At 28.7% G+C, this 57,671-nt stretch carries 54 protein-coding genes, 1 pseudogene and 1 riboswitch (1 of these 56 running past the window's edge); of the genes and pseudogenes, 4 read left to right on the forward strand and 51 right to left on the reverse strand.

The genetic code is table 11. The features are described from left to right. The 6 genes and pseudogenes from ACX6CF_RS21220 to ACX6CF_RS21245 form a co-directional block, all read right to left on the reverse strand. Window positions 1–112 (reverse strand): annotated as a pseudogene (locus ACX6CF_RS21220) (IS200/IS605 family transposase); the annotation flags it as partial. A gap of 206 nt (window positions 113–318) precedes the next feature. Beyond that, complete coding sequence (hxlB, locus tag ACX6CF_RS21225) at window positions 319–876, reverse strand: 6-phospho-3-hexuloisomerase (RefSeq protein ID WP_458787371.1); 558 nt, start codon at window positions 874–876, stop codon at window positions 319–321. A gap of 26 nt (window positions 877–902) precedes the next feature. Next, window positions 903–1,949: an ABC transporter permease gene (locus ACX6CF_RS21230; RefSeq protein WP_458787372.1), complete on the reverse strand. Its 1,047-nt coding sequence runs from the start codon at window positions 1,947–1,949 to the stop codon at window positions 903–905. A 19-nt stretch (window positions 1,950–1,968) separates the two neighbouring features. Further along, entirely contained in the window at window positions 1,969–3,003 is a 1,035-nt protein-coding gene (locus ACX6CF_RS21235) for an ABC transporter permease (RefSeq protein ID WP_458787373.1), read from the reverse strand. A gap of 3 nt (window positions 3,004–3,006) precedes the next feature. Then, complete coding sequence (locus ACX6CF_RS21240) at window positions 3,007–4,524, reverse strand: sugar ABC transporter ATP-binding protein (protein WP_458787374.1); 1,518 nt, start codon at window positions 4,522–4,524, stop codon at window positions 3,007–3,009. A gap of 78 nt (window positions 4,525–4,602) precedes the next feature. Then, on the reverse strand, window positions 4,603–5,697 hold the full coding sequence (locus tag ACX6CF_RS21245; RefSeq protein ID WP_458787375.1) for a substrate-binding domain-containing protein: 1,095 nt from the start codon (window positions 5,695–5,697) through the stop codon (window positions 4,603–4,605). Between the two features lie 255 nt (window positions 5,698–5,952). On the opposite strand from ACX6CF_RS21245, the gene ACX6CF_RS21250 reads away from it, so the two are divergent. Further along, complete coding sequence (locus tag ACX6CF_RS21250) at window positions 5,953–6,990, forward strand: LacI family DNA-binding transcriptional regulator (protein ID WP_458787376.1); 1,038 nt, start codon at window positions 5,953–5,955, stop codon at window positions 6,988–6,990. Between the two features lie 70 nt (window positions 6,991–7,060). Here the strand turns inward: ACX6CF_RS21250 and ACX6CF_RS21255 are convergent, their stop codons facing one another. The 15 genes from ACX6CF_RS21255 to ACX6CF_RS21325 form a co-directional block, all read right to left on the reverse strand. Further along, on the reverse strand, window positions 7,061–8,152 hold the full coding sequence (locus ACX6CF_RS21255) for an ABC transporter substrate-binding protein (protein ID WP_458787377.1): 1,092 nt from the start codon (window positions 8,150–8,152) through the stop codon (window positions 7,061–7,063). 24 nt (window positions 8,153–8,176) lie between these two features. Next, a complete protein-coding gene (locus ACX6CF_RS21260) occupies window positions 8,177–8,956 on the reverse strand; it encodes an ABC transporter ATP-binding protein (RefSeq protein WP_458787378.1) in 780 nt (259 codons plus the stop codon). Further along, window positions 8,953–9,972: a FecCD family ABC transporter permease gene (locus ACX6CF_RS21265; RefSeq protein WP_458787379.1), complete on the reverse strand. Its 1,020-nt coding sequence runs from the start codon at window positions 9,970–9,972 to the stop codon at window positions 8,953–8,955. Before ACX6CF_RS21265 ends, ACX6CF_RS21260 begins: the two co-directional genes overlap by 4 nt. Next, entirely contained in the window at window positions 9,965–10,975 is a 1,011-nt protein-coding gene (locus tag ACX6CF_RS21270) for a methyltransferase domain-containing protein (protein WP_458787380.1), read from the reverse strand. The genes ACX6CF_RS21265 and ACX6CF_RS21270 overlap by 8 nt, the downstream gene beginning before the upstream one ends. 189 nt (window positions 10,976–11,164) lie before the next feature. Further along, window positions 11,165–11,339: riboswitch (cobalamin riboswitch) on the reverse strand. Window positions 11,340–11,500: 161 nt separating this feature from the next. Continuing rightward, the gene (locus ACX6CF_RS21275) at window positions 11,501–12,880 is read right to left on the reverse strand and encodes an MATE family efflux transporter (RefSeq protein ID WP_458787381.1); all 1,380 of its coding nucleotides are present in this window, start codon (window positions 12,878–12,880) and stop codon (window positions 11,501–11,503) included. 147 nt (window positions 12,881–13,027) lie between these two features. Beyond that, complete coding sequence (locus ACX6CF_RS21280) at window positions 13,028–13,627, reverse strand: TetR/AcrR family transcriptional regulator (RefSeq protein ID WP_458787382.1); 600 nt, start codon at window positions 13,625–13,627, stop codon at window positions 13,028–13,030. Window positions 13,628–13,852: 225 nt separating this feature from the next. After that, a complete protein-coding gene (locus ACX6CF_RS21285; RefSeq protein ID WP_458787383.1) occupies window positions 13,853–14,800 on the reverse strand; it encodes an alpha/beta fold hydrolase in 948 nt (315 codons plus the stop codon). Window positions 14,801–14,818: 18 nt separating this feature from the next. Then, complete coding sequence (locus tag ACX6CF_RS21290) at window positions 14,819–15,595, reverse strand: ABC transporter ATP-binding protein (RefSeq protein WP_458787384.1); 777 nt, start codon at window positions 15,593–15,595, stop codon at window positions 14,819–14,821. Next, on the reverse strand, window positions 15,595–16,629 hold the full coding sequence (locus tag ACX6CF_RS21295; protein WP_458787385.1) for a FecCD family ABC transporter permease: 1,035 nt from the start codon (window positions 16,627–16,629) through the stop codon (window positions 15,595–15,597). The genes ACX6CF_RS21290 and ACX6CF_RS21295 overlap by 1 nt, the downstream gene beginning before the upstream one ends. A gap of 4 nt (window positions 16,630–16,633) precedes the next feature. Beyond that, on the reverse strand, window positions 16,634–17,677 hold the full coding sequence (locus ACX6CF_RS21300; protein WP_458787386.1) for an ABC transporter substrate-binding protein: 1,044 nt from the start codon (window positions 17,675–17,677) through the stop codon (window positions 16,634–16,636). Between the two features lie 22 nt (window positions 17,678–17,699). Then, window positions 17,700–18,149 (reverse strand): MarR family winged helix-turn-helix transcriptional regulator, encoded by a 450-nt coding sequence (locus ACX6CF_RS21305; RefSeq protein WP_458787387.1) that lies wholly within the window; start codon window positions 18,147–18,149, stop codon window positions 17,700–17,702. 27 nt (window positions 18,150–18,176) lie between these two features. Then, window positions 18,177–19,172, reverse strand: coding sequence for a methyltransferase (locus ACX6CF_RS21310; RefSeq protein ID WP_458787388.1), 996 nt, complete (start codon window positions 19,170–19,172; stop codon window positions 18,177–18,179). Between the two features lie 179 nt (window positions 19,173–19,351). Further along, complete coding sequence (locus tag ACX6CF_RS21315; RefSeq protein WP_458787389.1) at window positions 19,352–19,795, reverse strand: MarR family transcriptional regulator; 444 nt, start codon at window positions 19,793–19,795, stop codon at window positions 19,352–19,354. A 19-nt stretch (window positions 19,796–19,814) separates the two neighbouring features. Further along, window positions 19,815–20,633: an EFR1 family ferrodoxin gene (locus ACX6CF_RS21320; RefSeq protein ID WP_458787390.1), complete on the reverse strand. Its 819-nt coding sequence runs from the start codon at window positions 20,631–20,633 to the stop codon at window positions 19,815–19,817. Between the two features lie 275 nt (window positions 20,634–20,908). After that, window positions 20,909–23,008, reverse strand: coding sequence for a choice-of-anchor J domain-containing protein (locus ACX6CF_RS21325; RefSeq protein ID WP_458787391.1), 2,100 nt, complete (start codon window positions 23,006–23,008; stop codon window positions 20,909–20,911). Window positions 23,009–23,323: 315 nt separating this feature from the next. Here ACX6CF_RS21325 and ACX6CF_RS21330 point away from each other — a divergent pair, with 315 nt between their 5' ends. Then, window positions 23,324–23,455: a hypothetical protein gene (locus ACX6CF_RS21330; protein ID WP_458787392.1), complete on the forward strand. Its 132-nt coding sequence runs from the start codon at window positions 23,324–23,326 to the stop codon at window positions 23,453–23,455. A gap of 111 nt (window positions 23,456–23,566) precedes the next feature. Here the strand turns inward: ACX6CF_RS21330 and ACX6CF_RS21335 are convergent, their stop codons facing one another. The 8 genes from ACX6CF_RS21335 to ACX6CF_RS21370 form a co-directional block, all read right to left on the reverse strand. After that, the gene (locus ACX6CF_RS21335; RefSeq protein ID WP_458787393.1) at window positions 23,567–24,850 is read right to left on the reverse strand and encodes a dihydroorotase; all 1,284 of its coding nucleotides are present in this window, start codon (window positions 24,848–24,850) and stop codon (window positions 23,567–23,569) included. Continuing rightward, window positions 24,843–25,775, reverse strand: coding sequence for an aspartate carbamoyltransferase catalytic subunit (locus ACX6CF_RS21340; RefSeq protein WP_458787394.1), 933 nt, complete (start codon window positions 25,773–25,775; stop codon window positions 24,843–24,845). The genes ACX6CF_RS21335 and ACX6CF_RS21340 overlap by 8 nt, the downstream gene beginning before the upstream one ends. A gap of 100 nt (window positions 25,776–25,875) precedes the next feature. Further along, window positions 25,876–27,492: a glycosyl hydrolase family 18 protein gene (locus ACX6CF_RS21345; RefSeq protein ID WP_458787395.1), complete on the reverse strand. Its 1,617-nt coding sequence runs from the start codon at window positions 27,490–27,492 to the stop codon at window positions 25,876–25,878. A 229-nt stretch (window positions 27,493–27,721) separates the two neighbouring features. Further along, complete coding sequence (locus ACX6CF_RS21350) at window positions 27,722–29,011, reverse strand: uracil-xanthine permease family protein (RefSeq protein ID WP_458787396.1); 1,290 nt, start codon at window positions 29,009–29,011, stop codon at window positions 27,722–27,724. Between the two features lie 98 nt (window positions 29,012–29,109). Then, window positions 29,110–29,628: a bifunctional pyr operon transcriptional regulator/uracil phosphoribosyltransferase PyrR gene (gene pyrR, locus ACX6CF_RS21355; protein WP_458787397.1), complete on the reverse strand. Its 519-nt coding sequence runs from the start codon at window positions 29,626–29,628 to the stop codon at window positions 29,110–29,112. Window positions 29,629–29,899: 271 nt separating this feature from the next. Continuing rightward, window positions 29,900–30,646: an acyl-[acyl-carrier-protein] thioesterase gene (locus tag ACX6CF_RS21360; protein ID WP_458787398.1), complete on the reverse strand. Its 747-nt coding sequence runs from the start codon at window positions 30,644–30,646 to the stop codon at window positions 29,900–29,902. Between the two features lie 159 nt (window positions 30,647–30,805). Beyond that, a complete protein-coding gene (locus tag ACX6CF_RS21365; protein WP_458787399.1) occupies window positions 30,806–31,993 on the reverse strand; it encodes a MalY/PatB family protein in 1,188 nt (395 codons plus the stop codon). Between the two features lie 74 nt (window positions 31,994–32,067). Then, the gene (locus tag ACX6CF_RS21370) at window positions 32,068–33,021 is read right to left on the reverse strand and encodes an alpha/beta fold hydrolase (protein ID WP_458787400.1); all 954 of its coding nucleotides are present in this window, start codon (window positions 33,019–33,021) and stop codon (window positions 32,068–32,070) included. 176 nt (window positions 33,022–33,197) lie between these two features. Between ACX6CF_RS21370 and ACX6CF_RS21375 the strand changes: the two genes are divergently transcribed. Further along, window positions 33,198–34,514, forward strand: a complete 1,317-nt coding sequence (locus ACX6CF_RS21375) for a helix-turn-helix domain-containing protein (RefSeq protein WP_458787401.1) — start codon at window positions 33,198–33,200, stop codon at window positions 34,512–34,514. Between the two features lie 3 nt (window positions 34,515–34,517). On the opposite strand, the gene ACX6CF_RS21380 is transcribed toward ACX6CF_RS21375, so the two are convergent. The 21 genes from ACX6CF_RS21380 to ACX6CF_RS21480 all read right to left on the reverse strand — a co-directional run bounded on the left by ACX6CF_RS21380 (window position 34,518) and on the right by ACX6CF_RS21480 (window position 55,863). After that, entirely contained in the window at window positions 34,518–36,809 is a 2,292-nt protein-coding gene (locus tag ACX6CF_RS21380; RefSeq protein WP_458787402.1) for a DNA gyrase/topoisomerase IV subunit A, read from the reverse strand. Window positions 36,810–36,825: 16 nt separating this feature from the next. Continuing rightward, on the reverse strand, window positions 36,826–38,802 hold the full coding sequence (locus ACX6CF_RS21385; protein WP_458787403.1) for a DNA gyrase/topoisomerase IV subunit B: 1,977 nt from the start codon (window positions 38,800–38,802) through the stop codon (window positions 36,826–36,828). Between the two features lie 213 nt (window positions 38,803–39,015). After that, on the reverse strand, window positions 39,016–39,204 hold the full coding sequence (locus tag ACX6CF_RS21390; RefSeq protein ID WP_458787404.1) for an H-type small acid-soluble spore protein: 189 nt from the start codon (window positions 39,202–39,204) through the stop codon (window positions 39,016–39,018). Window positions 39,205–39,282: 78 nt separating this feature from the next. Then, window positions 39,283–39,663 carry a ribosomal maturation YjgA family protein gene (locus tag ACX6CF_RS21395; RefSeq protein WP_458787405.1) on the reverse strand — a complete coding sequence of 127 codons (381 nt, stop codon included), beginning with the start codon at window positions 39,661–39,663 and terminating at the stop codon, window positions 39,283–39,285. Window positions 39,664–39,915: 252 nt separating this feature from the next. Next, window positions 39,916–42,270: a bifunctional glutamate--cysteine ligase GshA/glutathione synthetase GshB gene (gshAB, locus tag ACX6CF_RS21400; protein ID WP_458787406.1), complete on the reverse strand. Its 2,355-nt coding sequence runs from the start codon at window positions 42,268–42,270 to the stop codon at window positions 39,916–39,918. Window positions 42,271–42,538: 268 nt separating this feature from the next. Further along, on the reverse strand, window positions 42,539–43,243 hold the full coding sequence (locus ACX6CF_RS21405; RefSeq protein ID WP_458787407.1) for a permease: 705 nt from the start codon (window positions 43,241–43,243) through the stop codon (window positions 42,539–42,541). After that, window positions 43,240–43,716, reverse strand: coding sequence for a hypothetical protein (locus tag ACX6CF_RS21410; RefSeq protein WP_458787408.1), 477 nt, complete (start codon window positions 43,714–43,716; stop codon window positions 43,240–43,242). The genes ACX6CF_RS21405 and ACX6CF_RS21410 overlap by 4 nt, the downstream gene beginning before the upstream one ends. Before the next feature lie 151 nt (window positions 43,717–43,867). Continuing rightward, window positions 43,868–44,542 carry a Crp/Fnr family transcriptional regulator gene (locus ACX6CF_RS21415; protein WP_458787409.1) on the reverse strand — a complete coding sequence of 225 codons (675 nt, stop codon included), beginning with the start codon at window positions 44,540–44,542 and terminating at the stop codon, window positions 43,868–43,870. Window positions 44,543–44,636: 94 nt separating this feature from the next. Beyond that, window positions 44,637–45,680 carry a tyrosine-type recombinase/integrase gene (locus ACX6CF_RS21420; protein ID WP_458787410.1) on the reverse strand — a complete coding sequence of 348 codons (1,044 nt, stop codon included), beginning with the start codon at window positions 45,678–45,680 and terminating at the stop codon, window positions 44,637–44,639. A gap of 349 nt (window positions 45,681–46,029) precedes the next feature. Continuing rightward, window positions 46,030–46,635, reverse strand: a complete 606-nt coding sequence (locus ACX6CF_RS21425) for a pentapeptide repeat-containing protein (RefSeq protein WP_458787411.1) — start codon at window positions 46,633–46,635, stop codon at window positions 46,030–46,032. 28 nt (window positions 46,636–46,663) lie between these two features. After that, on the reverse strand, window positions 46,664–47,581 hold the full coding sequence (locus ACX6CF_RS21430; RefSeq protein ID WP_458787412.1) for an RluA family pseudouridine synthase: 918 nt from the start codon (window positions 47,579–47,581) through the stop codon (window positions 46,664–46,666). Beyond that, window positions 47,581–48,066, reverse strand: a complete 486-nt coding sequence (lspA, locus tag ACX6CF_RS21435; RefSeq protein WP_458787413.1) for a signal peptidase II — start codon at window positions 48,064–48,066, stop codon at window positions 47,581–47,583. Before lspA ends, ACX6CF_RS21430 begins: the two co-directional genes overlap by 1 nt. 11 nt (window positions 48,067–48,077) lie before the next feature. Further along, a complete protein-coding gene (gene aroB / locus ACX6CF_RS21440; RefSeq protein ID WP_458787414.1) occupies window positions 48,078–49,157 on the reverse strand; it encodes a 3-dehydroquinate synthase in 1,080 nt (359 codons plus the stop codon). A gap of 165 nt (window positions 49,158–49,322) precedes the next feature. Then, window positions 49,323–49,871 (reverse strand): DivIVA domain-containing protein, encoded by a 549-nt coding sequence (locus tag ACX6CF_RS21445; protein WP_458787415.1) that lies wholly within the window; start codon window positions 49,869–49,871, stop codon window positions 49,323–49,325. A 10-nt stretch (window positions 49,872–49,881) separates the two neighbouring features. Then, entirely contained in the window at window positions 49,882–50,649 is a 768-nt protein-coding gene (locus tag ACX6CF_RS21450) for a YlmH family RNA-binding protein (protein ID WP_458787416.1), read from the reverse strand. A 9-nt stretch (window positions 50,650–50,658) separates the two neighbouring features. Beyond that, entirely contained in the window at window positions 50,659–50,931 is a 273-nt protein-coding gene (locus tag ACX6CF_RS21455; protein ID WP_458787417.1) for a YggT family protein, read from the reverse strand. A gap of 38 nt (window positions 50,932–50,969) precedes the next feature. Next, window positions 50,970–51,455 carry a cell division protein SepF gene (locus tag ACX6CF_RS21460; RefSeq protein ID WP_458787418.1) on the reverse strand — a complete coding sequence of 162 codons (486 nt, stop codon included), beginning with the start codon at window positions 51,453–51,455 and terminating at the stop codon, window positions 50,970–50,972. Window positions 51,456–51,461: 6 nt separating this feature from the next. Continuing rightward, window positions 51,462–52,163: a YggS family pyridoxal phosphate-dependent enzyme gene (locus tag ACX6CF_RS21465; RefSeq protein ID WP_458787419.1), complete on the reverse strand. Its 702-nt coding sequence runs from the start codon at window positions 52,161–52,163 to the stop codon at window positions 51,462–51,464. 81 nt (window positions 52,164–52,244) lie between these two features. Next, the gene (locus ACX6CF_RS21470) at window positions 52,245–53,708 is read right to left on the reverse strand and encodes an HlyD family efflux transporter periplasmic adaptor subunit (RefSeq protein WP_458787420.1); all 1,464 of its coding nucleotides are present in this window, start codon (window positions 53,706–53,708) and stop codon (window positions 52,245–52,247) included. 114 nt (window positions 53,709–53,822) lie between these two features. Continuing rightward, a complete protein-coding gene (locus ACX6CF_RS21475) occupies window positions 53,823–54,788 on the reverse strand; it encodes a TIGR01212 family radical SAM protein (protein ID WP_458787421.1) in 966 nt (321 codons plus the stop codon). 124 nt (window positions 54,789–54,912) lie between these two features. Next, window positions 54,913–55,863 carry a hypothetical protein gene (locus ACX6CF_RS21480; protein ID WP_458787422.1) on the reverse strand — a complete coding sequence of 317 codons (951 nt, stop codon included), beginning with the start codon at window positions 55,861–55,863 and terminating at the stop codon, window positions 54,913–54,915. Window positions 55,864–56,099: 236 nt separating this feature from the next. On the opposite strand from ACX6CF_RS21480, the gene ACX6CF_RS21485 reads away from it, so the two are divergent. Beyond that, entirely contained in the window at window positions 56,100–56,804 is a 705-nt protein-coding gene (locus ACX6CF_RS21485; protein WP_458787423.1) for a type II toxin-antitoxin system prevent-host-death family antitoxin, read from the forward strand. Window positions 56,805–56,883: 79 nt separating this feature from the next. On the opposite strand, the gene ACX6CF_RS21490 is transcribed toward ACX6CF_RS21485, so the two are convergent. Next, on the reverse strand, window positions 56,884–57,671 hold the 3' portion of the coding sequence (locus tag ACX6CF_RS21490) for a carbohydrate ABC transporter permease (RefSeq protein WP_458787424.1). Its footprint extends 121 nt past the window's final position; 788 of the gene's 909 nt are visible here — the last part of the coding sequence; its start codon lies beyond the right edge, outside the window — the gene reads right to left on this strand; its stop codon occupies window positions 56,884–56,886.

Genomic DNA, 57,671 nt, shown 5'->3' on the forward strand with positions numbered 1-57,671 from the left:
TATACTTACACATAAATGTACGTGGTCTTGGCATACTGCTCCTTCAATTATCTCAACTCTTTTATATTCGCATAATCTCTTTAATATCTGCTCTTATTTGTCCATATAGCACTTTACGTCTGTACTTTGGAATAAATACGATATGATATTGGCATTTCCATCTAGTGTGTGATAAACTTGAACTGTCCATTAGGACCGCCTCCTATTTGATATTGGCTTGCGACACCAGTATCATCTTACCATAGGAGGCTTTTTAATAACATACTTAACACTACCGCTTACTCTATTCGCCCCAGCATAGCTGGGGGATTAATATTTTCATTCAAAATTTCTATGTCTAGCAGACATATGATCAAATGTATTATCTGATTCATCGACTAACATAATAATTATCATATCAAGTAATATAAATAAAGATTGTTCAAATAAATTCCCCATTGGTTGTATAGATGGTACAACATTATCTTTACCTTTATAAACACTTGCTGGAACCCAAACTATAATATCTGCTAATGAAGCAGTTTTTCTATCTGGTACCCCAGTTATCAATGCTATTGTTGCATTAGTTTTTCTTACTTCTTCTACCACATAATGAATATGACCTATTTCACCAGAGCCAGATGTGAAAATAAATAAATCATCTTCTGTAACGCTTGGTGTTGTATCATCCCAACACCAATGAACTTCTTTACCAAAATGCATTAACCTCATTGCAAATCCTTTAGTAGCTAATCCTTCACGACCTACTCCCATTAGAAATATTCTTTTATGTTTTTCAATGGCAGAAATTAAATCATTAACTTGATTTAAATTGATTCTATCAAAAACTTGTTCTAATTCATTTAGTATTGTCTTATACATATTATTATATTCCATGACAGTACCTCCATATTAAAATTATACTATTGTTTAGAAACTTCTTTTACAGCTACTTTTCTAGGCTTTTTTTCTTTATTCAAAAAATAATTTATGATCATGACAATAAGTAACATAGAACCCCATATTAGTTTTTTTGAATATGGAGTGAAGTTTAATATAGTAAAAGCACTTTGTAAAAATTGTAGTAATGTAATACCTAAGACTACTCCTAGTACTTTTCCTTTACCTCCATTTGGATCATAGCCCGCTAATACAGCAACTAGGATAGCTTGTAATTGATATGTATCACCAAATCCCATACGAGCAGAATTTACACGTGAAATCATAATTAACGATGCAATTCCTGATAAAAAACCTATAATCATATAAATTCTAATAATTATTTTTTCAGTATTCTGTCCTGAAAATAATGATGCAATTTTATTTTCGCCAATCAAATATATTTCTTTACCTAATTTATGCTTTGATAGGAAAAAATTTATTAGAATCATTGTTATTACCATTATGATAAAAATATATGGTATTAGCCCAATTGTGGATGTTCCAAATTTCCAATAATTATCAACCAATAATCCTACACTTTCACCATTGGTCAATGCCATACCTATGCCACTAAATAATATCATTGTACCTAATGTTGCAATAATAGGTGGAACTGATATTTTAGCTATTAATATACCATTTATAAAACCACATAATATGGAATTTATAATTGCAACTGCTATTGCTAAAATAATAATAAATAATTGATTATTATCAGTTATTGGAATGATTTTGCCTGACATTACTAATGCTGCTAGTACACCTGAAAGACCAGCATTAGAAACTATTGACAAATCAATTCCACCAGTTAACATAGCAATAGACATACCTAAAGCTAAAAACCCAAATTCACTTATTTGAAACATCATAGATTGAAAGTTATTTATTGAAAAAAATGATTTTCCTAGAGTGATACTTAAAATAAAGGTAATCATTATTGTTGCAATTCCTAAAACACTTAGTCCTATATCTTTTTTTGTATATTTTAGAAGTATATCTATTCTATTTTTAAATTGAACATTTTCCATATTTCAATCTCCTTTTTTATTATTGGTCATTGAATCTTAATTCTTTTTGGTTCCTTATTCTTTCTTTATAAGATATAATACATACACTAAAAATTAAGATACAACCAATAAATAAATCGTTCCACGATGTTGATAGACCTAGAAAAACCAAAGTACTTTTGAACAATTGAATCAATAATACTCCAAGTACTGTGCCTAATATTGTTCCATGTCCTCCAGTTAATTTAACACCACCAATAACAACTGCAGCAATAATCATCAATTCTGAACCAACTAGAGTTACTGGATTAACTATCTTTAAATCACTGAAATAAATTATGCCCATTATACCTGATAACAATCCCATATAACAATAAATGAATAGTTTTGTCTGTAATATATTTACCCCAATACGTTTAGCAAATTCTTCGTTATTTCCAATGGCGATTATCTTCCTTCCAAGCATTGTTTTCTGCATCACAAACCATGTTATAAATAATACAATTAAAATAACTATTATAAATACTGATAAACCGTATCGACCATGTTTATTTGATAAGGTTAAAATATTTTTAGATCCAAAATCAACAAGACTACTTGGCATTTGAGCTAATGGAATAGATTTTGTCCCAATAAATGTTGTCATAAATCCATAGAAAACACTTGAAGTACCTAAAGTTACAATTAATGTGGGCAATTTGAAAAAGTAAATGATTAATGCATTAATAGAACCTAAAAATATACCGATACCACCTGATACTAATAATGCGAAATAAATGTTATCAATATTAAATTCTAACATTATATTAATAGCAGAATAAGCTCCGATAATTGCAATAGAAGTAAATGAAACATCAATTCCTCCTGAAATAATGACAATCATTACGCCTAGAGCTAATATCATTGTCCCCGATCCACTTCTCAACATGTCAAATAATGTTTCGAAGCTTAAAAACATAGGATTGACAAAACTTACTAATAAGATATACCCAATCATGATAATAAGTAAATATTTTTCCATATCAGTTAATTTTCTTTTGTTTATTTTCAATTTACCCTGTTTTGTACTATCCATATTTTAGACCTCCATATTAACTGGGTTATTTATTTGATTTATAAGTACAGTTTTTATATTAGGATTTTGCATTTCTTCTTCGTCATATGATTTAATTATTTGACCATCATACATAACTAATAATTTATTTGCATTAGCTAATATCTCTTCTATTTCATCTGAAATTAAAATTACTCCCATACCTTGATTAGCGTAATCATGAATTTTTTTATATATTTCAGCTTTTGAACCAATATCTATACCCACTGTAGGAGAATCTAGTATAAAAATTTTAGGTTCTCTGATAACCCATTTTCCAATAACAATTTTTTGTTGATTTCCTCCAGATAGATTTTTTGATAATAAATCTATATTCTTAGTATTAACATTCATACCGTATACTACATCAGTTGCATATTTAGTGTTTTTATTCTTGTTAATAAACCCAAAATTTGATTTCAAACTATCCAATATTGTTGAACTTACATTTTCTTTAATACTCTGATTTAAAAATAATCCTTGTGTATGTCTATCTTCAGGTAATAATGCGATACCATGTTTAACCGCATTTTCTGGCTTGCAAATTTCCACTTCTTTTTTATCTATAAATATTTTACCTGAATCTGGCTTGTTTAAACCAAACAAAGATAATGCCAATTCTGTTCTACCAGAACCTAATAACCCAGTAATACCTAATATATCACCTTTATTCATAGTAAAATTAATGTTTTCATAATTACCTTTCTTAGTCAATCCTTGTACTTCCAATAATTCTGTATCATCTTTTGTATTTCTTATATATTTAGGGTATTCTACTTCTCTGCCTGTCATATAAAAGCTCAAACTTTTCTCATTCAATTCACTTTTTGAAAAATCTCCTACTTTTATTCCATCTCTCAATATGGTAATTTGATCAGCTACTTTAAATACTTCATTAAGCTTATGGCTAATAAAAACAATACCTAATCCTTTTTTCTTGAGTTCAACAACAATAGATAATAGGCGATCAACTTCAGTTTTTGTTAAAGCAGTTGTCGGTTCATCCATAAATAAAATTTTTGCATTTAGCATTAGCGCTCTAGATATAGCTATTAATTGACGATTTGCAATAGATAAACTACCAACAGTTGCATTTAAATCCAAATTCACACCTATTTGTTCCAATTGTTCTGAAACTAATTTTTGAACTTCCTTCCAATTCATAAAGTGTTTTTTTTCATATATTTGTTTATTAAATGCTATATTCTCAGCTACATTCATATGATTAAATAATGACAAATCTTGATAAATAACTTGTATACCTTCATTAATACTTGTTATCGGACTTAATTCTTCGTAAATGTGACCATTAATTTGAAGTGTGCCAGAATCTGCTTTATAAACACCACTAGCTATCTTAACAATAGTAGATTTTCCACATCCATTTTCTCCAGCAATACAACGTATTTCTCCTTCATTAATATTTAAATCAACGCCTTTAAGAGCTTTTATTCCCCCAAATGATTTATATATATTTTTTGCAATTAGTATTGGTTTTGACATATTAATTGCCTCCTTCATTTACTTGAAATTGTATAGACATTAAATGAGATTGCTCTCAATTAATGTCTATTAGTTAATTTAGAAAGGATATTTTCCATCCTCAAATTGACCTGCCTTAAGAATCATAGGTGCATCACCATAAATAATTTTATTCTCTTTATCAATAACTATACTTTCGTATCCTGGTACATCTAAATTTATACCATTACTTATTGTTTCTCCTTGTAACATTTTTAATGCAACCAAACAACTAGCATAACCTACATCTGCTGGTCTCCAACATTGTGCGTGACTCATGTAACCTTCATTTATGTAAGATGATGAAACTGATGGTATACCTAGACTAACTACAGCTACATCTGTTCTGTTTTTATCTTTTAATACTGCAGCAAAATTACTTCCAGATGAAACTGATGTTCCAACAAAACCTTTAATATCTGGATATGCTTTTAATATTTCTAAAGCTTTATCTCTTGCTATTGTGTCATCATTTTTATCTTCGTATGGTTGTTCAGATACTGCTTCTATTTCAGGATATTTTTCTGCAAGATAAGTCATTCCTGCATTATACCATTCCATATGTGTTTGCATTGTTAATCCGCCAACCATTGCTACAAATTGCCCTTTACCACCCATTGCTGATGCTAGATTTTCAAACATTAATTTACCAAAATCTTCATTTTTAAATGCTTCAATATCATAATCTACAACATCCGTTAAATTAGTTGCTTCATGGCTAATAGTTATAATTCCTTTATCTTTAGCTTTTTGAAGTACCGGTTTCATTGATTGAGGATCATTAGGAACTACTATAATAGCATCTACGCCTTGAGCAATTAGATCTTCTACCATTTGAACTTGTTTAGCTGGATCACCACCTTCAGGTGCAATTTGTTTAGCTTCAACAAAGTCTGAATATTTCTCACCAAAACTATTTACACCTAATCTCATATCATCAAACCATGGAATCCCCTCGTGTTTAGCAACCATTACAATTTTAAACTTTTCATTTTTACTAGTAGTGGTCTCATTCTTTTTATTGCTTTTATTATCTTCTGATTTACTACTAGTATTAGCATCTTTTGATTTTTCATTATTAGAACAAGCTCCCAACACACTTACCATTAACATCATACTAAGAATCAAACATAAAATTTTAACGATATTTTTCATATTTTCCTTCCTCCTATTAGTAAATAATATTATTCGGCGTCTCCGTTCACGTGCACGGATTGTGTATATTATACAACTATACCTAGTCAGTTGTCAATAGTATTTTATTAATACAAAGACACAAAGACTTGTAAATTTATTATTTAGTGATATAATTTAATATGATAGTTAAAACATTCCAAATAAATGTTTTGTAGTATATAGATGCTATTTACGTGTTCTCGTACACGTAATAGAAATAAAGGAGGCAATTGGATGGCAATTACTTCAGAACAAATAGCTAAACTTGCCAATGTATCTAGAGGAACAGTTGATAGAGCACTTCATAACAGAGGAGGTGTTAGTCCAGAAGTTAGTGCAAGAATTAAAAAAATTGCTGCTGAACTTGGTTACACACCTAATACGGCTGCATCAGCATTAGCTAGAACAAAAAAGCGAACTACTGTAGGTATTATTTTACCTGCAAATGAAAATTATTTTTTTGATAATATGAAATCAGGATTGTTATTGGCGCAAGAAGAATTCAGCAATTATGGTATTCAATTAGAAATTTATCAAACATATGGATTTGACGAATATAATCAACTTAAATATATAACAGAATTGGAAAAAAAGGGCATGAATGGATTGTTGATTTCTCCAGTTAATACTGAAAAATTGAAGGATAAAATAATTCAATTAACAGAAAGCAAAATTCCTGTTATTACTCTTAATTCTGATATTGAAAAATCTAAACGCTTATGTTATGTTGGACATGATTATTACCAAAGTGGTAAAACTGCCGAAGGTATGTTGGCACTTGTTACTAATAGAAACTTTAAATTAGCAATTATAACTGGTTCTACTAAATCGCTTAGTCATAGTCAACGTGTTGAAGGATTTATAAATAATGCCAAAAAAAATTACCATGATTTTGAGATTGTTGAGATTTGTGAAAATAATGGAGATGATATAGATTCATATTTACAAACACTTAGAATCCTTAAGGAATATAAAAATATTAATGCTCTTTACATAACAGGTAGTGGTATTTATGGAGTAGTTAAAGCACTAAAAGAATTAAAATTGGAAAAGAAAATATGTGTAATTACTTTTGGAGATTTACCGAGAACTCTTGAATATGTCCTTGAAGATACTATTGATGCTACTATCTGCCAAAATGTTTTTGATCAAGGTTATGTATCTGCAAAACTTATGTTCAATTATATTATTAAAAATGAATATCCTAGTAAAGATAAATATTATACTAAAATTGATATTAGAATAAAAGAAAATATTTTGCCTAATTATTAATAATGCATTCAATAAAATATAAGTAAAATAAAAACTGATAAGATTATAAAATCTATCAGCTTTTTTATTATTATTTTATAGGGTCTAGGATAGACTCAATTAATTCATCTGTTAGTTCAATGTCATATTGACGTTCATAAAAATCTTTCATATATTTATTAAAGAAATCTTGGCTTATAGTATCAGGATAATTTTTCATTGTCATCCAAATAAGAGTAAGTGGAGAATCTACATTAGGGGAACCCCAGTTAAACATACCTTTTGGCATGTCAAATATCTGTTTATTCTTAAACGCTTTTACTTGTGACCAATCCTTACCCTCTATTCCATTTTCCAGATAAACATCCGCATCTATTCCTACAAAATCATAAACTATATCTGGATCCCACTCATATAATTGTTCCATTGAAACTTGGGCATTATCGCCCTTTAAATCTCCAGCGAGATTTTCAAGTCCAGTTTTAACTAACCAATCATCTCCATAATAATTTCCACCTCTTACGCTAAATGACTCTTTATTATTATTTCTAACCATTAATCCTTGTTTTTTATTGTCTTCTGTTACGTTTTTGAGAGCATCTTCAACAATTTTATTTGCTTCATCCCATTCTTTCTGCAAAGTGTCATCTTTATCTATCTCAAAGATTTCACGCATCAATATATCTACTTTTACTGACCATATCTCATTTTCCACATCTTCCAAATAAAAATCTATAATTGGAACATTTATATTTTCTAATCCTTTTCTTTGGAAATCTCCATAAATTAGAATTATATCAGGGTTCATTTTTAATACTTCTTCCCCATTAGATGTATATCCTTTCAAAAAAGAGGTATTGATTGTTTCCCAATTAGGTACTAAAAGATTCAAGATATCTTTATTTGCATTATTGATTGAAGCTGGATGAATTCCCACTAACTTTTCTGTATCTTTTACTACACTTGCAAAAGTTGCAAGTAATGGTGGTGCAACAATAACAACATTATTTATTTCACTTGCTCCAGGTATTTTTACTTCATTACCTGCTAAATCTACAATAGCTCGAGTACTAACTTCTACATTTGTTTTACTTTCCGTGACCTCTTTGTTCCCACAAGAACATAAAATCATTGTATTTATTAATATTATCAATAAAACCAACATTTTTCTTTTGTTATTCATAATTATCACATCAACCTTTCTTTTTTATAATTCAGTTACTAATGCGAATGCTTTCGTATTGATACCTAATGTTGCTAAATTCAATATCCTAGTTTTAACTTCAAAAAATTTACTTATATTTTCTTCCGTTAGAACTGTAGTAGTCTTTCCAAATTCATAGCTTCCTTCTTTACCTAATAGAAGTGAATAATCAGCTACTCTCAAAGCGTGTTCCGGATTATGAGTATTCATAATACAAGAAATATTTCTTTCTTCAACTAATTTTTTCAATTTCCTCAATATTAATTCTTGATTCTTAAAATCCAGATGTGCTTCTGGTTCGTCTAAAATCAGCAGTTTAGGATTTCCCGCAAGTGCCCTTGCAATATAAACCATTTGTAATTGTCCGCCACTCATCTGAGAACATTTTCTTTCTGCTAAATATTCTATTCCCATTTGTTCAAGGCTTTCCATTGCAATATTTCTATCTAATTTTGAAGGCATTGAAAAAAATTTCATATGTTTTGTTCTTCCCATGCAAACCATATCAAGGGCAGTATAGGGAAAAGAAACATTATGAGCTTGTGGAACATACGCAACATCTGTCAATTTAGAAATTCCATCGATTATTTTTCCGTTTAAGGTTATATTTCCAGACTGTAATTTTAAAATTCCTGTAAGGCAATGTAAAAAAGTTGTTTTACCTATTCCATTTTGTCCTAATACACATAGAAACTTTCCTTCATCTAGGTCAATAGAAAGATTTTTTAAAATTGGCTTATTATAATCATAACTAAAGCATCCATTTACAACAGCAAGTTTCAACTAATAGCTCCTCCTCTCTTAAAAAAGATTAATACAAAAACTGGCGCTCCTACAATAGCGGTCAAAATACCGATAGGAATTTCAGCTGCAGTTGCACACCGGGCTATCAAGTCAACTACAACCATGAATAAAGCTCCCAAAACTGCTGATGCCGGTAATAATAATTTATTATTTGCACTTACATACTCACGGCACATATTAGGCATTATCATTCCTATCCAACCAATAATTCCTGTTACAGTCACACAAGCTGCTGTTATAAATGTACAAGCAAGAATAATTACCATTCGGTTCTTAGCAGGGTCTATGCCTAAAGTGTATGCTTCTTCATCACCCATAGAAAGTATATTTAGTTTCCAACGCATTAAAAATAATATGACCAAACCAATACCTACGAAAATACTTGCAAACAAAAACTTATCCATAGTTGCACTTGCAAAGCTTCCCATTAGCCAATAAGTTATTGATGGTAAAACAGAATCAGTATCTGCCACTAATTTTATAAAAGATATTAAAGCACTAAAAAATGATGCAACAATAATACCAGAGAGAACTAAAGCAAGTGTAGAATGTTCTTTTTTGATTTTGGAGATAGAATAAGTCAATGCAACACTTATTAATCCCCCTAAAAAAGCCATAGTAGCAATTCCAAAAGGTGATGCTGAGCCTAAAAACATGGCCAATGCTGCACCGAATCCAGCTCCATTACTTACACCTAAGATATCTGGACTTACCAATCTATTTTGAAATACACCTTGAAAAGCAGTTCCTGAAGCTGCTAAACCCGCTCCAACTAAAATATTCAAAAATATTCTTGGCATACGGATATTCCATACAACATTAACTGAAGCACCTGTTTCTTCTATACCTAAAATCTTATGCTGTAATATCTTTATCACTTCTAATGGCGATAAGGAATAGCGCCCTAAAAAAAGTGAAATAAAACTAATTGCTAGAAGAAGAATTATTCCCATTGCGATAATTTTTATAACACGTTTTTCTCCCCCTTCATTCATATTTTTTCTTCCTTACCATATAATTAAGTCCACTTTCATCATTAAATATAATTTCAAGTCCAGAATCTTTAATTGTCTTTCTTATTATAGGATCTGGTTTCAAAATATCTAAACCATTTAAATGACTTGACAACCATCCCAAAATATACTTTTTGGGAGCTGTAAATTCCTCATTAATTCCATGAGTACTTATGTAAATATAACCATCATCATTAAGTGAATCGCATAATTTACTTATCATTTTTTCCAAATCTCCGACAAAATCTAAAACCCCTGAAGCTATTATAAGATCGTATTTGTCATCAAAAGAATCCGTAACAAAATTACCAGATTGAGTACTTATTTGTTCGGCTACTTTATATTCTTCTATAACTTCTTGCGTCAATTCTGTTACGAAAGGTTGATCAAATACTACACCCTTTGCGTTAGGAAAATTTCTGGCAATTTCAATAGACATGATTCCTGAACCACCACCCATATCTAATACTTTAAATTCCTCCTCTTTATCAAAATATCTATTTATTAAAGAAATAAATTTCTGAACTCTTCCCAAATACATTGTATTTCTTGCTCCTTGATTCATGGAACGAAAATCAAAAAAATCAGAACCGTTCTGGTCTTTGAAATCCACTTTTTTAGAACCATCTTGAACTAATTCTACAACGTTTGCGAGGTTTGTCATATCTCTCCAATAAAGAAGATGTTCTCCCACATACATCTTACTACCTGGGTTTAAATAATAATTAGTTTCTGGTAAATTAGAGAATTTATCACCTTCTTTTCTTAAAAAATTGATAGCGGTTAATGCATTCAAAAGAAGTTCTAAATTCCTTGAATTGTATCCAGTTTGATTAACTAATTCTTGAATTGTAACAGGGAACTGTAATTTACCAAACAAATTCAGTTCTATTGCTGCATACATTAATTGAGTCTCTAAAAAATCATGAGTCTTCCCCATAAATTTACTCGCATCGTACTTTGGTATACTAGTTGCTGTTTTCATACTAAATATCACTCCCAATTTTATTTTTTTAATCTATGATTTCCTTAGCACATATGAAATAACTTCTATTTCATATGTTTTTAGAATAGGATTACATTAAAAAAACTGCCTATTAGGCAGTTTAAAAGCAAAACAATAAAAACATAGTATACTATGCATTTAGATAATACTCACTTTCCCGCCGAAAGATATACTTAAACATATTTGGCAGGTCTTCTGACTTAAGTTCAACCAAATGTTATTACCTTCCCAATTTCTCAGTGGCATATTAAACACTTGTCCCTATTACAGCAGCGGGGGCTGTTGCAGAATTTCACTGCATTCCCTTTTAATATTTATAATTACCATATATGTATTCTATTAATTTTTTTCATTCTATCATATTAAAAATTCAATGTCAATTATATATCAGTATTCGTCAAAATTAATTAATAAAAAATTATAATTTACATAAAAACTTTAAATATCACTATAATTCATCAAATATTTCAACTAATTATTTATATTACAATTATTTTAGTCTTATCAAATGCCCTCTTTAGCAAAAGAATTATTATAACCTTTTATCTGCTTATTCAATGCAGTAAATTCACCTATGGTAAAAACAATAGATAGTGATATTGTTAAGAAATCGCCAATTGGTAACGCTAACCATACACCTGTTTCTTTCATAAATAATGGTAATATTAGAGACAATGGGATGAAGAACAATATTTGTCTGCCCATGACTATCAATGCCGCTTTACCAGCTTTACCAAGAGCTTGGTATAATGTAATAGATGTAATCATTAGTCCATATAAAACAAATACACATAAATACATTCTAAAGCTATTAACTCCTTCTGAAACTAAAGCTGAATCAGTAATAAACCAACCAAGTATGAATTTAGGCAATAACATAAACAATAGCCATAATATACCGGATATCCAAGTAGCTATTTTAGTAAATGATACAAAAGCTTCTTTTACTCTAGCAAATTGTTTAGCACCATAATTTGCTCCTAAAATAGGTTGTAATCCTTGACCTATTCCCCACATTGGAATAAAAGCAAACATCATAATACGTTGTGCTGAACTTAGAACTATAATACTGTTATTTCCTCCATAAGAAGACATCAACCTAAGTAATATAGCTAATTGTATAGCAGACATGACTTGCATTAACATTCCTGAGAACCCAACACTCAACATTTTCGGCATGACATCCATTGATATCTTTATGCTTTTTTTAGTTAATTTAATAACACTTTTTCCTGATTTGAAATAGACAATATCACCTATTAAATATATAATCTGGCTGATAACAGTTGCTATTGCAGCACCTTCTATTCCCATTCCAAATACTATAATAAAAATTGGATCTAAAATAATATTAATGATCATACCAATGAAAACAATCTTCATAGCAGCTTTCATCTTGCCTTCTCCACGAATCAGCATATTAAGTGCAGGTCCTACCCCACCAAATATAAATCCTAAAGCTATAATTCTTATGTACTTTTCACCTAGAACTAATATTTCATCTTTTGCACCGAGAAATTGAAGAATTGGTGTTGCAAATAAACAGATTATAATTGTTAGTATTCCTGATATTATGGCAACACCTATAATTACATTTCCAAATAACTTATTAATAGTTTCCTCATCTTTTTCACCTAGAGCCCTTGATAAAAGAGACATTGCTCCTGTTGCAAATAAAGTTAGAATAGCTTGATTGATTAGAACAATATTATAAGCCATAGTTATTGCTCCAACTCCTGCTCCACTTACAAACTGTCCTACAAATATAGCATCTACCATATTATATAAACCTACTGCCAGCATTCCAATGATACCAGGTATAGCGAGTTTCATAAAAAGTTTACCCATATTCATTTCTAGTAATGCTTTTCTGTTTTCGCTCATATTTATTTTCCTCCTTTAATTAATAATATTTATATATAAGTGATATTAATTAATAGTAAATAAACATATCACTTATTTTTATAGCAAGTGACGTCACCGTCAGTTAAAAATTAAATTTTTTTACATTGTATTAAAACGATTTTACTTCTATAAGTATTCATTGAAAAAATCAAAAAACATTTTATGAAGATACTCCCTGTGTTCATCAAAAATTAGTTTATCTGAAAAAAGTGCATGGGTCAATAACATACCATTGATAAGTCTACTCATGAAAAGCCTATTTCTTTCTTCTTTCTTTTCCTTGAAAAAAGATATCCTATCACCGAATAACCTTTCAAGTTGAGTAAAAGTATCTCTTTCGAACCCTAGAAATATTTCTTCTAGTTTTTCATCATATAAAATCTCATAAACAAACATAAGATATAATTTTTTTTCAGGTGAAGGGTTTAATACTTTATCCATGGCTTTATTAGCAAGAAGGTTACACATCTCTTTCTTGTCCGTTACAGATTCACTGATTTCTTTAAAATATTCATTATCAATATTGTTGCCATCCTTCATAATTGATATCATAATATCTTTTGGACTTTTAAAATATCTATAAACGCCCCCTTTTGAGAGACTTGTTTCACTAATAACATCTTCCATTGTTGTATTACGATACCCTTTTCTTAAAAACACTTCAAGTGCAGCTTTTTTAATTTCTTTTTCTCTTTCTTCTTTAGTCTTTCTTTGAAATTTTGCCATCCTCTCACTCCAATAACTGGGATTTTGCTATAATATTAACATATATAACTATGCTTTTCAATAAGAGAGATGTAAATCTATTTTATAATAACTTAATGTAGTTTTAATAATAATGATTATCAATTTCATTGACAAGTATATCATATATTATTTTCAATGTCTAGAGTTTTTTGATTCAATAAAACAGGATGGTTATATTAACATACCATCCTATTCTATATTTTACTAATTAGATGTTTCTTCACTTTTTAGGAAATCTATCAATAAACTATTGATTTTCTCTGGAAACTCATAGTGTGCTAAGTGTGATGCTACTTTTATTTCATGATACTGGGTTTTTGGAACCAATTTGCATAGATTTTCCATAGATTCTCTAGTATTGCTTTTATCGTTTTCACCCCATGTCAAGAATACAGGAATATCCATTTGATTTAACTGTTCGTAATATATAGTTGCATCATCTAATGCGTCGCCTCTCATATTAGCTAAAACAGCTTTTTTCTTGCCTTTATAATTTATTTGTTTATTTAATTTATTAATTAGCTCTTGCTTTTTATCATCTGAATATAGAACGTTTGAAGGATCTGTGCCTATCTTGTCTCCAATTATAGACATCAAATAATCTCCAAAGTAATTTATTTTAAATAAATTAACAAGTCCTTTGCCGATATAATCATCAAAAAGCGGAGAAAGTAAAGCTAATTTTTCAACTTCCTCGGGATGTGATGCTGTAAAATAAGTACTAATACTACCTCCTTGAGAAGTACCAACTATATAAACAGGTTCATTTATGTCTAATTTTTCCTTGAGTTCAACAAGCTGTTTATCATATAGTTCTCTATTGTATTTTTTCATATCCGGTCTATCAGAAAATCCATGCCCATATACATCATATCTTAGGACTCTAAATCCCGCATTAATTAATGCATCAATATTATTATCCCAAGTAAAATATGGTGCAGCATTACCATGCACTAGAATTATTGTTTTTCCATCTACAGGACCTTTCAATTCATAATGTGTATAACCATTAGAAAGTTCAATGAAACTTCCATCTAGCTTGGCTCTTGTTTCTTGATTCAATGTTTCTTTCTCTAAGTCGCCTGTAAAAACTGGTAATAGTATGATAATCAATATTATTATGCTTAACACTATTACTAACTTCTTCTTCATTCTTATCACCCCCTTTCATTAAGAAGTTCCTAAAAATACAAATGACGGTATGTTCTTATTTTGATATTGTAGATCAATAAGTTTTGAATTGACATAAAAATATTCTTTCATTGTCTTTTCTGTCATTATTTTATTTATGTCTCCAAAAACATATTTGTCGCTACTAAGAAGTAAGCATTTATTAGCTATTTTCATAACATTATTAGGGTAATGGGAATTAATTATAGTACTTATACCTTTCTTTTCTGCTAATTTATTTATTGTATGTAATACTTTAAATTGATTGTAAAAATCTAGATGTGACTCTGGTTCATCTAATATCAATAATTTTGGAAAAGAGGCTAAAGCCTTGGCGATGAAAACCATCTGTAATTGCCCACCACTTAATTCATTACAATACGAATCTCTTATATGATATATACCTAATTCATTTAGAATACTATCTACTATATCATAATCTTCTTTTTTAGGAGATTGAAAATAATTATGGCTTCCATTTCTTCCGAACACTACTAAATCTTTTACTAAATAAGAAAAAGGTAATTTTCTTGCTTGAGGTACATAACCAATGTCTTTGATTCTATTGGCATCAATTGTATTTTGTCCATTGAATATACAAGTCCCTTCATCCCATTTCAATATTCCAGCAATACATTTTAATAGAGTAGTCTTACCTATCCCATTACACCCCATGATTGCAAGAATTTCTCCTTCTTTTATGGAAAAGCTGATATCTTTTAATATTGGTACATCAGGTCTATAAGAATAACAGCAATTCTTTAATTTCAACAACATTATATTTCACCTCTCTTATACATAAATAAAAAAGCAAAAATTGGAGCACCTATTAAAGCGGTTAATATACCTATAGGAATTTCAGATGAACTAATATTCCTTGCTAAACAGTCAACAATTATCAAAAAAACAGCTCCAGTCAGACCAGATAAAGGAATTAAATAACCATGATTATATCCAATGATCTTTCTGCATATATGCGGAATCACTAAACCTATCCAACCGATAATACCGGCTACTGTCACTGTTGAAGAAACCATAACCGTACATAATATGATAATAACCCATCTAAGTCTCTTAGGATTAACCCCCATTGTAAATGCTTCGTCATCACCTAAAGATAATATATTGATTTTCCATCTAAGTATTGTCAAACCAATTAATCCAATCATTATAGGTATTATGATGATCTTAATCTGTTCAAAAGAAGCATTAGAAAAACTACCCATAAGCCAAAAAGTAATAGCTGGTAATTTTTCTTCTGTATCTGCTAAGTACTTTGTTATAGATATTAAAGACATAAATACGGAAGATACAATAATACCACTTAATATGATTGATAAAACTGAATGATCTTTCCTAATCTTTGAAAATAAAAATACAAAAGAAATACTGGCAATTCCAAATACAAAAGATAAAATATGTATTGTTATCAAATTGTTTGCTGTTAGTATAATACCAAGTGCTGCACCAAATCCTGCACCAGATGAAACTCCAAGTACATCTGGGCTTACAAGGGGATTTTGTAATAACCCTTGCATACAAGTTCCCGCTACAGCAATACAAGCGCCTACAATTCCAGCTAATATAATACGCGGTATCCTAATATCACATATTATATAAGAGGAAATTTCTAGATTATCTGGTAAACTAGAGTGATTTATTTTAGCACTAAAGATCTTAATGATATCCATCACAGATATATCATATCGACCTATTAATAAAGATATTACACTCACTATTATCAATAATATTACTACTATAAAAACTACATTTTTGTAAGATGATATATTACTATTTTCTTCTATTTTCATTATGCTATTTTCCTTTTACTTTTTTAGGTTTTAATACCTCTTCAATTAATTCATCTTTTAATTCTATATCATATATCCTATTGTAGTAATCTTTGAAATAGGTAGTAAATTCATCATTACCTAATGAATCAGGATACGTTTTTGATATAAGCCATAAAGGCATTAGTGGAGAATCAGCGCATGGTGCTCCCCATGAATAAGTAGCTTGTGGAATGTCAAAAATAGCTTTATCTTTATACGCTTGAATTAATGACCAATCTTGGTTAGTTGCTTTGTTATTAATGATAGGTGTTGCAGGCATACCTAAAAATATAAAAACTACGTCAGGATTCCATTTATATATCTGTTCCATACTGACTTCTTTATTTCCTTCTATTTCCTTAGCAACATTCTCTATTCCCGCTTTATCAAAGAAATTACCTCCATATGAATTATTACCGCTTGCAGTTACTTTTCCATTAATGTAGCTAAAAATATAGAGTCCTTTCTTTTTAGTGGAATTATCTTTTAATAATTCATTGGCTTTATTATTTGATCTATCCCATTCTTTTTCTAGGGTATTTTCATTAGTGATATTAAATGCTTTTTCTAATTGTTTTTCCCATTCAATCGTCATAGACTCTGGGTCTCTATTTTTGCTACACATCATATCAACAGATTTCACATCTAATTTTTCTATTCCATTTTTCTGGCTATCACCATAATAGAATATAATATCTGGGGATAGTTTCAATAGTTCTTCTGTGTTTACAACAAATTCATTATTAATAAAAGATGTGTTGATATTTTTGTAATCAGGATATAATTCACTTAAAACATTTTCATTTGATGTACTGAATGCTCTTGGATTAATTCCTACTACCGTACTATCTTCTGGTGATACACTTAGATAGATTGATAATATAGGTGGAGATATTAGAGTAACTCTAGTAGTATCTTTTTCCTCCACCATGACTTCCTTATTTTCTTTTTTTACTGAACAACCTGTTAATTGAACTAATGCTATACATATTACTATAATAATGGTTCTCATTCTCATTGAGCTCATAAAAAAAAACCTCCTCTATTCTTTAAAAATGATTATCTATTAATTTATTTGAGTGACTAAGAAATTTTTGAATCAATTGTAATTCTTCATCTGATAGACTATCAAGGAAATCAAATAAAGCTGTATCAAAATTATTATGATATTGTTCATGAGCTTTATAAGCTTTTTCTCCGTCTTCAGTTAAATATAATCTAGTCTTTTTCTTATCTTTTTCGTCATTAACTTTTATAATTAATGCTCTTTTTTCTAATTTTAATACGGTTTTATATACAACAGCCCTAGTAATGCCAAAATTTCTAGCCATTTCTGAGCTATAAATGCCAGGATTATCTCCAATCATTTTAATCATATGTATTTCACCACGATAAAATTTCATATCTTCACTACCAAAATCCAAAATATTTGTTTTACCGTTTGCTATTTTTTCAGTGATTGAAATAAAAGATTCTAATACTTCATTCTTGGCATTCATTTAATTTCTCCCTTAATCTGACAATGTTTATTTTTGGTAAACTTTAACGCTATGATTACCACTTTTATCTTGTATATATAATTTGAATCCATTACTTTTCATTGTATCTTGAATAACTTTATCTGGTAAAAGTAAATCCAAACCATCTAGATGACTTGATAACCATCCTAATATTGTTTCGGAAGGTTCAAGATAATCTTCACTGAATCCATGAGTTATTAAATATATTATACCATTTTTATTAAGAGCATCATATAGTTTTTTTATAAAATCTTCTAAATGATCTTTAGCAAAATCAATAATAGCTGAGGCGATTATTATATCATATCCGCTCCCTATATCATCCTTTATGAAATCTCCTTTTTTGATAATTATTCTAGAAGTTAAATCATTTTTAGCAACTAAACGTTCTGCTACTACTGAAACATTGGGTTCCTCAAAAATGACACCCTCGGAATTAGGATATGCTTTACATAATTCTATTCCCATAGCTCCAGAACCACCGCCTAGATCTAATATCTTGGTAGGTTTTTTTTCCTGATATATTTTATTCATATGATTTATTAAAGGTTCTATTCTCCATAGATATATTTCAGGTATAGAAACTTCTGCTAATTTAATGAAATCATATACTTTATTCCCTTGATTATGTGCTGTAATATCTGAATCTGGTCCAAATCTTACCCTATTTTCAATGTTATCTAATGACATCATTTCATTTCTAAATAATATTGAATCCCCTATGTAACAGTTACTTGATTTCGATAGATATAATTTTCCCTCCTCTGTATTAACATACTTGTTTTGCTGTTTTTCAATTAAGTGTATGGATGCTAGAGCATTAAGTACTAATTTTAAATTTCTTAAATCATAGTCAGTTTGATTAGCTATATCTTCTATAGATACTTCATTATCTAAATAAGAAAATATATCAAGTTTTAATGCTGATAAAAATAATTGGGACTCTCTGTAATTAGTTATCATTTTGTAATATGTATTTGCTTGTAAATTATTACTTTTCATTTATTCACTCCTTTGTAACCCTGGCATACATCACTACAATAGTATATAATTAAATGTACTGTATGTCAAGCATACAATACATTTAATTATTATTTTTTATAATAGCCATATAGATTTATTTTTTAACGTTAATAAAAAACAGACACTCTATACAGTGTCTATTAATTCGTTATTCTTAATTATAAAATTCTAGGTAAATGTTCTTCACATATACCAATAAGACCCAAAATACCTTCAACTTGTTCATCACTAAGCCCTTTTAGATATTCTATTACCATATCATTAAGTTGTTCATGAAATAATTTGTGGTTTTTATAAGCTATTTTACCTTGGTCAGTTAGTTTGAAAAATACTTCTTTTTTGTTAGTATCTCTTTTATATTTTTGTACTAATTGCTTCTTTATCAATTTTTCTGAAACTTGTGTTATTGCTCCATTTGTCACATCCAATTTTTTTGATAATGTAGAGGCATTAATATCTCCATCACCAATAGCATCAATAAAATGTATTTCTGAATGATAAAGCAACTGGTCTGTTCCAAAGTTTTTTGGTTTTCTGTCATTATAATTTATTCTATATTGTACAGCGGACATTCTCTCGATTATTTGAATGTAATTTTGCATTTTGTCACCTCGAATTTGTTTACATATATATTTTGCTTACCATTTTATCAATTCCTTCTTTGGTCGTTTTATGAAATCCTAACTTTTGTTCCCAAATATGGGATATATCGTTAGTATGTAAAACTTGCTCTGGACAATTAGCTATACATCTAAAGCATGCTATGCAATTAATATCAGCAACACCTTTTTGGGCATCCATGGCCTTTGTTGGACATAAATTTTCGCATAATCCACACATTGAACAGGTATCAGAATCTCTTGTAGGAAGTTTAGTAATTGCCTGAAAACGATATTTTTCCGCTTGGTCTAGTTGCTCAGAACTGTATATTGGTTTAGCATATTCTATAGGTGCATAAGGTTCATTACTGATAAATTTATTTATTGTTTTAACTGTATATTTTTCTGCTACATCATAATCTGATTCATTAGGACGATTCTCTGCAGCTAACCATCCACTGTAATTGAAAGTATGAGCACTAACAAATTCAGCGGTTGAAACTAACTTGAAATTCTTCTCATCTAATAATTGTTTTATATAATAATGTGCTGGGTCCTTTCCGAATCCACCATATGTAAAGAATACAGAACACTTTTTACCTTCGCCATCTATTCTTTTCAACCATTCTCTACAAATCCTAGGAGCTCTCATAGAATAAATTGGGAAACCGAAAAAACATCCATCATAATCACTAATCTGTAAATCTTTTTCTCTACTTGAATAAGAAGTAATATCAATACTAGTAACACTAATATCTAGTTCTTCAAGCTTATTTTTAACTACAGTAGCTATTTTTTTGGTATTACCAGTGGCAGAAAAAAATGCAATCAATATTTTCATAAATCTTTCCTCCTCGTATAATTGATAATATATTTTAGTAGCTAANNTTAGCTACTAAAATATATTATATGTCAGTTATAGTAGTATGCTATTTTATTTGGTATTGTTCATTTAATGAACATATATTAAGCAAATTAATTTATTATCTAAAATACTTTATATTACACAGTATTATTAATATTTTAATTTATTTAGCAAGAAAAATATTGCCTACCAGTAATAGAATAACTGGTAGGCAATATTTAGGTTAATATGTTTTACTTATGTAATTTTAGTTATCTTGTTTTGATTCCATTAAACAATTTACTGTAAACTATTTCATATGTGAAATCAACTGTTCCTTTTTTACCAATTGGTGCAGCATACCATACTATCATATAAGTTGTACCATGTTGGAAGAAACAATTTAATTTTACAGAATCTTGCTCAGTTATATTGAAAGGATCAAAGTTATGAATGTTATATGATTCAAAGTGGAAAATATCACCTTCATTACCATATGATTTCTTATTGACGAAAGTAACACAATACTCTACTTTTACGTCCAATATTTCATCAATACTATAAAGACCTTCTAATGAATTACAATCATGTGAATAACCAATTTCTTCAATCTGAACATTATCTATGAACCATCCAGATTCATTCGAAGCTGAATCTGTCATATAACGGAATGCTACTAAAATTTCTTGTCCTGCATATGAAGTTAAATCAAATTCTTCTGAACCCCATGCAGTATCTTGTCTTGAAAATCCAGGTAAATTTTCAAAGATTTTTGGTGCTTGTGCGTTAATAGGGAATTCATCTTGATCAATAGTATTATCATTAGCTAGGCTTGTCCAAGTCTGTCCTTCATCAGTTGAAACTTGTACCATACAAGCATCCCATAAAGGTTCAGCATCTACAAAGGTATCAAATTTCAATAATGGATTAACAGCATTTGTTAAATCTGCTCTAAAGATTAATTGGTTATCTATATTATCCCCATTATTACCCCAAATTACTGTACCTTTATTTTCTTTTGGATCCTCCATTACTTTCCAAGGAGTAGGCATGAATTCTATACCATCAAATTTGATGTTACTGATTCTTTTTGAATTATCTAATACTTTGTAATCAGCTCCCCATGCAGGCACTCCATCTTTATCATATTCAAGTGCTGATTCAAAATCAACATTAACATCTATGCTATCAAAATTATAAATAGCACCACTAAAAAGATCGGTATCTATTGCAGCAGCTATAGTAAATCTTCTGAATAATTCTTCAAAATCTATACCAATATTAAATTGATTAAGAACTTCATTAGCACTTTCGATACCATGTTTTTCATTCTTAGCTAAAGCTTGAATAAAATCATGACCAAAATGATCATTCAAATATAGTACAAATAAGTAAGCTTGACCATAATCTGCTAAAGTTTCTGGTCCTGTTGGAGCATCAACATGCTCGTCCCATTCTATCAATGAATTCTCAGGATAATCCAAGAAAGCATTTACATGGCTCATAGGATGCATTTCAAAGCATAAAAATTCAGCAAACTCAGACATACCTTCATTTAACCAAGTTGTTTCAGATGAATCATTATCATCATGAATTAGATGTTGAAATTCATGTGCTGTTGTTGGTAACCAATTACTATCTAATCTATGTTCCCAATCTTTTGCTGAGATATTGATTATATTTCTATCAGTATATTCTTCATACATAGGTGAGTAGAATCCACCAATGATTAAAGGATATGATTGATCATAATAATTTACATCTCTAAAGTTATCAACTAAAAGGATTACTCTCTCTACTCCATCTTGAGAAACATAATAATCAGCTGGTAGACCTACTTGACCTGGAAGAGTTGCATTTATTCCAGTATGTGAATCATGCATTCCAAAGAAATCAGTATCTGTAGGGTAAACTGTTTCATCAAAAACGTCTTTCATATGGTCAGCTTGAACTTGTGTAATTACAGGGGCTTCCCTATCATCTATGTAATCTAAATTATCTGCTATCCATATTTCTACACTGTTTCCAATACTTCTTAAGGTGTAAGTTTTAATATAGTATCCATTTTGCTCATCATATGATAGAAAATTCTTAGTTCCACCATTGAATGTAAAATTAGGATCATCAGCTTCAAGAGCAAATAAGCGATTTTCTGCTACATCCATAGTTGTAGCAAGTTGTTGAATTTGATTTGCTACTTTTTGCTTATACTCATTATCTTTTTCTAATTCTCTAAGTTTTGTTCCGATGTCGATTAAATCTCCATATCTTGAAGTATCCCAACCATCTTCTGCATAAACTTCAGGTACATTACAAACAAAAGTTAAACAAAATACCATTGCCAATAATAATGTTAATACTTTTTTCTTCATAAAAAAACCTCCCTGTTTTTTGTTAGAGAGCTTGTATAAATATTCTTTAATAAATGATTCTTCTTACTATATTAATACAAACTGTCTACATTTCTAGTATATATTATTTTATTAATAATTTCTATAATATTTGTCATTTTTTTGTTAATTAAAACAATTCTTGACAACAGCTATTATTATTGCTATTCTTTTTACAATTTAATCATATTATAATATTCAGAATTAAGCATATGCAATATTAATTTAACTGTATAATAATAACAAAACTGTTTTATACTATCTATGTTTACTAAAATTTAATTTAAGGAGGTAATTATGAGAACATCTGGTAAAGAAAATGGTGAAAAGAATAAAAGAAATATAAAAAATAATGGTAAGTACGACAATAATAACAATTATACAAAAGAAGAATATGATAAAAAATCTAATGATGCCCATATTAAATAACTAAACTCTCATATTATTCTAAAAATCTACACTAGGTTATTAAAAATACACAATAAAAATAAAGCATTTCCTAATCTCAATTATTTATGGGATTAAGAAATGCTTATATTTTTATTGATCTTCGTTATAATTGTAATGTTTTCCTTGTATAATGGTATTAGTTATATTAACATGAGTTTCATATCCATCATATAAGGAATATTTAGCTTTTGATAAAAATTCCTTCGAATCAATTATATTTTTATCATTTATATCAATCAAAGTTAAATCCGCATCGTATCCAGGAGTAATTTTACCTTTATTAATCCCTAATATGTTAGCTGGATTATAAGACATTTTATTAGTTAATTCTTGTAAGGTCAAAATACCGTTCTTTACTAAATAAGTATAAGATAACTTAAATGCTGTTTCAAATGATGACATACCAAATGAAGCAATATCAAATTCCAACAATTTCGAATCAATTGTATTAGGTTTATGGTCAGAACTAATTACATCAATTGTACCATCCTTTAACCCAGAAATTATACTATCAATATCTTCTTTTGTTCTAAGTGGTGGACTAACTTTAGCAAATGTATTATAGTAATCAACATTTGATTCGTCCAATATAAAATATCTAGGAGATGTTTCTGCCGTTACATTGATTCCTTTACCTTTAGCTAGTCTAATTAATTCTACAGACTCTTTTGAAGAAACATGAGTGATGTGTAAATTAATATCATATTCTTTTGCTAAAAATATGTTTCTCATAAGATGAAGTGTCTCTGCTACTACAGGAAAACCTTTTAGTCCTAGTTTCGTAGCCATATATCCTTCGTTAATGCCGCTTTTATTGGAAATACTAGTATCTTCGCAATGCATTATTATTGGCATACCAAACATACTTGCATATCTGAATATTTTTTTTACAATACTATTATCTTGAATAGGAATATCACCATCAGATAAGGCTACTATTCCAGACAGTTGCATTTCACCGTATTCAGTAAGTTCTTTTCCTTTACATTCTTTAGTTAGATTACCATATGGAAATAGGTGTGTCACTGCATCAGCTTCAGATTTTGTTTTTATATATTCAACTACAGTCTTATTGTCAATGCTTGGTAATGTATTAGGACTACAAGTTATGCTTGTAAAACCTCCTCTGGCAGCGCTTAAGGAAGCTGTCACAAGACTCTCTCTATATTCATAACCTGGCTCACAGATCTCACAATGCATATCTATAAGCCCAGGAATAACAATTCTATCTGTAGCATCTATTGTATAATAACCATCTGAATTAATGTTTGGCATTACTTCACTTATTTTACCACCATCTATTAATATATCTGTGTTCAACAATGTTTTTTCAGGTGTAACAATCTTCCCATTTTTTATTAATAAATTATACATTAAAGCTCACCCCACACTTAGATAATACGTGAAATAGCGCCATTCTCACTGCTACTCCATTGATTTGTTGCCTATTGATTATAGAATTATCTCCATCAATAACTTCTGAAGAGATTTCTATTCCTCTATTTATAGGTCCTGGATGCATAACAATTACATCTTTTTTAGCATATTGCAAACGATTAACATCCAATTTAAATAATCTCATATATTCATTTATTGATGGTAATAGATTATCTTCCTGTCTCTCATTTTGGATTTTTAGAGTCATAATAACATCAGCATCAATTATAGCTTCTGTAATATTATTGTGAACTTCTATATTATCACCAAGATTGCTAGGAATAAGTGTAGGTGGTCCCGCAATTCTAACTTTTGCACCTAGTTTAGTAAGTCCCCATATATTACTTCTTGCTACACGATTATGCATGATATCTCCAATTATAGCTACGTTCAGTCCATTAAATTTATTTTTAATCTCATAGATAGATAGTAGATCCACTAATGACTGACTAGGATTCTCATTTCTACCATCCCCTGCATTGATTACAGAGGCATTTACATACTTAGTAAGATAATGTGGTCCACCAGACAAAGGATGTCTAATAACAATGAAATCAGCTCCTATTTGATCTACTGACCTCCCAAGGTCTTTAAGTGATTCACCTCTATATAATTCCTTAGATGTAGTGAGATTAATTACTTTAGCACTTAAATTTTGAGCTGCAAGTTCAAATGATAATCTAGAACGTGATTGTTCTTCATAATACAATGTTGCAACTGTTTTACCTTTTAACAAAGGCGCTGTAGTAAATTTATTGGATTCTATAGTATATTTCATTTTTTGTGCTGAATTAAGTATATAGTGAATCTCATCACATGACAAGGATTTTAAATCTAGAAAATGTTTAAGATTAAGTAGCATTTTGGTACCTCCAAGGGTGATTAATAAAATATATTGTATAACACTATTTGAATTAAATCAATAGTTATCCTAAATATTAGCATAAACCATTAATGCAATCCTACTTAATATATATTGAGATTCTATTAAGAATACTAGCCATTTGAGCTCTTGTAACATTATATTTTGGCCTGAATGTATTATCACCATAACCTCTAAAAATACCTGAAGAACTCATTTTTTCTATAGCTTCATAAGACCAATTATTTGAATCAATATCATAGAAGTCATTATTCTCATTATCTGTATTTATATTTGATTTAAGGAGATTATATAACATTCCAGCCATTTCTTCTCTAGTTATTATATTATCTGCATCAAATATTTTTTCACCTCTACCCTTTATTATATTGCATTCATAAGCTGTTTCTATCTCTAATTTTGCCCAATGTGAAGTTGGTACATCTAAAAAATAAGAAGATGTTGATGTTAGCTCAATATCCAGAGCTCTAATAAGAATGACTGCGGCTTGAGCTCTTGTCAAGTTCACATCAGGACAGAACAATGTACTGGATGTACCTAACATCCAATCTTTTTCATATGCTTCTGATATATCAACTTTCGCCCAATGATTAGATATATCAGTAAAATAATTACCGTTTAACCATGATATATAATATTTCCAGATATCTTTATTCTCTTGACCTAAACTCCAAGTTCCTGTACCTTTTAGATCATACTTCTGAACTATCTTTAATTTTTCTTTTATTGTGTAATCATTATCAAACCATACTTCGTAATTACCTTCAGTCACTGGCACACCCCAGCTATATAGATTCTTCTTTTCATCAGAAGTATTAACTTCAAAATTAGCTTTAATGCTTTTGGATTTCTTATCATATATGATACTTCCATTATAATAAGCTACCAATGATTCTACAGTACTAGCAGAAATTCCTTTACCTAGAATCCTATTATCTTTATCAGAATCATCCATATCATTTATATTCCATATTCTTCCGTAAAAAGGTATACCTAATACTATTTTATCCGATGGTACCCCTATATCAATAGCATATTTAACAGAATTTTCTACAAATGATATACTTGCTACCGGTCCAGGTTTACTTCCTCTATAACTCTCATCATAGGCCATTATCATAAGATAATCAGCATAGGAAGATAATAATTTATAATCATACATACCTTGCCATCCTTTAGATGAACCATAGGGGTTAGCTGCAACAGATACAGATATAACTTTATCACTATTAATCTTTTCTCTTAACAAACGGGTAAAATCTGTAAATAAATCCCTGCTTTGTTCATTTAATCCTTCAATATCAACGTTAATACCATCAAAATTATAGGTTTCTATTATTGTGGCTATTTCTGTAGTTACATTTTCCATATCAGCTAAAGCAAGTTCTCCAGCTTTTCTATTCCAATGATTACTAATAAAAGGTATAATTTTCATACCTTCATCATGAATAGTTTTGATGAAATCAGTATCAATGTTTTTAGTTTCAATACGACCTTCACTATTTATGTGTATATAATTAGGTGATACACTGTCTAGAGATTTTTCAGTATCAGTAACATATTTTATGTACGATTTAGGACTACCATAATGTAAGTATGACATATTGAATTTAGAGGTCGTGTAAACAGAAGTTGTAGTAATTGTTAATAATACAGTAAGTAATACTAGTCTTGAAGTTATTCTTAGTATTTTCATTATTTAATTAGATTCCTTTCTATAATTTTAATTGGTATTAGTAAACTAAATAAGAAGCTATAATAAAATAATATTATATGAATATTTTAACAGATTTTTGGTACTTTTTGTCTAAGTAAATTTAACCAATAATTATTTCTAAGATTATTTTTTATATATAGTTATATGATAATATCTTTGTGTGAAACTAAAAAAGCCCCATAAGGGACTTTTAAAATCTATATTAAAATCATATACCTTTTGGTAGAATAAGGTTTAAACTAACTCCTATAAGAGCTGCTATAGCTAATCCAGATATTGTCAATGAATCAACTAGAGGAAAACTATCAACCCCAATACCAATAACTAAAACTATTGCTGATATAAGTAAGTTTCTACTATGAGTAAAATCAAGATTTGATGAAATTAATATTCTAACACCTACACTTGCTATCATACCGAATAGTATAATACTTATACCACCCATAACTGGTCCTGGTATAGTTCTTATTACAGCACCAAATTTACCAATCATACTCAAAAATATTGCAATTATTGCTGCTATTCTTAAAATGGCAGGGTCATATACTTTTGTAACTGCTAAAACGCCAGTATTTTCACTATATGTAGTATTAGCAGGAGCTCCGATTAATCCAGCGAATATCGTCGCTACACCATCACCTAACATAGTTCTATGGATACCAGGATCATCTAAGAAGTTCTTACCAACAACAGCTCCATTAGTAGTTATGTCTCCTATATGTTCAATAAAGACTACTAATGCAATCGGCGCTATAGCTATAATTCCTGACATTGTAAATGAAGGCACTGCTAAAATCTGTTCAGTAATATTAGTATCTGTAACTGAAAACCATGCTGCATTACTAATAGCAGTTGTGTCTAATAATCCAAATGGAACACATACTATATAACCAATAGTTACTGATATAAGTATAGGTACCATTTTGAAAAAGCCTTTTGCGAATATTGATACAACAACCATTGTTAATACAACTATTGATGCTACTAAAGCATGTGTACCATTGAAAGCTCTATCACCATTATCATTAATAACGGGGAAAAATGCGCTATTAGTAGCAACAGTACATAATCTTAGTCCTATTACAATAATCATTGGTCCAGTTACAATTGGTGGAAATAATTTTTTGATTTTATCTACGCCCACAAAATATATTATAATAGCCATAGTTACATATACTAAACCGGCTACTATGATTCCTCCTTTTACGAGAGAAAGATTTTGTAAATATTCTGCCCTTGGCATCTTAGTTACATCATCTAGCTGATTAGGATTCAATGTTAATGAAATCGCACCTATAAATGCAAAACTTGAACCTAAAAAAACTGGTACTTTTCCTTTTGCACATAAGTGAAACAGAAGTGTTCCTACACCAGCTGCAAATAATGCAATAGCTGGGTCAAGTCCTGTTAAAATTGGTACTAAGACTGTTGCTCCGAACATTGCTAAAACATGTTGAAGACCTAGAATTAGTTTTTTGCCTTTTGATATGTTCTCCATAATAAAATTTACCTCCTATTTTGTAATAGTGATTATGTTGTATTTACTAAATACTAGACTACTTTATATTTGGTACACTCTTTTTAATATGGAAATCTTTAAATTATTTGAACAGTATCTTCGCCATCAACTTCTAATAACTTAACACGAACCACTTCATCTTTTGATGTTGGTATATTTTTCCCTATATAATCAGGTGTTAAAGGTAATTCTCTGTGACCTCTATCTACTAGTGATGCAAATTGAATCTTATTAGGTCTACCTGTATCAATTACTGCTTCAATAGCAGATCTACAAGTTCTACCTGTATAGATAACATCATCAACTAATATTACATTTTTACCTTCTACATCAAAATTCAAAGGATTGTTTATTACAGGTTGAGGAGTTATCTTTTGTAGATCATCTCTATAGAAAGTGATGTCAATTGTTCCTACAGGAACATCTACTCCTTCAAATGTTTTAATTTTGTTAGCAATCCTGTTCGCTAAAGGGATACCTCTTGTTTTAATACCTAGAATAACTACATTCTCCACACCTTTATTTTTTTCAATAATTTCGTGGGATATTCTTATAAGTGCTCTTCCAATAGCTTTGTCGTCCATTAATACTTTCATAAGTTCACCTCAAAATATTAATATTTTATAGCTTGTAAATAATACTTATAGAAATTTAACGAGTTGCTGTTAAATTTTTACATTAAAAAAGGCTCCAAGATACACCCAAGAAGCCATAGTTCACATAACTATGTTACGGTAAAACTTCTTACTAGCATCCCTGTACTAATTTAAAGAAATCTTATTATTTAATTCTATAATAATTTATCACATTTTTTGATAAATGTCTACCATTTTTTTATTTTCTTTTTAATATAATTTTCGTGATAGGTTATTTCTTATCAGTCCATTTAATCAATGCTTGAAAATATTTCTTTTTGCTATCTTTATCTACACCCTCTACGTAAAAAGAATCATCTTCTATATTATAGCCTTTAAATAGTTCAATAGTTTGTCCGTACTTACATTCTGTCAAAAAATTAATATGTAGAATTTTAGGTTGTCTATTTTGATAATAATCTTCAGTAAAGCTATCTAACACCATTTCAACGTATCTGACATTATTAACATGATGATTAATATCAATATCACAGTAACTTATATTTTTATCAAATACATGTTCTTTATCGGCTATATCAAATATCTTACCTGGCACTTCTTCTACAGCATGTTCATTTTCCATATTATCTATAGTTCCATTAAGGATTTTCGGGCGTTGAGGTCTCATCTTTTTAGAATCAACAATTACCCAATTAGTTGTAACATTAGCTATTACTTTTTCAGAGGAATTATAGACCTTGAAATCTCTTAAAACAAATATTTTATCTGTGCCTTTAGTCCATGTTTTCACTGTTACTGTGTCACCTAATTTGGGATATTCCAATATATCAATATATGCTCTTGATAAAATCCAAAATAATCCTTCATCTGACATTTCTTTTACACCATAACTTTGACTATGAGCATGATTTATTGCACATTCCTGCATATAATTAAATATCGTGCTCATCTTAATCCTATTATTAAAATCAACGGCATAAGTTCCTAATCTAAATGTTTCTCTTCCTATTTTATTCATATATTTCATCACCCTTATAGTTAAATATTGTTAATATTGTTAATCTAATAACATACTCAATATTATATCACTATTAAATTACATTGTCTAAAAATAATTTTTATAGGTGATATTTGATATAAAAGGTACTAAAATATACTTGAAAATCCTTTAAATCTATTATAAAGTTTTATCATTAATTGCTGAGCATATTCTATCTAAAGCTTCATTTAATATTGCACGTGGACATGCAAAGTTGACTCTCATAAAACCTGAACCATTATCTCCAAACCAGTTTCCGCTATCCAGAGCAACTTTAGCTTGACGAAATATCAGATCTTCAAGTTTTTTATTGTCTTTTTCTATTAGTCTAAAATCCAACCATGCCAAGTATGTTGCTTGTGGACGTATCAGTCTTATCTCTTTCATATTATTTTTTAAGTAGTTCTCCATAAAATTAAGGTTATCCTCTAAATAAAGCAATAATTGTTCTAGCCAGTCTTCACCTTCATTATAAGCCGCTTTTAGTGCAGCTATACTCATGGGATTATGTCCTGATATAGAATTTTTAATCAAAATGTGCTTATATTTATCTCTAATCTCTTTGTTTCTAATTATTATATGAGATGTTTCTAGTCCAGGTATATTAAATGTTTTACTAGGAGCAGTACAAATTATTGAGTTTTGAGCAAAATCTTCACAAATGTTAGCAAATACTGTATGTTCGTTATTTCCTAAAATCAAATCATTATGGATTTCATCAGAAACAACTAGAACATCATTCTCTATGCATATTTTCCCTATCTTCTCTAATTCTTCTTTTGTCCATACCCTACCAACTGGATTATGTGGACTACACAAAATGAATATCTTAACTTCCTCATCTTTTGCTTTTTCTTCAAAATCTTTGAAATCAATATTATATTTTTTACCGTCATATATTAAAGGGTTGTCCACTACTTTGCAGCCATTATTTATGATGGATTTCTTGAAAGGATAGTATACAGGTGTTTGAATAATAACTTTATCACCAGTAGAACAAAAGGCTTGTATTATGTAATTTATAGCTGGAACAATGCCTGGTGTATACACTATACTATCTTTATCTATATTCCAATTATGTCTTTTCTTTTGCCAGTTAATAACCGAATCATAATACGCATCTAATCTAACGCTATAACCATATATACCGTGTTGGGCTCTTTCAACTATTGTATCAATTATTGGTTGGGGAGTCTTGAAGTCCATGTCTGCAACCCAGAGTGGCAACATATCTTCTCCTCCAAAATGTTCTTTTAACTTTTCTGGCTCCCACTTTAGAGAATTAGTTCCGTTTCTATCTATAATAGTATCAAAATTATATTTCATATGAAATTCCTCCTTTTGGAACTGTAAAAAAATATGCGTAGTTTAAATAACTGTTAATAATCATTACGCAAATATTATTTCGTATCAGTAGTTTCTTGTGATATTTCTAATAAAACTTGATTAAATTTATTTGGTTCATCCAGCTCTGGAAAATGTGCTGAATCCTCAAACCATATGCAGCGTTTTAGAGGCGATTTTAACTTCTTACAATATTTTTCTACTAAGGTTTGTGGTGCAACATAATCATACCTTCCCATACAAAAATATACAGGTACCTCAATTTCTTTTATGGTTTCAAAAAAATTTATATTGTTTTCATATATATTAGTAAATAAATGATTGACCGAAAACTCTTGTCCCTTCATAATAATATCTAGGTCATCATTAGTAAAATTATTAGTAATACTTTCAAATACTTTGAATTTTCTCTCTACAAACCCTAATAGACTTAACCATTTTCTTTCTATACCTATATCTTTTATAAATTCTTTATATGGTGGCTCACCTATATCTGTTAATTCCTTTAGCGCTTCAGCATTATTAAGCCTTTTTGCCTCCTTTAAAATAAGATTATAAGATAATAGTTCATTTTGATAAGTATCCACAATTTGACCAGTGCTAATATACCCGAAGAATTTTTCTGGAAATCTATGTACAGTCATAAGCCCATAAACACTACCTATTGATTGAGCTGATAAAAATAATTTTTCTTTATTGTATTGATTTAACAAATAATCTACTATTTCTTTTGAATCCAATATAAATTGTTCTAAATTCATTGTATCTATAGGAATATCATTTTGATATGATTTTCCTGCTCCTCTTTGATCCCAATTGACAACTAAAAAATTCTGTTCGATTTCTTGTTGAAAATATTGTGAATAGCAACTATAAGGTATACCAGGTCCTCCGTGTATAAATAGGACTATAGGGTTCTGTGTATTACCCTTAACCATGATATGTTGCATAATACCGCCTATATTAACCATTTCAGATACATTAATTACTTTCTCAGAATAATAATTCAATTATTATACCTCCCTTAATATGTTTAATACCATTTAATATTTATGATAATATTATAATCTTATCAATGTATCATGTCAATATAAAGTTAAATATAATTTAACTTTAGGCATTTAATTATTGATTGTTTAACAAAATTATACTATAATGATTAAAAGATTAATGGGAGGTATTTTTAATGTATAAGTCACTAGGGAATAAAATAAAACAAGCAAGAAAAGAATTACATATTACTCAGACACAATTAGCTGGACAAGATATGACTAAGAGTATGATTAGTCAAATTGAAAATAATGTGGCTACTCCTTCTATGAAAAATCTTAAAAGAATTGCTGATAGATTGAATAAACCAGTTTCTTTTTTTATCGAAGAAAATATGGGTAATGAAATATTACCTCTCAATACAATTAAATCTAAAATGAATAACATTACTCTATTAATGAATAATCTGAATTATGATGAAGCTGTAGAAGAATTGAATATACTACTATCAACCTATAATTTTACTAATTATGGTAAATTACATGGCGATATTCTATATAAATTAGGTGAATGCCTGGGATATATGAACTTATTTGACAAATGCGAAAAACAACTTGATAAAGCTATAAGAATCTATGATGAAAATCAATTATTCTCTAATTCAGCTATGGCATACATGGAAAAAATGAATAAACACTTAAATGATTTTAATTATCAAGCATGCTTACCTATTCTTGAAAGAGCTATGGACAAATATAATTCAACAATAATTAAAGACTATTTATTCGAACTTAATTATTTATTTGTAAAAGCAATGGTATATTCTGGCTTAGGTGATTTTGAGAATGCAATTAAGCTACTTGATGATGCTGTAGCTTTATCTAATGAAAAAAACATCTATTATAATTCAGACCTGATACATCAAACTTTGGCCTGCATTAATCTTATATGTAAAAACTATAGCTCATTTATATATAATATAAAAAAAGCAGAACAATTTTCTCTTTTTACTGAGGATACTTTCAGACTGTCACTTATCCACCTTAATTATGCCGAGTACGAGATTATAAAATCCAATCCCAATAGAGCTTTAGATTACCTTAATCTAATTAAGCACCCAAGAAAAGATTTGCAAGTATTTTATACCCTAGAAAAAGCAAAAATACATTATTTATTAGAAAACTATGATAAGAGCTTAGCTCTATTTGATACTATTAATTATAAGGATATAGAAGTTAATAAATTACATAAATATGACTATCTTTTTATGTGGTCCTCAAAAATATATCATGGTCTTGCTTTAATGAAAATAGGGAAATTAAAAGAAGCATTGGAACAAATGAATATAGGAATTTCGAAATTGGAAGTTTTCCGAAACTCCATATATCATGTATTTGCTTATAAGAGTATAAGTGAACTATTTAATTTATTGCATGACTACAAGACTGCATTTAAATATTTAAAATTAGCTAATGATATGGAAAAATCGCTGGAAGGATTACCTTATAAGTAATCCTTATTCTTTCTGAAGAAATCCAATTATATTTTTACTGCTTGGAATAATTTGTTTACCTTTTGAATTTCTTTTATTAATTCCTATTGCAGATATGTTCTTCTTATTTATTTGACCATCTATATTCAACTGTATAGTCTTTTGTTCTTTTTCAATAAAAGCCGTATCTATTATATAATCATCATCAGATAACTTAATTAGATTGACACCTCTAGCATTCCTTTTTTGATTAGGTATTTCATCAGTACTTATGATGAGTGCATATCCATTAGAAGTAATTGTTATCAATTGTTTTTCTTGATTCATCTTGATTACCTTAATTACACTATCATTATCATTTAATTTAGTTGCTGTTATTCTAGAACGTATGCTATTAAGTTCATGGCTTTCTATATGTTTAACCAACCCGTATTTTGTTACTAATAATAATTTGTCTTCAATGTGCAATTTATCAATCATTATTATGTTATTTTCATTGATCTTTGTTAAAACACTGATGGCAGTTCCTTTATCACTCAACTTGGTTTTCGGTATATCATCTACTTTTATTGTGTGTAGATATCCATCTTTATCAAATAAGGATATTTTATCCTTTGTTGTAGTATCAATTACACATTTCATCTCTGATAATATTTTATTTTTATTCTTATCAAAAGTAGTAGGTTCCACTGTTTTAATATAATTCTTGTCATCAACAAGCACATACACATTTTCCACTATATTCTCTTCTTTGACATTAACTGTTTCTAGATTCTTCAAAATAGTTTTGCGGTTAGTACTGTATTTTTCTGAAATCCTTTGAAGTTCAACTATTATAGTTTTATTTAGTTCTTTTTTATTACCTAGTATTTTTTCATATCGCTTAATTTTTCTCATGGTTTCTTTATATTGTTTTTCTACCTCTAATTTTTCAAGACCAACAAGTTTATATAATCTCATTTCCAATATTATAGTTGCTTGTCTATCTGTATAATCAAATTTCTTTGCTAGATTTTCGCTTTTTTTAGTCTTGAAATTTATGTCTGTAGTATCACCAGTTATCAAACATTTTTTGACTGCTTTAGCATTCTTGGCTCCACGAATTGCTTCAATAATAATATCAATCTCATCATAAGCCCTAAGTAAACCTTCTGTTCCTTCCTTTTTATCTAATTCTTTATTTAAAAGGAATTGATAGCGTTTAGTGTAGATTTCTTGTTGGAATTCTACAAATTTCTGTAAGCTTGATTTTAAGTTGAACAAATATGGTTTTTGCTTATGTAGTGCAAGCATATTAACACTAAAATTATCTTCTAATTTTGTTTTACTATATAGTTTATTCAATAAAATATAGGGATCTACATCTTTCTTGGTTTCAATAATTATTTCAATTTCTCCTCTAGAACTTTCATCTCTTATATCTTGTATCCCCGATATTTTTTTGTTTTTAACTAAATCTGCTAGATTTTCTATTAGATTAGCTTTATTGCCAATGAGGGTATATGGGATTTCTCTGATTATAATATCATGTTTTCCATTATCATTTTTTTTAATATCAATCTTTGCCCTAATTTTAATTTTACCTTTACCTGTTGTATACATGTCTTCTAATTCATCTTTATTAGCTATTACTCCTCCAGTGGGAAAATCAGGACCTTTGATATGTGTCATCAATTCTCTTATTGTAATATCTTCATTTTGAATATATGCTACAGTACCATCAATGATTTCACCTAAATTATGAGTTGGGAAATTAGTAGACATACCAACAGCGATACCTGTCATACCATTCACTAATGCATTAGGAAACTTAGCAGGTAATACAGTTGGTTCCTCTAATGTTTCATCAAAATTAGTTCTCATTTCAACTATATCTTTATCTATATCCTCCAACAATTCCAGTGAAATAGGCTTTAACCTAGCTTCTGTATACCTCATAGCAGCTGCTCCATCACCATCGATTGAACCAAAGTTACCATGACCATCAACAAGTTCTTGTTTATAAGTAAAATCTTGTGCCATTCTAACCATAGAATTATATATGGAGCCATCCCCATGTGGATGATACTTACCCATGGTATCACCAACAATACGTGCACATTTACGGTAAGGTTTATCAGGAGTGACATTTAGATCTTTCATAGCATATAATGTTCTTCTTTGAACAGGTTTTAGACCATCTCTGATATCCGGTAAAGCTCTAGCTGCAATAACACTCATTGCATAATCTATATATGATTGTTTCATTTCATCTTCATAATCGGTTATTACTATATTCTGTTTAGTAAAATCCGGTAATTTAATATTTTTTTTCATCATTAGCTTCCTTTCTCTATGAGTCTATATTAGCATTTTCAGCCTCGGCGTTTATGAATTCTCTCCTTGGAGGTACTTTTTCACCCATGAGCAATACTGTTGTCTCTTCTGCCTGAATAATATTCTCTATTTGTACTTTTTTAAGGGTTCTAGTTTCAGGATTCATAGTTGTATCCCACAACTGTTCTGCATTCATCTCTCCAAGACCTTTATAACGTTGAACTTCAATATTTTTTCTACTTATCTTTTTCAGTATTTTTTCTAACTGTCTATCATTATATGCATAGGATTCTTGTTTTGATGATTTTACCTTGTATAAAGGAGGCATGGCAAGATATATCTTGCCATTAATAATTAAATCTGGCATATGCTTATAGAAAAATGTTAATAATAATGTTGCTATATGCGCTCCATCAACATCTCCATCAGTCATTATTATAATCTTGTCATATCTTAATTTATCTATATTGAAGTCTTCACTTGATTTATTACCAAATAAACCATCACCGAATCCAGTACCAAGTGCATTAATTATTGATACTATTTCTTTATTTTCAAGGATTTTTCCAATTTTACTTCTTTCAGTATTTAGAACTTTACCTTTTAGTGGTAAAATTGCTTGATAACGTCTATCTCTGCCCTGTTTAGCAGAACCACCGGCAGAATCCCCTTCCACTAGGAATAACTCTGTTAAAACACCCTTTTTTTCATTTAGAGACAATCTACATGAAGCAAGTTTACCATTAGAAGAAACTTTGGATTGATTTTTCAATATATTATTTCTTGCATTAGCTTCTGTTTTTCTTATATTATGGGATCTAATTGCACTTTCAACAATTTTAGTAATTGTTTTTTCATTTCTATCACAGTATTGTTCCAATTGGGAAAAAGTTATATCAGAAACAATACCTTTTACTTCTGTATTTCCCAGTTTGGTTTTTGTTTGACCTTCAAATTGAGGTTCAGGTACTTTGACAGATACTATTGCTGTTAATCCATTTCTGACATCTTTTCCATCTAATGTACCTTTGCTTTTAAAAATTGACAGTTCTTTTGCATATTTGTTAACTATTCTAGTGAGGGCTAATTTGAATCCAGAAACGTGCATACCCTCTTCTTGAGTATTTATATTATTACAAAATGAGAATATATTTTCTGTAAAATCATTAGTGAATTGGAATGCAACCTCAACTACGATACCATCCTTAGCATCGGATAAAAATATAATATCATCATGTAGACTATTCTTATTATTGTTAATTTCTTTGATAAAACCAATAAGACCATCTTCCTCATGGTATATTATCTCTTCTTTATCAGGTAATGTATTATCTTTATAGATTATGGTTAATCCGCTATTCAAGAAAGCTATTTCTTTCATTCTTTTTTTTACAATATTGGGTTTGAATTTTACTGTATCAAATATTTGTTCGTCAGGTAAAAAAGTTATTTTTGTACCTCGTTTTCTAGTAGTTTTTATAGGTATCAAAGCCCCATTATCAAGGGGTGTTATTGCTTGTCCCCCATTTTCATAATTATCTATATATACTTTTCCACTTCTATATATTTCCACTGTAAACTTAGATGATAACGCATTAACAACAGATGCTCCAACTCCATGTAATCCTCCTGAATACTTATATGTATCTTGATCAAACTTACCACCTGCATGGAGTACAGTAAATATTATCCTTTCAGTCGATATTCCTCTTGGATAATCAGACTTAGGATAATCTTTTGTGTTATCATGTAAATCTATAGGAATACCGCTACCATTATCTTCAATACTTATAGAGTTATCCTCATTTAGTGTTATTGTTATCTGGTCACATATACCCGCTAGATGTTCATCGATACTATTATCTATTATCTCCCATATAAGATGATGTAATCCTCTGCTTCCAGTATTACCAATGTACATCCCTGGTCTTAATCTAACAGGTTCTAATCCTTCTAGTACCTTAATGTTTTTTCCGCTGTATTCTCTAGCCAATTAAAAAACTCCTTTCAAAAACAATATTCCATATTATACTAATGACTAATATATCAAATAATCAACTAATTATCAATTTTTTTCTTTTAATATATGAAAAATTTCCTTTTTATTTCCATTGAAATCTTTACACGTGTAGCCTCTTTCTTGTAATATGTATTTATATACGTAAAAATAAATGCAGAGTGTTAACCCTGCATGAATACTTCATTATTAATCTATATTTCCTTCATGTAAATCATTAACACTTACAACTTGATTATTTGCTGGAGCATCTAATATTTCTATTTCAGCTGTTTGTTCTTCTGGATTAATATTTTTTATCCACACAGAACAACCATTATAATTTACATCTATTACTCCTTTTGAGCCGAATATTTCCTGAGCCCTTCCAACATTCATATTATCATGCCCTTTCATGTTTAATAATAATATTATTAAGCATTAAGTGAAAAATATACATTAATCCATGATATAATCTTAACTATATGATTCTTCCATTTTATTATCTATTACTTTTTTAATAAAATATCCTATAATGATTCCTACTAGATATGCTGCTAAATCTGACCACAAAAAACCTTGACCTAATAAAATATGTCCTATACTTGTTCTACGAAAATTATCAATCCAAGGTCTATGATACAATTGGGTAACTTCTATTATATATGTAATAATTATACTCAAGCTGAATAAGAAAAAAGAGTTTTTATTATAGAAAATAATTGCTAGTATAAAAAATACCATCATAGCCCAAAAAATATCACCCATAAATAATGGGATTCCTTTAATTTCTCTTGATAATAAACCTAAAATAATTATTATCACTGTTGTTATTATGTAGAGTATTCTTTTCTTCATAGATTGTTCCTCCTATGTATATTACGATTTTTAATCATTAAGTACAGAGTAAAAATAATAGTCATAAATTAATAATTAAAGATGTATGATATTAATTACACACTTAAAATAATTATATATTCTAATGAAATTAGTGTCAATACGTATTCCCGATTAATTATTATATAAAAAATCGCAAAAAACAATGTCATATATTGTTTTTTGCGATTTTATTTATTTGATATTTTAATGTTTTATAGTAATTCAATTAAATTAATTGTCAGTAGTATAGAAACCTAATAAATCTAATATTTTCTCACCTAATTTTCTATTTTCACCGATATATGGGTAACAATGAATATGAATAGCAGGATTAAAATTCAATTCAATAATTCCATAATTATCATTAGCATCTCCAGTGATGTCTTGGGTTATCAAATCTACTCCCACTATAGAAGCACCAACTGCTTTTGCAGCATCTACTGCTATTGCCTTGAGAGAATGAGAGATATCATCTGTATAATCAATGCTATCACCACCTGTACTAATGTTTGAATTCTCTCTTAGATACACAATTTGATTATTTTCTAAAATAGAATCAAAGTCTAGTTCTTGTTGAGCTAAAAACATTTTTTCTGAGATATCCAATTTAATTTTCTCAAGAGGTTTTCTATATCCTTTGCCTCTTAGAGGATCTGTATTCTTTTGGGCGACTAATTCCCTTATAGAACTTTTACTATCTCCGATTACATTAGCAGGAACTCTTCTAAGTACTCCAACAACTTCATTATCAATTACGAAAACTCTATATTCTTTACCTTCAATAAATTCTTCTACTAAAATTGTACTATCCTTTTCTAATGCTAGTTTTAGTGCTGTCTCATAGTCTTGTTCCGTAAATATACTTTTAAAAATCGTTATACCAATACCAAAATTGGTTGAGTTAGGTTTTATAACTATATTTTTATCTTTATACTTATAATAATCGTCTATGGCTTTTTCAATATTAGTGTATACATCTCCTCCAGGCACTATTATTCCTGATTTTTCAAGAATCTTTTTAGTAACTAATTTATTCTCCATAATCAATACAGTACTATAAGTGTCTTTAGATGTTTTTGTTGCTTGTTTTACGTATTCTTTTTTTCCTCTATAAGATAATTCTATAAAGTTTTCATTTCGATCTAATATATTAACCTTAACTCCCCTTTTTATTGAATCTAACATCAAAATCTGAGTAGAGAGTTCCATATCTTCGTATCCAATAAAATTGAATTTTTGTGATTTACTATTTTCTAAATACTTAATCGCTTTATCTAAATGAAATTTTATGAAACCTTGTTGTTTTATCTGCCCGGACAATATACTTGAATATAGTTTTTCATGCTCTAATATCATCTCTTCATACTTATCAATAATACCATTGAGAAAATCTTTTTTTGTATCCATTAGTGCAATTATTTCCCTTAATGTACTGATAACCTCTAATGATAGAGATTCTACAGATGTTTTTTGCCCTTTATAAATAATTTCAAGATGTTTCTTTCTACCTTTATCTGCTACTTTCTGATTGTTCTTGATAGAATCATTGAACAATATTTCATCCATATAATCATCATCTACCAATACTGCGAATATCATAAATAAATGTATCAAATATAAATCATCCATACTGATTCCTAATTTAAATAAAGGATTAATATCCAATAAACGAAGTTCCAGATAATCTATACCATGCTCTTCTAAAGCACTTAAATTACCTTTATTGCTCTTAGGACGTATTACACTGTAATATTCTTTTGAACTAATCAAATTTCCAGAATCAATCAGCTTTCGAAGCCCTTCTATATAATCGTCCAAGCTATCTAGAGTTATATAAAAATTGTCAATATTATTGTATCCACATTTTCCGTTTCTTATAGATGCTGTAAAATCGCATTCAGAGTTATCTAGCTTACCTAATTTTGAACATTTTTTACAATAATCAATATATGATTCATGAATAGCTGGACTACTACCTAATAATCTAATGATGAACCAACTATACTTTGTTATGTTACGTACCATTTTCATGTATAATGTATCTTTGAATTCCCTGAATGTCGTATCCTTGGAAGTATTTTCATATAACTTATTCAGAAAACTATCTTTAAAGGAAAAATTATAATGTATACCAGAAATCATTTGTTTTTTCCTACCATATTTATTAGCTAAATATTCTCGATAAAGATTGGCATTGTCTTTAATAAGTATTTCATCTGTATTGTAATTAGCCAATGGTATATCTTTTTCTGCAGGCAAAATAGGTGGCAAACTTTGTGGCCATAATAATTCATCTTCCAAGCTTAATGATACCATGTTTTGTAGAGTTTCCAGAAAGCTGTATACCTCTTCTAATGAATCAACGGTTGGCGTTATCATCTCAACCTGGCTTTCTGAAAAATCTGTAGTAACATAAGGGTTCTCTAATTTATCTCCAAACAATTCAGGATGTGGTGTTATTGCTAACTTTCCATCATGATTAACTCGTATATTTTCTTTTTCTATACCAAAATTCCCAGATAATAAGTTTTTCCCTAGTTTATTAACTGTTATTAATTCCATTAATTCTTTGTTTAATTCAAGCATTGTTTCACTCCTTGTTTAGGGGCATAAATGAAAGTAACTCACTTTATTAAATACTTTATAGTATACGCCTTTTTATGTATATATCTACCTTTCTATATTATACATATATATTAATTTATATGAAAGGTTTTTTTATAAATATTTGAATATATAGATATACAATTATAAATAATAGAAAAAAGCTTTAATTTAGATTATGCTAAATTTAAAGCTTCTGAAACGGATTCTATTATTATTTTAGCTGGTGAAGCATATCAATCTCTACCTTTTATTGAATTGCTCCGAAAGGACAGCATGATTTTAATTCTTCAATTTCATCATTGTTCAATGTTTTCAACGAGGCTTTTTCAATAATTATTTCCTTATTTTTCTTAATATAAATGTCAGGATATTTCCTTGCACAGTTTCCGCATAATACACATATATTTTTATCTATAATAATCTCTTCATTATGTTCTTCTTCCTTGGCACTTATATCATCATTTCCTGTCCATAATTTCATGATTCTAGCCATAATGATTATTGCAATTAGTGTTAATATCCATCTAACAATCATATAATTGATACCCATGAATTTCGCTTCATTAATAAGCATTGGCAGTTTAATTACAGCCCAAGAACTAAGTATTATAACAATATTATCAATACTCGCCCCTTTTTTAACCAGTGTTTTACATACCGGAAATGCTGCATAAATAGGGCCAGCTGACAACGAACCAATAGCAAATGAAATTACTTTACCTTTTATTCCAGAACCATTTCCAAAATTATCCATAATAACTTTGGTTGGAACCCAAGTCTGAATAAGAGATGTTAATATGAATATGGGCGGTAGTATCTGAATCATTTCCAAAAAATAATACTTGCTTTCTTTTAATGCTCTTATTCCGACTTCACTATTAATGGTAAACACACAGGCATAACCAATAATAGCTATTAATAATATCTTATGGTTTAAAAGTTTTTTTATCATAATATTACCCCCAGACCTACAGCGATTATTATTGCAAAAATAAAGCTCAGTAGATTTCTTTTAACAGCAAATTTTCTACCAAATGTTTTACTTTCTAGGGGAAATGTAACGAATCCTACCATAGTCAATGTAGTTAAAAAAGCTGTCAAAGTAATTATACCTGCTCCATTAGCCTTAAGTGACCCAATAAGAGGAAAAGCTACAAATGCTGGAATTAAAGTTATTGTACCAACTAGAGCAGCACCTATTGTTGCAAAAAAGCCACTACCATTTCCTATTAAACTTTCAATTTTTTCTGGTGGTACAAGAGATAAAATAAGTCCGATTAACAGTAAAACACCTATTATATCAGATAGCATACCTTTCATCATACCTTTTGCACTTTTTATGGAATTCAATGTTTTTAGTCTATCTTTGAATAAAGATATGATAAGAGCACCTATAGCAATAATAAACAGAATAATAGTTGTCATTTATGTTCACTCCCTTATGATTATATAATAAGAAGTATAATGGTTTTTATTACAAATAACCGTAATAAATATTACAGCTCTTCAGAATATTTTCTAAAGGGCTGTAATATTTTAGCTTCATTCATTAATCATAAGGAACTCTTGATTAAAGCTATAGGTCACTTTTTAATTTTATGATGTCAAGTATTTCTATTATGTTATTATCATATTTAATCAACCCATCTTTTTTCATGTTAATCATTTCATTGGATAAAGCAGGTCTAGAAACTCCCAGCGTCTCTGCCATTTCTTTCCTAGAAACAGATAATTTAATCAATAGATTTTTTTGATTATTATATTCTTTTAATAAATAATTAATAACTTTTTTTCTGATAGTACTATAATTAATAAGTTTTATTTTATCGCTAAGATACACTAGTTGATCGGAAATTATCTTCAAATAATTACTCAAGAATATTTTATTTGTAAAACACAAGTCAATAATATCTTTATGATTTATAAAGATAATTGTAGTATCTCCACCCGCAATAAGTGTACTTGGAAAATATTTTGATTCTGAGAACACAAGCGCAAACCCAAGAAGGTGACCAGATAACATTTGTCTTACATTCATTTGTTTTCCATCTTGGTATAACTTATTTATTGTTAATGTCCCAGATAAAACAATCCCTACTTCATTTGCTTCTTCACCTTCTAAAGCAATTATTTCATCTTTACTATATTTTTTTATATTATAGTTAATATCTTTTAGTAAGAATTCTATCTCTTGTACAGTAAACTCACTAAACAATTCACAATGTTTTAATTTAAGGATATGTTCTTCCATAACAATTACCTCCTATTTAAATATTTAGTTATTTCTATTAGTATATAATTATGGTTGACATAATATTATTATGGTAAACCAACGGACGCATATATTAATATATTAATTTTTCGATTTCATCAAACATTCTGTTTTTATTAATAATTTGAATATAATTATCAAATGTAGTACTTGTTCGACTATGTCCAAGAATATCGCTGACAATTCTTACGGGTACCCCACTATCTAATAGATAAGTTGCAAAAGTATGTCTCAAGCTATGAGGCGTTATCTTTTTATTATTATTTCTTTTAGTATTAATTTCTGCTCTTTCTAATAAATCCTTTATTATTATAGTAATCCTTCTAGTAGAAATAGGTAAATCATCATCCGTTTTATAAAGAGAAGGAAATAAATATACGCTTTTATAAATTAATCTGTTCAACTTAATGTTTTCTCTAGCAGCTGATTTTTCTATGCGTTCTATAGCCGTTTTGTATTTGAAATATTCAAACATCAGTTTGCTATTTAATGGAATCCATCTAGTTTTATTTCCTTTACCCGTTACAGTTAGTAATTTACTTTCAAGGTTAATATCATCCCACATAACTTTTGCAGTTTCAGAAATTCTTAGTCCAGTATATAAAAATAAGTTGAACAAAAATCTATTTCTGATTTTATAATATGTATTATTATATTTATCTTCTAATATATCGTATTCTTTTCTAGTTTCAATACTTACATCATTTTCTAAAAATCTTAAAATCTTATTGATTTCATCTTTACTAAGTATAGGTTTTTCTCTGGTAGCATCGACTTTAAGAGATTTTAATTTATGAGTTACACTAATATGAACTAGTTCTTCTTCATTAGCAAACTTGAACAAACCCGTTAATGTATTTCTTTTTGCATTAATACTTCTTGTCTGATAATTATATTCATCTTTATCAATTTCTTCTAAAAAACTATCTACAACTTTTTTTATATTATCTTCTTCAATATACTGTGTTCCTCTATTTTCTATTATAAAATTTATGAATTGATTAAGCGTGACTTTATAATTTTTAATAGTAGCATTAGAAAGTCTATTTATTTTTAGATGGTTAATGTATTTTTCTATTATCATTGTCATATCAATAATATTAGGTTCAAGATTCATAATTTATTTCTCCTTTATTTGTAAATATCAGTTCTTGTTTACATAATATATTTATGGTAAACCATTCGTATGCCAAGGGGTATTATCATATCCATTTTAATTTTACATTGTTATATGATGCTGTTCATATAGTAAATAATATAAGAACTTCAATAAAATATCTAAAAACAGCATATTTACTAGGGTTAAGACTTATTCTTATATTGTAAATATGCTACATAATAAATGAGTTCGTATATTTAACTGTGTCGAGTTCGTATATTTTACAAGATATGATGATATATATAAAGTCAAAAAAACATCAACTCGTAAATTGACATTTTCGACCTTCATAAAATATTACACATCTTTATTCCACTTTCGCACCAAAAGAGGTAGCTAATAACATACACCCTGCTATATCCAGTTTTACATTATGTAAATCTAGTTCTGATAGATTTATTCCTTCAATAATTGCTTCTCTGAAATCACAACCCTTTAATTTAGCTTTATGTAAATTAGTATAACTTAGCTTTGCTCCATTGAATATAACTTTTTCCAAATTACATCCAGTCAGATCAGCTCTAGTTAAATTAACTTCACTAAGATCCAATCCTTTGAAATCATGAAATTTCAGGTTGGTATATGAAAAATCACCTCTAACTATAACCACCCCCAATAAATTAGATTCATCAAATGTAGAACCTACCATTTTACAATCAGTAAATTTAGCTCCGAATAAATCAGCAAAACCAAACTTACAATTTAGAAATGCAGAATTCTTTATATCTGATACATTAAGTCTTGAAGATTTAAAATCACATTTTATGAATTCACAACTCTTGATAATTGATTCATCTAATTTAGCATTTCTAAAAGTACAATTAGTGAACGAAGATTTATGTATGTCCAAGAACTCCAAATTTATATCATTGAAATCGCAATCCTCGTATTTATTGTTGCTTGTTATTTTCATTAATTATTCTTTCCTCTCATATTCACAACTACATATTTCTTATTTTTTTTAATAAACTAGTAAAATAATTTGGTAAAGGAGCTTCAAATTCCATATACTCTTTGGTAGTAGGATGTACAAACCCTAATACTCTAGCATGTAGAGCTTGTCCTTTTAGTTTGAACCTATCACTTTTAGGTCCATAAACTGGATCACCCAATAAAGGATGATTTATATTTGTCATATGAACTCTAATCTGGTGGGTTCTTCCAGTTTCAAGTTGTAACTCAACATAAGTAAAATGGTTAATCCTTTCAATAACTCTGTAATGTGTTATTGCTTCTTTTCCACTAATAGGATTAATCGCCATTCTTTTACGATTAACTTGATGGCGACCTACAGGCTCATTGATTATACCTTCATCTTCTTTTACATTATTATAAACTATCGCATTATATTTTCTAGTTATTGTATGCTCTTTTAATTGTTTAGCTATACTTTCGTGAGCATTATCATTCTTACATACTATGAGCACACCTGATGTATCTTTGTCTATACGATGAACTATGCCAGGTCTCATTACTCCATTAATTCCTGACAAGTCTTCTTTGCAATGGTACATGATAGCGTTAACCAACGTTCCTGTATAATGACCTGGCGCAGGATGAACAACCATACCTTGAGGTTTATTAACTAGTATTACATCTTTATCTTCATATACAATATCAAGAGGTATATTCTCTGCAACAATATCAAGCTCTTTCGGTTCAGGTATAACAATTATTATTTCATCTTCTAATCTTAATTTATAATTTGATTTTATCACATTATTATTTACAGTAAGATTATTTTCTTTTATTAATTTTTGGATAAATGACCTAGAATACTCTGGCAACCTATCTGTTAAATATTTATCTATTCTTATTCCAACATCTTCTATTTGAATCAAAAATGTATAACTGTTCATTATTTATTACTCCTCTTCATAAAAGCAAAATCTTCATCTTTGTATTTAAAAATCATCAATGCTATTAATAAAATAGCACCAACAACTACATAGCAGTCAGCCATATTAAATACTGGAAAATCTATTAACTTAAAATATAACATGTCAACAACATATTTTAATCTAATTCTATCTGCAAAATTACCAATAGCTCCAGCTATAAATAAAATCATAGTAAATCTAATAGGATAATATTTTTTGCTTTTTGGTATTTTGTTATAAAAATAAAATATACCGATTAGAATGATTGTCGTAAATATTATAAACAACCAGATTTGTTCTTGTAACATACCAAATGCTGCTCCTGGGTTTTTTACGTAAGTTAAACCAAAGATATCATTTAGTATTGGGATATATGTTCCTTCAGAAATATTCACCACTGTTAAATACTTTGTTAATTGGTCTAAAGCTATAAGTAATAAAACACTTATGGACATTACTATCATTATATATCTCCTTATATAATATATTTAATTGCTTTAATTATTGCTTCTTTGTCAAGATCATTTCTAATTTCACATGATCCTATTCCATCCAGTAGTATAAAATTCAATTCATTGTTTTTAGTTTTTTTGTCATGATATAATTCATCAAATATTGTATGTTCATCTAACTTATCTATTTTTATTGGTAATTCAAAACTTTGTATACAAGATTTTATATCATCTAATTCGTTACTATCTATCTGATTTAATAAATAAGATAGAAATGCTGCTGATACCATGCCTAGAGCCACACATTCACCATGCAACAGATTAAAATCAAATAATCTCTCAACAGCATGACCAATTGTATGACCAAAATTAAGAGTAGCCCTAATCCCTTTTTCTTTTTCATCCATTGAAACAACATCACTTTTTATAACACAAGATTCATATATAAGTTGTTCCATAATTCCATGGTCTAGATTCATTATTCTTGAACTATTTGCTTTAATAAAATTAAAATATTCTTTACTGGCTATCAGTCCATGTTTTATAATTTCACCCATCCCAGCACTTATTTCTCTCTTAGGTAATGTTAACAATGTATTAGTATTAATGTATACTAATTTAGGCTGATGGAACGCACCAATAATATTTTTATAGCCATCAAAATCTACTCCTGTCTTACCCCCGATACTACTATCTACTTGGGAAAGTAAAGTTGTTGGTATCTGAATAAAGTTATTACCTCGCATATAAGTGGCTGAGGCATATCCAACCATATCACCCGTAACACCACCACCAAGAGCGATTAGATAAGATTCTCTATCAAGCTTTTCTTGTATCATTTTCTTATATATCGTATTAATTGTTTCTAGATTCTTATTAGCTTCACCATGTGGAATTATTATAAAAGATAACTTATCAGTTATTTTAGATAATATATTACATACCTCATCTAAATATAATTTACTGACATTATCATCTGTTATTATGCATACCTTCTTATTATTCATACCAACATTTGAAAGGTGATCTTGTAGCGAATCAAAATTATTACTAATGATAATATTATAGTTATTTGTTGTTGTTTTCACTTTAATTTGTTTCATAATTTTAGTCATTCCTTTTTTTTACACCATGATGATAGTGCAATATTAGTAGATTATGTAGAAAGTTAAACTTCATATTGATTAAAAGAAAAGTCCTAGAGGACAGCCTCTCGAACTTTATTTTAGCATAAGAAAGTTAAATTTACTATAAAAACATACTTTTTCTTATTCATTATCTATTTGATTTATTGATATATCATTTATTTCAGTTGCAGCGGCTTCTTCTATAGAAGTCTTAGCAATAATAGCTTCAATATCAATTGGTCTGTTTTCTAAAGTATTACTATTAGTCAATTCAAGCTGCGCTTTTAGAAATTGTCTAATTTGTATTTTAGATGCATTGTACTGCTGAATAAGTTCCTCTTTTTTTTGACTTATTCTATAAACTTCAGTTCTAGCGTCTTCAACTATTGTTTGAGCCTTGACTTCAGCTTCTTTTTCAATTATTTCAGCTCTTTTATGAGCATTGGATTTGGTTTCTTCAGCAGTTTTCTCAGCTAGCAATAAAGTATTTTTAAGGGTTTCCTCAATAGTTTTATAATACTTTATTCCTTCATTTAATAAGTTAACTTTATCCTTTAATTCAATATTTTCTTTGTACATTTTTTCATAATCTGTCAAAATTTCTGCTAGTGCGTTTTTTACTTCAGCTGGAGAATAACCAAATAATGATTTTTTAAAACTTTTCCCCTCAATGTCTAAAGGTGTTAACATATCATTCCTCCTAAGTATATCTTTTTAGTTCAATATAAATCCTATCTTTTTTAGTTCTGCTACCTATATCATAGAATAAGAATTTACCAATACCCCTAACAGACACTATATCTCCCTGTGATAAATTATAAGAAGGAGATAAGATCAATTTACTATTTACATAAACATTTTTATTCTTTATTAATGCTAATGCTTTGCCTCTAGATAAGGGGAAAGCTAATGAAACCAAAGAATCCAATCTAATAGATGAAACTGTTCCTTTTATTTGTTGAAAACTTGGAGTCAATATTTCTTGGGGTAGAACATGTATTTTTTTTATATCAACTACTGTTTGCTTCACTTTTTCTAAATTAGATATTATAAAATCAGATACTGGTTTTATAACAAATACAATTGCAAAATTATCTTTGACTATTATATCTCCTATTTTAGTTCTTGTGATACCAAGATTCAGTATGGCACCTAAAAAATCACGGTGAGTCAAATTATTGGAAAACTTCTGATTCTTAGGAGAGATTTCCAATAATTCTATAGGATAGTTGATATTATCATTTTCAATATATTCTGGATAAAATGCTATAATTTTTCTTTCGCTATAATCATAACCACCATAAAAAATATGATTAATTTCTGATAATTGATTTCTGTTAGAAATAAATAAGCTTTGCTCATGAATGTTCAAGAAATCTGTAAACATATTAATTTGCCTTAATGATGCAAGTTTACCTTTATCAATAATTTTATTAACAATTAAAGTTTCTTCATTTTTAGCTAACATAAGAATAACCTACTTCATTAAGGTATTTACTAGAGATTGTAATATTCTAAGTAATAAAAACGCAATCAAAGGTGAAAAATCTAAAACATTCCCTTTTCCACCGAAGATTGATTTCTCAATAAGTTTTTTAATTGGAGCTAAAATTGGTTCAGTTATTTGAATTACAAATTTTGCGAAGGGATTATTATATGCTCTTGGAACCCATGATAATAGTACTCTTACTAAAATCAGTATTTCTAAAGCATACAAAAATAACTCTATAGTTCTTAATGCGTAATACATGGAATTCACTCCTTAATCCGTCTATTTTAAGTGAATATTTATTGTTCACTTTTCCAAGGTAAAATAATCCCGTTAGACTTTAGTTCTTCTCTAAAATCACCAGCTATATCAACATTTTCAGGTGCTATTAAAAATATGTTATTTGTAACTCTTTGTAAATCACCGTTTAGTGTATAACAAGATCCACTAATAAAATCCATTATCCTCTGAGCTATATTTCTATCAATCTTGTCCAAATTAATTATAACTGGTTTTTTTGATTTAATATGATCACATATGTCTTGAGCTTCATCATATGTTTCTGGTTGAATAACAACCACTTCCATTTGAACATTAGTTTGAAAATTAACAATATTTGTAGCATTACTTTTCTTCTTTGAATAACCTTTAATATGTTTAAGATCAGAAACATTTGATGTAGTGTCTAGTTCTTCTTTTTCATCTTCATAATCATAGTCTTCATCATAATCATCATAATCATTTAATTTCATCATATCCATCATCTTATCAATAAATTTTGCCATTCTATATCACCTCTTATTATAATCTCTTTTGCCAAATATGCCTGTCCCTACTCTAACCATAGTTGAACCTTCTTCAATGGCAACCATATAATCATTTGTCATCCCCATTGACAAGATATCCATATTAACATTATCAATGTTTTTCCTTTTTATGTCAACAGCTAATTGCTTAATTTCTCTAAAAATATGTCTATTATCTTCACTATCAATTACATAAGGAGCTATTGTCATCAAGCCTTTTATTCTTACGTTTGATAATTTGCTAACGGCTACTATGAAATCAGTTACTTCCTGTGTCATTAAACCGAATTTAGTGTCTTCATGTGCAACATTTAGCTGAATAAGTATATTTAATGTTTTATTAATTTTTATAGCTTCTGCATTAATCTTTTCAGCTAATTTCAAAGAATCTACAGAATGAATTAAACTCACTTTATCAACTATATATTTAACTTTATTAGTTTGCAGATGACCAATCATATGCCAATTCACTGTGTTACCTAATGCATCGTATTTTTGCCTTATTTCCTGTACTTTATTTTCTCCCATATTGATTAAATTATTTTTTAGTGCCTCTTCAACACATTCTAAAGGCTTTGTTTTTGATACAGCTATTAATGTTATCTCTTCTTTTTGCCTACCTACTTTATTTGCAGCTTTTTCAATATTATCAAGAACAATCTTAATATTATCTTTTATATTTTCCATGTAACCGTCTTCCTTTCATCTATTGCTATACAAAATAATATTATTGACTAATACAATTTTACTATATTAGTAATTTATAAATCAATATAAAATTTCATCCTCTTTTGCAGTACTAGCATCAGCTATAACCCTGTCATATATTCTAATTCCATAAGGTGTGTTGGTTTCAACTATTATATAGCTATCTGCAGCATAGATTTCATCAATCAATTTAAAATTCGTATACCCTTTATTTATGATATATACTCCTTTTAGAGATTTTTTATCAGTAATAGTATAATTATTGTCTGTAGAATCAACTAAGATATCATTTAACTGAAGACCTTCTTCGCTCACAGGTATATAATAATTATCATCCTCAATATGATTAAAACCTATTTTAACAAATTCAACACTTTCTCCACCAACAAAACTTTCACCATATGTTTTCTTTAATACCCCTTCATTATTACCTTTTTTAGCAATACATGACTTTGGAATTTTCACAAAATCTTTTTCAGTTACTGCAGTCTTTGGAATTTTTATTCCATCATATTGTTCATATACTATTTGAAATTTGATTTTCCTACTTTTAATAAGATCAAAATATCTGTCTATCTCCAATATAAGATATTCCTTTTTGTTATTATCAATTATATTGAATACCTTAGTTTTAATCGTTACATCTTTCTCTATAATATTAATAAATATATTATCTTTCCCTTGAATGAAATCAGTTAAATCATCTTTCATCTCACATACAATATACCACTTATCATTATCTACTAATTTAAATAAAGGTGACTCTTGTTCAACGCTCTCCTGTTTGTACGTGCATATTTCTCCTTCATTCTTAAATTCAAATAACGCCTTAGCATCAAGATTATCAATGTTAAAGTCTTCGTAACCATCAATCTTATATGAAATAACGCCACTTTTTATTGCTTTTATTACACTAACATTATTATTGATCTGTGATTCTAACAATTCTTTGCTACGCACTGTATCTAGATCTATCTGATCATGAATATAGAGCGATTGAGTAATATTAGATACTGTATCATTAAGATTAGCTTTAAACTCATAAACATTACCAAAAGCATCATTATCATAATTCATGGTGTATGTATATAAATTTTTCTTAATGTCTTCATGTAAATTACAATTATTTGCATAAGCTAATTTGTCATTTATGTAATTAAGATCTTTTTTAATTTCAGCTGTATAATTTCCATTAGAATCTATCATACATACGATACTATCTATATTTATCTTATTACCCTCTGGTACATAATAACTAGCTATCCCATTTGAAGTACTTTTGATAACCGTTTCATTTCTAAGTATTATTCCATCAAATAATTCATCGCTATAGATACTACCTTTTTCCGCAGAGACATAATTAACATCATTACTAATTAAAAATGAAATGATATTATATATTAAGTAGAAAAATATTAGGAGATAAAAAAATGTACCAATCCCTAATCCCTTATTTTTAGGTGCTTTTCTCTTTGGTCGCCTCGATCTATTTTTTTGTACTTGTTTTCTTCTGTTTTGCTCCAATTTAACACCTCTTATCAAAATGAATGAAGTCATTAAAGTAAATAATTATCTATCTCTTAATAATACACCAATTTTTCACTTTAATGCAAGTCCTATTCATATAATCAGATTTACTTATTTACTAAATTTTTTACTTAATGCTATTCCATTTTGATAAGTACATAATCTACCTTGATAAGTATTATTTTCTATCATTTTATTTTCTATTTCATCTTTTATCTTCCACCAACTTGTATTCCAATTACAGAATACAGTATCTTCTTGTGGTGCTCTACTTGCTAATCGCTGAATCGCAATATCAGGATCAGTGTATTCTAAGAATGCAACAACCTTTCCAACATAATCTTCTTTTGAATTAATTGTTATTTTATTTTCATTATATAGTCTTTCTAGTTCTGTGTTCTTAGCTATATACAATGAATGAAGCTTAATCTGATTAACTCCAAGTACTGTTAATATCTTAGCACCTTCTACTACATCTCTATCATCATCCCATGGTAAATTCAAAATCATATGCGTGCATATATCAAAATCGTATTTCTTAATTCTTAATACTGCATCAATAAATTCTGCTAATGAGTGACCTCTATTTATTTTGTCAAGCGTATAATAGTTAACACTCTGTAAACCCAATTCTATTGTTATATTAACATGATATTTGCGCTTAATATTTTGAAGTAATTCTAAATATTTATCATTAATGCAATCCGGTCTAGTAGAAATAGCTATTTCTACTATTCTATCTGCTATAGCCTCTGTTACAGCATTTTCAAAATCTACTAAGGGCATATATGTGTTAGTAAAGTTCTGAAAATATGCAATGAATTTTTTTGCTTTATATCTCTTTTCTATATATGACATATTCTTTTTAATCTGATTGCCAACTGTCATTGTATTAGATAAACTCTCAAATCCAGTGCCTACTTCACTACAAAATATGCAGCCATTATATCCAATACATCCATCCCTATTAGGACAAGTTAAATCCATGTTAATCGGTAATTTATATACTTTTTCACCATATTTATTCTTCAGATAATCAGAATATCTATAGTATAATCGTTTTTCTGTATCTATCATTTCTAGTTTTCCTCCAAATCCATAAATCACTTATATTATATTTGATTATGGATATTATTTCAACAGTTATAAAGGAGCTCTTTATTATAATTCAAATAATATAAGTGAATTCCTTTTATATAAGCTATATTTTATATAATAATCTTTGCAATCTTAGAGTACAATCAATTTTTCTATTTAATGATTTACGCCATGATTCTGATAATGGAAACTGCATATTATCTTTTGAAGTCTGCCCCATATCCCACAAACCATCTTCTTGAATATTATTTAATAACCATCTTTTGAAACTTGTCAATTTTATTTTAGCAAATGTATAGTTACTTAATAATTCATACGCATTAATATATCTACTGGCTTGTCTAGAGTCAAAGTTGTCTGGTAGGCTATTAAGAGGCTTATCGTAAATATAATATATACCTTGTTTATTGTTCATCATATAATCAATAAATTTTAATTCTATTTCTTTAGGCAGTAATCCTGGCAATAGTGAAACAATATAGAAATTTGTAAAATTCAACATATATTTATCTTTAGAAACCTTATGAATATCATAATAAGCTTCTTTATAGTCACTAAGATCATATGTGCCTGATGAAAATGCTCTAATAATGACATCAGCCCAATCTTTAGCAATTTCTAATGCAAGCACATTTTTAGAATCTAAAGTTCTTAACCATGTAGCTACAATTAGATGTGTGAATAATCTCCAATTGTGTTTCTTTTCTACTCTATCTCTTAATTCCAATTCTCCAAGTAAATGTTTTTCCATATATTCTACCGCTTTTTTCATTGGTTCATCAGTAGAATCCAGACCAAGTATAACTAATCTTCTTAAGGCCTGTTCTGTAGTCATTTTCGCATTAATGCTTTGACTCATACTATGAAAAGGTCCCCAAGAACCATCACTCAATTGGTGCTTACCGATATTATTGACCCATTTACTTTTCATGACTGATTGTTTTAAAGAAATTAATTCTATATTTTTTTTTTTTTGTTTTGCTATATCTCGTAAAAAAAGATATTTTGGTATTACATCCAACTCCATTTTCCATAAATCGACTTGTTTTATCATAATAAATCCTTCTCCTAATATAAATTGATATTACTTAGATTATATCATTTTTATCAAGTATTTTACATAACATTTTAATTAATTATTATATAATTGAATAAATATATATATTTCTATTATCTTCATTATAATTAATTATTAAAATACTATTGATTAATAAATAAGTATATATTGATTAATTTAACTGAGTGTTATATAATTAAATAAAATAATATTTATAATTAGGAGTGTTTATAATGATAGTTAATTCTACAGATATCAAAACTAATTTTGGCAAATATCTTGACTTAGTACAAAAAGAAGACATAGTGATTACAAGAAATAAAAAACCCGTTGCAAAACTTATTAAATATTCCAAGTATAGAGATATAATAAAAGATAGTAGCGGAGACTATGTATATGATAACTCTGAAGTAACATATGATGAATTTATTGAAGTTTATAAAAATACTGATGGGAGATTTGAATATCTTGATGGAATTGTATATCAATTGATTCCGCCTAGTCATACCCACCAACATATTATTTCCTGTATAATCGGAGAATTTCACACTTATTTCAAAGATAAAAAATGCAAACCTTATGTAGGACCTTATGATATATATTTTAATAATTCTACTACAAAAGATATTGTTCAACCAGATATATTTGTTATGTGTGATCATGAAAATATACGAGGTGAAAGATATTTTGGAATACCTAATTTGATTGTTGAGGTGACCTCTCCATCTACAAGAAATAATGATTTAGTCAAAAAGCTTAATCTTTATCTTCAATCCGGTATAAAAGAGTATTTAATCTTTGACACTAAAAATGAAAATGTGATTCAATGGAATTTCAATAATAAGCAAGTCCAAAAATGTAATACAATCGATAAAACCGATGTATATAAGTCAAACATATTTGATGGGCTAGAAATTAATCTCTCTCAAATCTTCTAAGGTAACTTTTCAATGAAAGTAAAATAGGGGCTATTATAAGCCCCTTTAAAAATATTACTATATTATTTTGTTTCTGTATTTATGATTTTACACTACCCAAAACCAGTCCTGTAGTATAATATTTTTGTAAAAATGGATATATAATCAATATTGGTATGGTAGATATAATTATCTGTGCAGCATTATTGGTTCTTCTACTGGCATTACCTAATTCTTGTAATTGATCAACAGACATAAATCTTGTGTCTGGCATAGTCAATACTTGTTGCAGATAAGTTTGAAGTGGTATCCTTTCTATCTTATTGATATACATTAAACCATCAAACCATGAATTCCAATGAAATACGAATATGAACAATACTAATGTAGCAAGTGCAGGTTTTGCAAGAGGCAAGTATATTTTAGTAAGTATAGACATATGACCTGCACCGTCAATCAACGCTGCTTCTTCTAATTCTTTTGGCAATTCTCTAAAAAAATTCATCAATATCAATATATTAAAAACTGATACTGCACTGGGAAGTATTAATGCCCAAATCTTATTCATTATTCCAGTTGACTTAACAATTATATAAGTCGGTATCAAACCTCCATTAAACAACATTGTGATAATAAAAAACCAAACATATATCTTTCTTGCCGAGAATTTATTTTTTTCTTTTGATAATGGATAAGCTACTAAAATTGTACACAACAAACTAAATGGTACCCCTATAAGCACACGTTTTACAGAAATTATCAATGCTTTATAAAAACTGGTTTTGCCCAATATTGATTCATATGCCTTAAATGAAAACTGAACAGGAAGTAACCCTACAAGACCACTTTCTGCCGCTTGAGTCGAACTAAAAGACAATGATACGATAT

The organism is Vallitalea sediminicola, assembly GCF_054408565.1.

Bases quoted from the DNA above. Each gene is read 5' to 3' on its own strand.
- hxlB (WP_458787371.1), bottom strand. From the start codon at position 876: ATGGAATATAATAATATGTATAAGACAATACTAAATGAATTAGAACAA.
- ACX6CF_RS21230 (WP_458787372.1), bottom strand. From the start codon at position 1,949: ATGGAAAATGTTCAATTTAAAAATAGAATAGATATACTTCTAAAATAT.
- ACX6CF_RS21235 (WP_458787373.1), bottom strand. From the start codon at position 3,003: ATGGATAGTACAAAACAGGGTAAATTGAAAATAAACAAAAGAAAATTA.
- ACX6CF_RS21240 (WP_458787374.1), bottom strand. From the start codon at position 4,524: ATGTCAAAACCAATACTAATTGCAAAAAATATATATAAATCATTTGGG.
- ACX6CF_RS21245 (WP_458787375.1), bottom strand. From the start codon at position 5,697: ATGAAAAATATCGTTAAAATTTTATGTTTGATTCTTAGTATGATGTTA.
- ACX6CF_RS21250 (WP_458787376.1), top strand. From the start codon at position 5,953: ATGGCAATTACTTCAGAACAAATAGCTAAACTTGCCAATGTATCTAGA.
- ACX6CF_RS21255 (WP_458787377.1), bottom strand. From the start codon at position 8,152: ATGAATAACAAAAGAAAAATGTTGGTTTTATTGATAATATTAATAAAT.
- ACX6CF_RS21265 (WP_458787379.1), bottom strand. From the start codon at position 9,972: ATGAATGAAGGGGGAGAAAAACGTGTTATAAAAATTATCGCAATGGGA.
- ACX6CF_RS21270 (WP_458787380.1), bottom strand. From the start codon at position 10,975: ATGAAAACAGCAACTAGTATACCAAAGTACGATGCGAGTAAATTTATG.
- ACX6CF_RS21275 (WP_458787381.1), bottom strand. From the start codon at position 12,880: ATGAGCGAAAACAGAAAAGCATTACTAGAAATGAATATGGGTAAACTT.
- ACX6CF_RS21280 (WP_458787382.1), bottom strand. From the start codon at position 13,627: ATGGCAAAATTTCAAAGAAAGACTAAAGAAGAAAGAGAAAAAGAAATT.
- ACX6CF_RS21285 (WP_458787383.1), bottom strand. From the start codon at position 14,800: ATGAAGAAGAAGTTAGTAATAGTGTTAAGCATAATAATATTGATTATC.
- ACX6CF_RS21290 (WP_458787384.1), bottom strand. From the start codon at position 15,595: ATGTTGTTGAAATTAAAGAATTGCTGTTATTCTTATAGACCTGATGTA.
- ACX6CF_RS21295 (WP_458787385.1), bottom strand. From the start codon at position 16,629: ATGAAAATAGAAGAAAATAGTAATATATCATCTTACAAAAATGTAGTT.
- ACX6CF_RS21300 (WP_458787386.1), bottom strand. From the start codon at position 17,677: ATGAGCTCAATGAGAATGAGAACCATTATTATAGTAATATGTATAGCA.
- ACX6CF_RS21305 (WP_458787387.1), bottom strand. From the start codon at position 18,149: ATGAATGCCAAGAATGAAGTATTAGAATCTTTTATTTCAATCACTGAA.
- ACX6CF_RS21310 (WP_458787388.1), bottom strand. From the start codon at position 19,172: ATGAAAAGTAATAATTTACAAGCAAATACATATTACAAAATGATAACT.
- ACX6CF_RS21315 (WP_458787389.1), bottom strand. From the start codon at position 19,795: ATGCAAAATTACATTCAAATAATCGAGAGAATGTCCGCTGTACAATAT.
- ACX6CF_RS21320 (WP_458787390.1), bottom strand. From the start codon at position 20,633: ATGAAAATATTGATTGCATTTTTTTCTGCCACTGGTAATACCAAAAAA.
- ACX6CF_RS21325 (WP_458787391.1), bottom strand. From the start codon at position 23,008: ATGAAGAAAAAAGTATTAACATTATTATTGGCAATGGTATTTTGTTTA.
- ACX6CF_RS21330 (WP_458787392.1), top strand. From the start codon at position 23,324: ATGAGAACATCTGGTAAAGAAAATGGTGAAAAGAATAAAAGAAATATA.
- ACX6CF_RS21335 (WP_458787393.1), bottom strand. From the start codon at position 24,850: ATGTATAATTTATTAATAAAAAATGGGAAGATTGTTACACCTGAAAAA.
- ACX6CF_RS21340 (WP_458787394.1), bottom strand. From the start codon at position 25,775: ATGCTACTTAATCTTAAACATTTTCTAGATTTAAAATCCTTGTCATGT.
- ACX6CF_RS21345 (WP_458787395.1), bottom strand. From the start codon at position 27,492: ATGAAAATACTAAGAATAACTTCAAGACTAGTATTACTTACTGTATTA.
- ACX6CF_RS21350 (WP_458787396.1), bottom strand. From the start codon at position 29,011: ATGGAGAACATATCAAAAGGCAAAAAACTAATTCTAGGTCTTCAACAT.
- pyrR (WP_458787397.1), bottom strand. From the start codon at position 29,628: ATGAAAGTATTAATGGACGACAAAGCTATTGGAAGAGCACTTATAAGA.
- ACX6CF_RS21360 (WP_458787398.1), bottom strand. From the start codon at position 30,646: ATGAATAAAATAGGAAGAGAAACATTTAGATTAGGAACTTATGCCGTT.
- ACX6CF_RS21365 (WP_458787399.1), bottom strand. From the start codon at position 31,993: ATGAAATATAATTTTGATACTATTATAGATAGAAACGGAACTAATTCT.
- ACX6CF_RS21375 (WP_458787401.1), top strand. From the start codon at position 33,198: ATGTATAAGTCACTAGGGAATAAAATAAAACAAGCAAGAAAAGAATTA.
- ACX6CF_RS21380 (WP_458787402.1), bottom strand. From the start codon at position 36,809: ATGAAAAAAAATATTAAATTACCGGATTTTACTAAACAGAATATAGTA.
- ACX6CF_RS21390 (WP_458787404.1), bottom strand. From the start codon at position 39,204: ATGAATGTTGGAAGGGCTCAGGAAATATTCGGCTCAAAAGGAGTAATA.
- ACX6CF_RS21395 (WP_458787405.1), bottom strand. From the start codon at position 39,663: ATGAAGAAAAGAATACTCTACATAATAACAACAGTGATAATAATTATT.
- gshAB (WP_458787406.1), bottom strand. From the start codon at position 42,270: ATGCTTGAATTAAACAAAGAATTAATGGAATTAATAACAGTTAATAAA.
- ACX6CF_RS21405 (WP_458787407.1), bottom strand. From the start codon at position 43,243: ATGATAAAAAAACTTTTAAACCATAAGATATTATTAATAGCTATTATT.
- ACX6CF_RS21410 (WP_458787408.1), bottom strand. From the start codon at position 43,716: ATGACAACTATTATTCTGTTTATTATTGCTATAGGTGCTCTTATCATA.
- ACX6CF_RS21415 (WP_458787409.1), bottom strand. From the start codon at position 44,542: ATGGAAGAACATATCCTTAAATTAAAACATTGTGAATTGTTTAGTGAG.
- ACX6CF_RS21420 (WP_458787410.1), bottom strand. From the start codon at position 45,680: ATGAATCTTGAACCTAATATTATTGATATGACAATGATAATAGAAAAA.
- ACX6CF_RS21425 (WP_458787411.1), bottom strand. From the start codon at position 46,635: ATGAAAATAACAAGCAACAATAAATACGAGGATTGCGATTTCAATGAT.
- ACX6CF_RS21430 (WP_458787412.1), bottom strand. From the start codon at position 47,581: ATGAACAGTTATACATTTTTGATTCAAATAGAAGATGTTGGAATAAGA.
- lspA (WP_458787413.1), bottom strand. From the start codon at position 48,066: ATGATAGTAATGTCCATAAGTGTTTTATTACTTATAGCTTTAGACCAA.
- aroB (WP_458787414.1), bottom strand. From the start codon at position 49,157: ATGAAACAAATTAAAGTGAAAACAACAACAAATAACTATAATATTATC.
- ACX6CF_RS21445 (WP_458787415.1), bottom strand. From the start codon at position 49,871: ATGTTAACACCTTTAGACATTGAGGGGAAAAGTTTTAAAAAATCATTA.
- ACX6CF_RS21450 (WP_458787416.1), bottom strand. From the start codon at position 50,649: ATGTTAGCTAAAAATGAAGAAACTTTAATTGTTAATAAAATTATTGAT.
- ACX6CF_RS21455 (WP_458787417.1), bottom strand. From the start codon at position 50,931: ATGTATTACGCATTAAGAACTATAGAGTTATTTTTGTATGCTTTAGAA.
- ACX6CF_RS21460 (WP_458787418.1), bottom strand. From the start codon at position 51,455: ATGGCAAAATTTATTGATAAGATGATGGATATGATGAAATTAAATGAT.
- ACX6CF_RS21465 (WP_458787419.1), bottom strand. From the start codon at position 52,163: ATGGAAAATATAAAAGATAATATTAAGATTGTTCTTGATAATATTGAA.
- ACX6CF_RS21475 (WP_458787421.1), bottom strand. From the start codon at position 54,788: ATGATAGATACAGAAAAACGATTATACTATAGATATTCTGATTATCTG.
- ACX6CF_RS21480 (WP_458787422.1), bottom strand. From the start codon at position 55,863: ATGATAAAACAAGTCGATTTATGGAAAATGGAGTTGGATGTAATACCA.
- ACX6CF_RS21485 (WP_458787423.1), top strand. From the start codon at position 56,100: ATGATAGTTAATTCTACAGATATCAAAACTAATTTTGGCAAATATCTT.